Source organism: uncultured Alteromonas sp. (assembly GCF_963976965.1).
Lineage (GTDB): Bacteria > Pseudomonadota > Gammaproteobacteria > Enterobacterales > Alteromonadaceae > Alteromonas > Alteromonas naphthalenivorans.
Map to the genome: position 1 here is coordinate 57,672 of NZ_CAXBMP010000009.1, position 57,671 is coordinate 115,342.

Genomic DNA, 57,671 nt, shown 5'->3' on the forward strand with positions numbered 1-57,671 from the left:
GCTCGCCGCTGGCAAAAGCGTCGCCGACAAAGCCCACGGTGACAAATAACCCGCTGCCTGAAAAGATGCAGAAAAATAATGTATCAGCCGTCATGGTAAACCTGCTTTCAACAAGAGCAAGGCGCAATCGGCATGGCCTAACACTTCTTGGTGCATTGTTGGTACTCAGCGCTTACGTAGGCGTTGTGAGCGGCAGCTTATCGATTAATGTGGGAGAGTTGGTGTGGCATGAACTCTCTGAGCTAACAGGGCCGTTTTTTTCTCAAGGGGCTTCTATTGAGGAAAGCGGCGTTAATCGAGAGGCAACGCCACTTGGCGCTTCAACTACATTTAATAGTACGCATTGGTACGTACTTACTGAACTGCGACTACCACGGGTTATTATGACCTTATTCATTGGGGCGCTATTGGCAGTGTCAGGTTGTGCTATGCAGGGCTTGGTGAGAAACCCATTGGCGGATCCAGGTTTAATCGGTATTGCCGGTGGCGCCGCGGCTGCAGCAGCAGTCAGCATGGCTATAGTGCCGCCACTCGTACCCGCGCTCGCCTCTGTTTGGGTGGCACTTTGGGCGTTTGGCGGGGCGTTATTGTCCGTGTGGACCGTGTTACGTTTTGCTAATAGTGCGCAAGGTGTCTCGGTGGCTACGCTAATACTTGCAGGGGTAGCAATAAATGCTTTCACCGGCACCATTATTGGCGCCATTAGCTATGTGGCCAGCGACGATGCACTTCGCCAAATCACCTATTGGACTATGGGCAGTTTAGCAGGCGCTAGTTGGACCTTATGCGCGCTGGTGGCAGCAGCCGGCATTATCGCTATTACAGGTTTAATGATGTCTCGTAATGCGCTTAATTTATTGGCGCTAGGTGAAAACGAGGCGGCTTACATGGGGCTGAATGTAGCGCGTTATAAGCAAATTATACTGTGGTTGGTGGCATTTGCTGTCGCCTTAGCAACCGCTCTGTGCGGCATTATCGGGTTTGTGGGTTTAGTTGTGCCGCACATGTGCCGCACATTATTTGGCGTCAATCACAATGTACTCATTCCTGCTTGTGCATTAATGGGGGCACTGTTGTTAACGGTTGCCGATACGTTGGCTCGTACATTATTCATTCCAATGGAAATCCCTATAGGTATTGTCACATCCGCTATAGGAGCACCTTTTTTCTTGTATCTGCTATGGCAACAAAAAGGGGTATTTAATGGCTCGCTGTAACCACGCTGAATCACAGACGCATGAAACTCTACTCACCCTCATTGATGTCGATGTTATTAGGGGAAAACGACAGCTATTGTGCAACCTTAGTCTTGTGTTTAATGCGGGGGAATTTATTGCCCTTGCGGGCGAAAACGGCTGCGGGAAATCATCCCTGCTTACTGTGATAGGCGGCCTAGCGCCGCTTGATAAAGGCACGCTTTTGTTTAACGGTGAGCCCCTACGTGAAATAGGTTTGCGAAAGCTTGCAAACTATCGCGCGGTCATGGCGCAAAGTGCGTCTACCCCTTTTGGGTTTGTAGTAGATGAAATATTGCAGTTAGCGCGTCATCACATTATTGAGTCGCCTGACAATCGACATCATATTATCGGCAAGATTGCTGAGCAGTTTGACATTACTCACTTGTTGTCGCGAAATATTCAAACCTTGTCAGGGGGCGAGCGGCAAAGAGTATTTTTAAGCAAAGCAATATTGCAGTTACTACCGGTAAACCCAAAGGACAGCTTAGTTGGAAAACTGTTGCTGCTTGATGAGCCAACCTCTGCACTAGACCTACGGCATCAAAAGTTGGTGATGCAGCAATTGGTCAGTCTTAGTAAACAGGGGCTTTGCATAATATGTGTGAGTCACGACCTTAATTTAATTTCACCTTATTGCAGCAGAATGATTTTACTGGCTGAGCAGGGGTGTATAGCCGATGATAGGCCTGAAAATGCGCTAACCATAGACACATTAGCTCGCTGCTATCACACCCAATTAAACCTTATTCGTAACCAAGAGCACGATGTGTTTGTTACACATTAATTTAAAAAGACGGAGTTTCTTATGAGCATGCAAGACATTGCATTTTCAGCAAAACAATTAAGCCGAACTCACCATAGTGGTGTGCTAGGAACCCATTCAACGTCAATGCCTGGGTATCCCTTTGGTTCGGTCGTTCCTTATTACCTCACGCCCGCCGGTGATGCCATTATCTACATTAGTGACATTGCCCTGCACACTCGTAATATTAAAGCGAACGATAAAGTCAGTTTAACCATCTTCGATGCTGCTGAAGATGATTCTCAAGCCAATGGTCGAGTGACTATTATGGGCAACGCAGAACTCGCTAACAAAGCGGATGTGAAAGCACAGTATCTAAGATTGTTTCCACAGGCTAAGGGTTATGAGCAAACCCATGACTTTAACTTTTATGTTATCCGCGCTGAGCGAGTGCGATTTATTGGCGGGTTCGGGAAAATCCACTGGATAGATAAAGCGTACTGGCAGGTTGAAGAGCAAGAGTGGCATAAGTCGCCAGACGGTATGATCACGCATATGAATGAAGACCATCAAGATGCCATGCAGTTAATTTTACAGCATAAAATCGGGGTGAATATTGAGCATCCTATTATGCACAGTGCATTTCCAGAAGGTATGCATTGTGGTAGCGAGGAAGCGACCTGGTTCATTCCATTTGAATCCATTTGTGAAACTTCCACCGATGTTCGAAAAGCCCTTGTCAAACTGACTAACGATGCACGCACGGCATTGAACATACCCAAAGCGAGCTAAAAGATTCGCGCTATCGAAACGTCGTGTTCTTTTATCGCCGTAAGTGCTAGATATCCTACCTTTATTGGAAACCCAGCGAAGTGCTTAGCTGGGTGTGCTTCTGTGAATAAAATGTAAAATTCTTCTCTGTTACTCCTTGTCTCTATATGAAAGCGCTTACATAAAATGCTACACTTTGTTCCATATAACCGGCTTTGTACATAAGTTGCCAATAGCGCATCTTATATAAAGCGCTAATACACCTTGGCTTTGCACAATCTAAGTATTGTTAGTGCCTGTGGTATTCATTTTTTGTCGTCTGTTGTAGACAGGCGCTGATACACACATTCGAATAAGGTTTTGTACACATGGAAATTTTAGCCCAACCTGGCTCTCCTTTTATGCAATCAAATTTCACTATGGGGGTTGCGACATCGTCATTTCAAATAGAGGGCGATGCAGACAACAGAGAGCCAAGCATTTGGGATACCTTTTGCAATACACCTGGAAAGATTGCCGATGGTAGTCATGGCCTAGTGGCATGTGATCATGTAAACCGTTTGGAAGAAGACTTAAGCATTATCGATTCGTTAAATGTAGACGCTTATCGATTTTCCATTAGCTGGCCACGAATTATTAAAAAAGATGGTTCGGTTAATCAACAAGGGCTCGATTTCTACCTTGCCTTGCTAGCCAAGCTAAAGCAAAACAACATAAAGCCTTACGTCACTCTATATCACTGGGATTTACCGCAGTATTTAGAAGATGAAGGAGGCTGGCTAAATAGAAAAACGGCCTTTGCGTTTGCCGAATATGTGGATGTGGTGAGTAAAGCTTTCGGTGATAACGTTTTCTCATACGCCACCTTAAATGAACCCTTTTGTAGTGCTTATTTAGGGTATGAAGTCGGCATTCATGCTCCAGGGAAAGTGGGTAAAGAGTTTGGTAAAAAAGCCATACACCATTTGTTGCTGGCTCATGGTTTAGGCATGCGCGTACTGCGTAAAAATGTACCCAATATCGAGTCTGGCGTGGTACTTAACTTTACCCCGTTTTACCCAAACTCTAATGATGAAAAAGATATTCGTGCCACAAAATTAGCGCACGATCATCACAACGACTGGTACATTAAACCGTTAATGCATGGTTGTTATCCTGCTCTTATCGATGACATTCCGGCAGCGCACCGGCCAGATATTCTCGATGGCGATATGGATATCATTTCTGAGAAAATAGATTACTTAGGTGTGAATTATTACACTCGCGCTAAGGTTTCCGATGATGGCTCTGAAGATCCTTGCCAGTTGCCAGCTCCAGAGGGAAGTGAAACTACCGCAATGGGCTGGGAAGTTTACCCGCAAGGGTTAACTGATTTGCTACTACAGTTGCATAATGACTACCCACTACCACCGCTTATTATCACTGAAAATGGCTTGGCCAGTGATGATACGTTAACAAAAGATGGGGCAGTAAACGATGAGCAGCGTATTCGATATCTAACCACTCATTTGCAGGCGGTAGCTGATGCCATTGAAGCAGGGGTTAATATAACAGGCTATTTTGTTTGGAGCTTGTTAGATAATTTTGAATGGGCGCTGGGTTACGAGAAACGCTTCGGTATTATTTACGTTGATTACGATACGCAAAAACGAACGTTAAAAGCCAGTGCACTAAGATTACAACAATTGCTAGAAGAAAGACGAAAAGCGTTAAACGCAGCCTGATAGATGCGCAATTGATTAAAAGCATAAAATAATAAAGATAACGGTGAAGCCAATGGTAAGTGCAAAGGAAAAGATTGCCTACGGGTTAGGCGATACGGCAAGTAATTTCATTTTTCAAACCGTCATGCTGTTTTTGACATTCTATTACACCGACGTTGTCGGCATACCGGCTGCAGCGGTAGGGAGCATGTTCTTACTGGTTCGCGTATTTGATGCGGTTACCGACCCTTTAATGGGATCTTTGGCCGACAGAACAAGAACGCGGTGGGGCGCATACCGCCCCTATTTATTATGGTTGGCTTTGCCTTTTGCGCTGTGTAGCGTGCTTGCGTTTACCTCGCCTGAATGGCTTACCGAAGACGGTAAGCTTTACTATGCATTTATCACCTACGCACTGTTAATGATAATGTATACGGCCATCAATATTCCTTATTCTGCATTGGGCGGCGTGCTAAGTGCCGATGCTTCAGAACGGGTATCTATCCAATCTTATCGCTTTGTCTTCGCAATGGGTGGTGGGCTGCTGGTGACATCATTTATGTTGCCATTGGTTGATTACTTAGGGAGCGGCAACGAAGCGCTTGGGTATCAGCGCGCTATGATAGTGATGAGTATAGTGGGGATGGTACTTTTTCTACTTTGCTTTGCTGGTACTAAAGAGCGGGTAAAACCTGCCAATGAAACGCCTGCACCCTATAAAACTCAGCTAGCGGCCATTTGGCAAAATGACCAGTGTCGTGTTCTTTGTATGGTTGCGATTGTGTTACTTACCGGCATGGTGATGCGAAACACGCTAGCGCTTTACTATGTGAAGTACGTGTTGCAGCGGCCTGAATCGGCCACATTGTTTGTTACTGCGGGTATGGTAGGCAGCATTATAGGCTGTGCGTTGGCGAACCCAATTGCTAAACGATTTTGCAAAATCAAAGTCTACACTTGGCTTCAGTTAGCCAGTGCAGCAGTGTGTATCGTAAATTATTTTGTGCCTTATCAGGCGTGGTTTACGGCCATTGCACTGCATTTCCTTTGGGGCCTTATATTGCAAATGGCTACGCCGCTACTGTGGGCAAAAATTGCTGATGTGGTGGACTATGGCGAAGATAAAACGGGGCTTCGTATGACCGGGTTAACTTACTCAACCGTAGTCTTTTTTATTAAGGTTGGACTAGCTTTGGGCGGCGCACTTGCGGGGTGGTTACTCGCATCAGTTAACTATCAACCGGACGCATTTTCACCTGATGTGGCAAAAGGAATTGTGGCGTTATTTTGTATCGGGCCGGCAATTGCATCGATAGGTGTTGCGATTATTATGCGCTGGTATACATTAGATAACCAAAAAATGATGGCAATTCAGCAGCGCCTTGGATTGACCACAGACGATGCGCATCGCGCATCGTAACAATAATTACGCAAAGCAAGGATATACACAGCGCACGTATGCACTGTTAATGCTATATGGTAACGATTAAACAAGTAAGTGAATTAGCCGGCGTGTCGTCAGCTACAGTATCTCGGGTTATCAACAACACAGATACCGTTAAAGAGAAAACGCGTCAGCAAGTGCTTGATGCGATGGAGAAGCTTGGCTATCGACACAATGTCATTGCGGCTTCCCTTGCCTCAAATAAAACCCATACCGTTGGGTATGTGGTTCCTGAATTACACGGCTCATTCTTTGGCGCCATGATGGCCGGTTCTGAAAAAGTACTTAGGCAAGCCAACAAACATATGTTTGTGGTAACAGGGCACAGTGACGAAGCCTTAGAGAAAAAAGAAATAGAAGCCTTGCTGAGTCGCCGCTGCGATGCGCTTATTTTGCATGTTGAGGCGGTCAGCGATGAGTACCTTATCGACCTTGCCAGCCAAGATGTTCCTATTGTTGTGGTTAACCGCTACATAGAAGCTATTGGTGAAAAATGTATCAGCCTAGACAATGTGCTCGGCGCATATCTAGCCACCAAGCACCTTATCGATTTGGGGCATACTCAAATTGCATACGCCGCAGGCGCACTGTTTAAAGCGGATGGTTTTAATCGTTTACTTGGGCACAAAAAAGCATTAGAAGAAGCCAATTTTTATTTTGATGAAGAGTCCGTGGCTGAAGGTAATTTCCAAGCCTTCTCGGGTGAAAAATGTGTGGATGAACTGTTTCGTCGCAACGTAAGTTTTAGTGCCATCGCCTGTGCAAATGATGAAATGGCATCAGGTGCTATTAACTCACTCAGAAAGCATGGTAAACGCGTACCGGAAGATATCTCCGTCATCGGATTTGATAACGTTGACTTTGCTAGTTACCTAACCCCTAAACTGACTACCGTGAACTATCCAGTGCGCGAAATTGGTGCTATGGCATCTCGCTGGATTTTAAATCAGGCTTATGGCGATGGAAAACTGACAATGGAACATATTTTGTCGCCCAAATTGATTATTAGAGGAACCACCAGAAAATTCGAGTAACTTCAACCAACGACGAATGGTGAAGTTACGCTTTTTTCTGTTATGCTGAATTTTCACACATATTAAAATTTGGTCACCCTATGTTCGTTTCTCGAAGCAAATACTTAGAAAAAGAGTCTCAGGCCACGCAACTTGAAAATCGCTATCAAGTTGCCCTAGATAAAATATCAGCCTTAGAGTCTGAAAATACAGAACTTCATCGGCAAGTTACCGAGTTAAGCGATGCTTCAAAGAAAAGTAAAGACGATGTGGTAACACGGTGCTTGGTTAACTCTTTTAACCAAGTGGAAGGTATTCGAGAAACCGTATTAGGGTCTTATCAAAAAATAAACACCGAAAATCAATCAATATCAGACATTAATGAATTGTTTGAGCAGTCCTCTCAAGTACTTACCAAAATTGTCAAAGACATGAGTGGTTTGAATACCCAAATGGTGAGTATGAGCGAGCGCATTTCTGGGTTATCAAGTACAGCGGATAACATCAACAAGTTTGTATCTACTATTACCAGTATATCGGATCAAACCAACCTACTGGCATTGAATGCTGCTATTGAAGCCGCCCGTGCGGGTGATGCTGGTCGTGGATTCAGTGTCGTCGCCGATGAGGTGCGTGCACTCGCTACTGAAACCAATAAATCAGCGACAGAAGTGTCTGAACTAGTAAATGATATTATTCAATCTACGGCAAAAGCAGTTTCAGGTGTTAACGAATTAAGAGGCAATAACGAAGAGCTAGAAGAAGGGATTAGTACCCTTAATAGCAGTTATGAAACCATGGTTTCTCATTGCGATAGCATGAAAACGACCATTAATGAGGGGGCGTTAAGCTCCTTTATACAAACGGTTAAGCTAGACCACGTAGTATGGAAGTCAGATGTATATGCGGTTTTATTTGGTTACAGCGATAAAAAATCAAGTGATCTTGCTGACCACGCGAGTTGTCGTTTGGGAAAGTGGTATAGCGAAAATCAGGGTGCGGCTATTGGCAAGTCGTCACCATTCAGAGATTTAGAAACACCTCATGCAGCGGTTCATCGTGCTGGTGTAGCTGCTATTAATGCAAAAGCAGAGGGTGATATTTCAACACTAGAAGCTAAAGTGATTGAAATGGAACGCTCTAGCGAGAAAGTAATGCTGCTATTAGACAAGATAGTGAGCTAACTTGTTTTCTCATATACCTAAATGCGTTTGAAGAGGTATAGACTAAAAGGCTTATATATTGAGCGATGCTTCAATACCCCCTAGCCCCAATGAGGTTGCTGACTTAAAAGCTCAAGTAAAATTACTTGAGCGACAGCTTAAGCGCCAAAAGATAGCGCGGGCAAATGCTGAGTGGTTTTTAGAAAGCTACTCAAGCGATGCCTATTCGGCAACGCAAGCCTTGCGTAAAGCATTGCATGAATCAAAAAAAAGAGAGCGAGAATTAATCTTTTTGAATCGCTCTGCTTCCCACCTTAAAACCTCCGATAGCGGGGCAAGTTTCATTTTCTCCGCTATTGAGTCAGCAGTAGAGTTCAGCGATGCCTTTTGTGGTTTAGCCTTCATTACCAAAGCCGGAAAAGTGGTTCAAGGAGATGACAACAAAATTTGGCAAGTAGAAAATGGTTGGGTTGAAGCCAGCGATTTAGCCAAGGTTATGTTAGATGAACTCCCGCTGTCTGTTAAAGAAGACTATAGCCAATGGTGTGTAAATATCGTTGAAAGGCCAGACAATCATGAAGAGGCTTACGTATTACATTTCATGCAGAACTTGGGCAATGGCGAGCAGGCATGGCTAGCACTACTGACCAAAAACAGTGAATTAGATGAAGAAATGCTTTATGTGCTGGATGCAAATAAGCACTATCTACAATTTGGTATAGGCTACCGAAGTTCTAAACACGAAATTAAGCATCACAAAGCCGCCCTATCCTCGATGGAAAAAGACCAACGCTATCTGCAAGAAAAGCTAATAACCGCAGATAAAATGGCCATGTTAGGTCAGTTGGCGGCCGGTATTGCCCACGAAATTAATAATCCGATTGGTTATGTACGTAGCAACACCTCGGTGGCTGGCGATATCTTTAAAGATTACCAGAGTGCTTTGTCTGAAATAAAGGTACTTTGTGAAGATGCGGGTGGAGAAATAGAAGCCCGTTATTTAGCGCTTGAAAACACGTATTCATTAAAAGATAGTGCCGAGGCTATCTCTGAAATGTTTGAAGAGTCCTCAGAAGGTATTGAAAGAATTATCGATATCGTAAAAGCGCTAAGAGGGTTTTCCTACCCTAGCGGTGATAAGCGCGTCGCCATTAATGTTGCCGAAGCGATAAGCTCAGCCTTACGAATCACGAATAACCTGCACAAGTATAAAAATAAGGTCATATTCACGCCTCCTGAAACCGATATCGAAGTACTAGGCAACGCTGGGCAAATACAGCAAGTACTCGTCAACTTACTTACTAACGCCATCTATGCCACAGATGAAGGAAAATGCATTAAGTTTGATGTTGAATCCCTAGAAGGCGAGGCGGTCATTACGTTGCAAGACGAAGGCAAAGGTATGTCAGAGGAAGTCATTGGCAAAATGTTTACCCCCTTTTTCACCACTAAACCACCTGGTGATGGCACCGGCCTTGGTATGTCTATTTCACTGACTATTATTGAAGAACACGGCGGCCAGTTTGAAGTGACCAGTGAAATCGATAAGGGCACCACAATTAAGGTACGCCTGCCACTGGCGTAATCTTTTTATTCGTATAATCTTCATTATTACCGAATTCTTTTTCTACTTTAGTATTAATTGTTACCATGATCGTCTACCCTTTTAATGAATTACCGATGAATAGGGCTCTCCTATTTACTTTGATACCACTATAGCAATGGATTTTATTAGTGAAGAAAAATCAGTCTGTTACCCAGCGCGAATACAAATTCCCTTCTCACTACCGCCTTATCACTTCCACTGACAAACGGGGTGTCATACAACACTGCAATGACGAATTTGTAGAGGCAAGTGGGTACAATCGAGAAGACCTGATAGGAAAAAACCACAACATTATCCGTCATCCGGATATGCCCTCAAGTGTGTTTAAAGAAATGTGGCGAACTTTAGAGTCGGGTCAAAGTTGGGCTGGACTCGTTAAAAATAGAAGAGAAAACGGCGACCACTATTGGGTGTCAGCATTCGTAACTCCCGTATACGAAAACGGGCAAGCGGTGGGTTATGAGTCAGTTAGGGTTCATGCCGCCGATGAAGAAATAACACGAGCATCCGCTATATATGCCAGGTTATCGGCAGGAAAATCGCCAATTCCCTTTGCTGCAAAGCTTGGTCAAACACTTTCACCCATGTTACCCATGATAGTGGTAAGTTTATTATTATTGGTAGCCATTGGTTTTACCGCGGGTTTGGTACCCCTGGGTGTTACTTTCATTGCGCTACTGATTATGATGGCGTGGCAATCGGCAAAAAGTCGGAGCTATTGGCGGGAATTTCTTTCGTTAAGCCCTGCTAGTTATAGTAATGAACTCGTGGCACAAACGTATTATGCCGATGTTGATTATATTGCTCAGGCTAAGTTGGCGTTAGGCTGTGAACTCGCGCGTACGCGCACGGCGTTGACCCGCATCAAAGATGCATCTGAGGGGTTGGAAGATATTGCGGTTTCAACTCACAGCCAAGCCGAGCTAACCAGCAAAACGATTATTCAGCAAAATCTTGCCACCCAGCAAATTGCCACAGCGGTAACTCAAATGAGTCAGGCTATTCAAGAAGTGGCTGAGCGAGTAGAGAGCAATGCTGTTAGTGCCAAAACTGCCGCAACTAACGTACAAATGGGTAACGACAAAGCTGAAGAAGCGATGCAGGCTATACTGTCATTAAAAGGCGCGGTGGAGTCGATTTCCGATACGGTTACCGAGCTTGCCCAATCCACCAGTGATATAGGCGAAGCCGCTAGCATCATTTCTAGCATCGCTGATCAAACAAACCTGCTAGCACTTAATGCCGCTATAGAAGCCGCCCGCGCTGGCGAGCAGGGACGCGGTTTTGCTGTTGTTGCCGATGAAGTTCGTACCTTGGCTTCTAAAACCCGGGTGTCCACCGATAAAATTCACAATATCATTAAAGAACTTGTTGATAGAACAGAACGGGCCGTAAAGGTATCTTCAGAAGGGTTGGTGTCTGCTGAACACGGTAGTGCCATTGTTGAAGAAACCCGAGGCGCGCTACAAGAAATCAATAATGCGGTAAGTGGTATTGCCTCAGCTACCGTAGAAATGTCTTCTGCTGTAGAAGAACAAAGTACCGTGGCTGAGCATATTAATCAGCAGCTGGTCGATGTTGCTGATAGTGCAGAAGAAACGCAGAAGTCTTCAGAAGCCTCGCTCAAAGTGGGTCGAGATCTTCGTGACACCGTAAATCAAGTTAACGGGTTAATTGCTCGTTTTAACACGGATAAACGCACAGGATAATCTGTGCTGTTTATTTTTTAGCGTGCTTTGAACCATTTTCTATTTACGTTCGTTCCACTTAAAAGCACGCCGAGCTTTTCTGCTATGCTTATCCGTTGGCTTTAAGCTTTACTACGTCGGCACTCTCATCTTCTAGTACACTCTGTGCTGTCGCGCCTTTAAAAATCTTGCTCACCTTGTCTTTATTTTTCGACAACATAATTGTGAGTTCTTCAACAATGCTATCGTCAATGCCTAAGCCCTTTGCTTGAATGTATTCAGCAAGGTTGTCGGCAGCGTCGAGCATCTTATCGTACTGATCTGCTTCTTTTTTATCGGTAGTTACCAATTTTTCTACCCCTTTGTGCGTGACAACATACTGTGTGGTAATGGCCATGGTAGGTCCCCTTAAATGAATAGACAATAAAACTGTACAATATTTAACTGGATAAATAAACAGTATTTAAAGTTTTTTGATATTATTTTTTTACAACTTAAGTATAGTGACCAAGTACGCTTGGATGTATTTTAAAACGTACGTTGGAAAACAGCTTTCACATCGTCATGTCTATATTCAAAAATTTACCGGTTTCGTTCACATTGGTTGCAGCCTGTAGCTAGTTAAACAGCCACGAAGAACAGTAAATTTATCACTAGGCACAAGAGTCTTTCTTGCTAGAGCGGGAAATCGAGTGCCGACAGTCGGCGTGATATGGGTGACTTAGATACAAAGAGGAAGTAATGAGTTCTTCAATTGAGCGTGATATTCGCACTATTCAATCGATAGAAGCTGTACCACATATAATGAAAATGTTATCAGATGTCACTGGTCTTCGCTTTATCTGCGTAGCCAGAGTGACAGAAGATAACTGGACAATGTGCGCAGTATATGACCAAGTGAACTTCAATTTAATTCCGGGCGATCAACTCGATAACAAAACAACGTTTTGTAGCCAAGTCAGAAAATCTACAAAAGCCATCGTCATTGAACACGCAAAGAAAGATGATGTTTATCGCCAAAGTGAAATTCCTAAGATGTATGGCTTTGAAAGTTACTTTTCATTTCCCATTTACAACCAAAACGGCGATTTTTTTGGAACATTATGCGGCTTAGATCCACGTCCTGCAGTTTTAAAAACAGATAAGATTGAAAGTCAAATTAAGTCGTTTGCTGAGTTAATATCGAGGCAAATGGAAGTTGACGATCGTTTAGCTGCGGTTGAAACCGATCTCATCAGCGAGCAAGCTGCCGCTAAATTGCGAGAGCAATATATCGCCATTTTAGGCCACGATTTAAGAACACCTTTGTCGGCACTTAAAATGGGGGTCGACTTTCTTGTTGATCACGCCAGCGATGCGACTTCCCAAAAAGTACTGGCCCGAATGGATAATAGCGCTAAACGTATGACGCGGCTCATTAGTGACGTGATGGACTTTACGCATGGTCAAATGGGCAAAGGTATTCAATTAAACGTTAAACCAGCAAGTGATTTAAAAAGTGTACTAGTACACACCGTAAGTGAACTTTCGGGCCTGCATCCAGACCGAGAGATACTTGCGGATATCATTATAGACGGCACATTTTCATGTGACCCAGAGCGTATCAGCCAGTTGCTGTCTAACTTGCTGATTAATGCGATAGTGCATGGCGATGCAGCGCAACCTATCAAAGTCATGGCGAATATCGAAGAAGAAACACTGACATTAAGCGTATCTAACGGAGGCACTCCAATAAGTGCGGATGTCATAGATAAGCTATTTCATCCATTTTGGCGAAACGAAAAAAACAAAAAGACCGGTGGATTAGGTCTAGGATTGTTTATCGCCTCGCAAATTGCGGAAGCCCATAAGGGGAGTCTGATGGTGCATTCAGATGAAAATGAAACCGTGTTTTCATTTAAGGCAGCATTGTAAGCATGAAGGTTAAGCCTCGCGCTTAGCCTTTTTTAACGTCCATGAACCCCGCTACCCCATCATTTAGCGTATCTAGCTAAATTTCATCAAAACACGTACAAATGTAAAATTTTCCGGTGATTAATGCTTGTACAAAAGCGGGTATGTGCGTATAATCCGCGCCCTTACAGCCACCCTAACTAGGTTCCTTGTCTCTATACAGTCTGGCTGTACTGTCGAGGCTACAACCGTAAGGAGCAATAATGCGTCATTACGAAATCGTATTTATGGTTCACCCTGATCAGAGTGAACAAGTACCTGGTATGATCGAACGTTATACCACTATTCTTAAGCAAAACGATGGTCAGATTCATCGTTTAGAAGATTGGGGCCGTCGTCAATTGGCATACCCAATTGAAAAGCTGCACAAAGCCCACTATGTATTGATCAATGCTGAAGCGACTGCTGAAGCTGTTGACGAGCTGGAAAATGCTTTCCGCTACAACGACGTTATCTTACGTAACATGGTAATGCGCACTAAAAACGCTGTAACCGAGCCTTCTCCTATGACTAAAGAAGAGCGTCGTGAGCGTCGTGACGATTCTGCACCTCGTACAGAGCGCGCAGAAAGAAGACCTGAATCCACTGAAGATAACGCTTAAGGAGATCACCCATGGCTCGTTTTTTCAGACGTCGTAAATTCTGCCGTTTCACTGCAGATGGTGTGACTGAAATCGATTATAAAGATATCGCTACTCTTAAGAATTATATCACAGAGAGCGGTAAGATTGTCCCTAGCCGTATCACTGGTACAAGCGCAAAATATCAGCGTCAGCTGTCTTCTGCGATTAAGCGCGCACGTTTTCTTGCGTTGCTTCCGTACACTGATTCACACAAGTAATTTGGCGTAATTAAGGGGTAGTTAAGATGAACATCATCCTACTAGATAAAGTCGCCAATCTTGGCGGTCTGGGCGACCAAGTAGCTGTTAAAGCTGGTTACGCTCGTAATTTCCTGTTTCCACAGGGTAAAGCAGTTCCTGCAACTAAAGCGAACGTTGAAAAGTTTGAAGCACGTCGTGCTGAACTTGAAGCGAAAATCGCTGAGCAGCTTGATGCTGCTAATGCACGTGCTGAAAAACTAAATGAACTTGCAGAAGTAACTCTTGCGGCGCCAGCTGGCGACGAAGGTAAACTTTTCGGTTCTATCGGTACGCGTGACATTGCTGATGCAATCACTGCAGCTGGTGTTGAAGTAGCTAAAGCGGAAGTTAAACTTCCTACTGGCACACTTCGCGACACTGGCGAATATGACATCGACTTACAACTTCATTCTGATGTAACCACTTCTATTAAAGTGATCATCATTGCTGAAGCATAAGCGCTGACGTATACGAAAAACCGCTCTTATGAGCGGTTTTTTTATGTCTGATATTAAATTATTCATACCTGCTTACGTTTATTTTTAAAAGTGACCTACCCATATTTTCCTATTGGGTTAAGATAAGTTATTGAAGGATTATGAGGTTGGTATGAGATTTGGGATTTTCTTTTGGGTGCTTTTCCTAAGCGGATGTAGTGCTTCTAATCATGTTTCTGTTATTGCGTCATCTGATACGGTGGTGAGGTACAGCGAAAAAGAAGGTTACCAAGATCGGTTTGTAAATCTTTACAGTGACATAAAGACATACCCTGTAACCTGTCAAGAAGACTGCTATCCTGCCCATATCGATATACTTTGTGATTCGCTCATGCAAGACTGCCAGTACCAAGGTGATAATCCTCAGGTCACGCTAGATACTGGTTTTCATATTAAATGGCTAGGTCATGCGAGTTTCATCATTCAAACCGCAACAAAACAAAATATCCTTATCGACCCCGTATTTGGGCAATTTGACTGGCCTATTAATTGGGGGTTTAAAGTAACAGAGGGTTTTTATAGGAATATCCCTGACGAGCCCGATGATGTTGTGATGCAAGCTACGGATGCGGTACTTTATTCTCACGTCCATTACGATCACTTCAACAAATCTGACATAGAAACTATTGGCAATACTCCAACATACTTTGTCCCACTTGGCGTTGCCAAGCAATTCGACCAAAACAATTACCGCATAAATGAAATGGCTTGGTATGCAAAGAAAGTCATTGGAGAGACTACAATCCATTTTGTGCCTGCTCATCATTTTAGTAATCGGACAATTGTTCCGTTTCTTTATGAGGACAATAATGCTGCCCTGTGGGGTGGTTGGGTGTTAGAAACTCAGGGAAAAACATTATTTTTTGCTGGTGATACAGGTTATTCGCCACACTTCAAAAGTATAGCGGAACGTTTTGGAAACATAGATGTGTGTTTGTTACCTATTGCTTCCTATTTCAGTGAAAATGATCCGAAGTGGTATCGAGAAGTTCATACTACGCCAGAAGATGCACTAACAGCGGCTAAGGATTTAGGCTGCCGTGTCGTGGTGCCATGGGGATATGGCAATAGAAGTTGGAGAATGGGGGATAAAACATCACATTCGGCCTTGTTTAGGTTATTGCATATGAATGATAAGCTCAACAACGATATTCCCTTGTACTTGTTAAACGAAGACGAGGAAGTGATGTTCTAGTCTGTCTGATGCCGAATGCACTAGCCAGCATGGTCCCCTTTGTTGGCTATTTTAAAGCATTTTAAGCGCCACTCTTCATCAATTATCTCCAGTTCTGAGAGCTTTCTAGCCAGTGTTGTATCCGTTTTAATGTGGGTGCAATGCATTAATGTTTGGACGTTAACAGTGTTGCTTTCCCTGCGTACGAGTTCCACTTTATCACCCACATTTATAACGCCTGTGTTAAGCACGCGGTAATACCAACCCGTTATCCCTCGCTCGCCAACAAACCTGTCTAGGTTTTTAATATTAAAACGTTGGGATATTTTACTGCAGGGGGCTCGCGGCGCACTGACTTGCAGTACAACCTCACCGAACTTCCATACGTCGCCAATATAAACCGTGGCATCATCCATACCATCCACGCTGATGTTTTCACCAATACTGCCAGGCTCAAACTCACCGTCTGGAAAATGCTTACGTAGCGTAAAGTAATGAAGGGGGCTAAATTGATGCAAAACCTTTTCGGGGCCGCCATGAAGTTTCTTGTTTGATTGTTGATCTTCGTCGGTACAATCAAGGTGGACGGTTAGCTGTGAAACTGCGCTTTTTACAATACTACTCGGTGCACCTCGTGGGCCAAGTGGTTGGGGCTGACCTGCAAATAATGCATCCACTTTTAAGGGTGAGGACATACAAACTCCAAAAATAAGTTTTGCTAATTTAAACCTTTATCACATAGGGTACGACTAACCTTTTAAGAATAACAAGATGGTAAGCCAAAAATGTTGAAAAAATCGGTTTACGAAAAAAAATGAGATTGTGATGGAGCGCACTTTAACAAAGGTTACCAATCTGACTAGCGATGATGAAAGCCAGCGTGAAGCCGCGGTGATTCTCGCGGCTAAGCAGGGTGATAAAGTGGCCTACAAAACCTTGTATCATAACCATGTCGGGCGAGTGTATGCACTGTGCTTGCGTCTAACAGGCGACCGCGGTCTTGCCGAAGACGCCACACAAGAAGTATTTATTCAGTTATGGTCAAAGTTAGACAGATTCGACGGACAAAGCCAGTTTTCAACTTGGTTACATAGTGTATCAGCCAATGTGACCGTGTCGTATTTGCGTAAACAGCGTAACTGGGTTCAACGTATGTTTAATATTGAAACCAGTCCAGCGATGGAGATGCCCGCAGCGGCAGACAGTAGCCAAGTCGATTTAGAAGCACTAGTGGTTAGATTGCCACAAAGAGCACGAATGGTATTCGTACTACACGCTATTGAAGGCTATAGGCATGAAGAAATTGCACAAATGTTAGATATGGCAGTAGGCACCAGCAAAGCGCAGTTTCATCGCGCTAAACAACTGCTAAAAACCTGGATGTGGTGTGAAGATGAATGAGTTTGATAAAGCCTTAGAGGTTGAGATTCAACACCTACCTAAAACTCGTGAGCCTGAAAGAGATTTATGGCGTGGTATTGAATTGTCACTACACAGCCAAGTAAGCGGCAAAGCCGATGAAAATGGGCTACACGAAAATGGGCTAAATAACGAGCCATCAGGCCAAGACAAGCGCGGCACAGTTGCTCGCTTATCTACCACACCATGGTTGGCCATGGCAGCGAGTGCCATGCTAGTCAGCGTTATTTGGTATTTCTCGCCTGTTTTTACTAACGGTGAAACGAGCGGGCAGCAACCTAAGCTCGCAGGTTATGCGTTAGTTGATGCACTGAGTGAGCAGCAAGATGAACAGATGACCACTTTGCTGGCGAGTTACGACAGTGCGCCAGAATTAAGTGAAAACTGGCAAACCCAATTAAAAGAATTAGACGACGCTGCTGTTGTGATAAAAGCAGCATTAAAAGATGATCCTAACAATCGAGCACTACTAAAGATGCTAAAGCACGTATATCAACAGCAAATCACATTAATTGAGCGAGTGCACGCGCCCAAATGGCAACAAATTTAAGGAGTTTTATTATGACTATTATTCGCAAAAGCTTAGCCAGTGTACTTTTTCATGGTGTACTTTTAAGTAGCACAATGCTGGCCTTTACTGCGTATGCGGGCGAGAAAATAGACCGCATACTAGATGTCCCAAATAGCGTTAAAATTGATATAGAGCACGTCAACGGTGACGCTGAAATTAGAGGTTGGGATAAACCTCAAGTACACGTTACCGGTGAACTGGGTGACAACACTGATGAGTTTATCTTTGAACAACGTGGCAATGTTATCGTCATTCATGTTGATGTGAAGCGTAGCGGCAAGCACTGGTGGAAAAACAAAGATGAAGGGGATGACTTGGTTATTTTTGTGCCTAAATCTAGCGATGTGAACTACACCGCGATTAATGCTGATGTTCAAATAAATGACATCGTCCAAAGTGTAAATGTTGAAGTGGTAAACGGAGATGTAGAGCTCACCGATATTGGTAATCGCGTAAAAGTAGAGTCGGTAAACGGTGACATTGCGTTGAACAATGTTAAAGGCAAACTTGATGTAGAAACAGTAAATGGTGATGTGGAGGCCGTTCATTCAGGTAAGGAAGGTGTGTCTTTTGTTGCCGTTAATGGCGACCTGAGGTTAAGTACATCTAGCCCTGACGTAGCGGTGGAAACCGTTAATGGCGGTATTGATTTAACCCTAGAGAAAATAGATTCTCTTAGTGTGACCACTGTGAATGGCGCCACGAATGCGCGCTTGCATTTAAACGAAAACGGGCGACTGAAAGCCAGTTCCGTAGGTGGGAAGTTACGTTTTAGCTTTCAACCTCAAGTATCTGCACAATTTGATATTGAGACGCATGCAGGTGGCAAAATCATTAATAACGTAAGTAGCGATGCGGTTAAAAAGCCAAAATATGGCCCCAGCAGTTGGTTGCGATTTATCAATAATGGCGGTTCTGCGAACGTTGATATCTCAACGGTAAATGGGCGTATTACCTTGGATACGCAGTAGCGGCAAGAGGCGAAAGAATTAAAGCATTGGCGTTTTTGCTTGAAAAAAGCACTAACGCCCCCATATAAAGGTTAAGTAAGGATAGGATATTGGTACATTGCTAATCGACGTTTACTCAGTTAAACGTCAAAAATTACGCAACGAATCCGTCCGCCGCAATTGTGCGTCTATTTACCCCACGCTAATGAACCTAATGTTTTTACCCGCGTCAGAATGGCTAAGTCGATATCCGCAACAGCGATAAATAATCAATTATTAGGAAAATAGCTTTGAATATTCTTAGCCATTTAAAGCGCTTCTGGCGCTTTCACGGACTTATTGCCGGCGCGATAAGTATCAGCTTTTTAACTTTAGGGTGTGCAGTACAAGATCCTGCCTTCTTTGAAGGCACCTGGGTGGTAACCCAAGCTTATCAGCCAGGAATCTCTGCACAAAGCGCCACAGAAGCTAAAGAGGTATTAGGTAGTTCGTTGGTTTACCATTCAGATGGTGCGCAACTGAATCAGCAGGCATGTGAGTCTCCTACCTATACCGAGAAGAAAGTGGATTCAGACGAACTGGCTGCTAGCTTCAAAATAGAGGGAAACGCGTTAGGTTTCGATGAGGGTAAAATTACGCAGGTAGAGCTATCCTGTGAAAATGGCCCACAGGCGTTAGGTTCAGTGCTTTTGTTTCAAGAGCATAATGTTGCTTATACCGTTTTTGATGGCACCTTTTTTCGCATTGAAAAAACGCTATAAGTTAACCATAGTGTGGTGAAGTTGTTGGAGTAGCCCTTACAAGATAAGCGCTTCACGAAGGTTTGCATTCCGCTAGTGGTTAATAATTTTTATTAACCTTCATTTATGAGCTCTTACTCCATTGTTCAACGAAGCGCAAAAGCGCATAATAGTCAGCCGTGCTTCAAGTAAACAGAGTAGGTAGTGTAAGTGGTATCCCCTCCAAAAGGCGATAATAATGTAGAGAAGTTGAAAGTTCCTCCTCATAGTATTGAGGCCGAACAGTCTGTTCTTGGCAGTATGCTAATTGATCCAGAAAGTTGGGACAAAGTAGCGGAGCTCGTTACTGATACCGACTTTTATAACCGCTCGCATCAAACCATTTATAGCGCCATTACTCGTTTGTTAAATAGAAGCGCGCCGGTCGACCTTATTACCGTATCGGAAGAGCTTGAAAAGCACGATGAACTTGAAAATGCAGGTGGCTTTGCCTATCTCGGTGAACTAGCTAAAAATACGCCAAGTTCTGCGAACGTGGTGTCATATGCGCAAATTATCAGTGAACGTGCAATCACGCGGGAGCTTATTGGTGTAGCCCATGAAATCGCAGAAGTCGGGTATAACCCTGAAGGTCGTGACAGCGCTGACATTCTCGACTTAGCTGAAAGCAAAGTATTTGAAATTGCAGAGCGCCGCACCGGTGAAAATGAAGGTCCTCGCGATGTAGAAGCGGTATTGGGTAAAACCATCGACCGTCTTGAAGTGTTGGTTAAAACCAACAAAGAAGTGACCGGTGTCACTACCGGCTTCACCGACTTAGATAAAAAGACAAGTGGTCTGCAGCCTTCAGACTTAATTATTGTTGCTGCTCGTCCTTCAATGGGTAAAACCACCTTTGCGATGAACTTGGTTGAAAATGCCATGATGTCCGAGGAAAAGCCGGTATTAGTCTTCAGTTTAGAGATGCCTTCTGAACAAATCATGATGCGTATGTTGGCATCACTCAGCCGAGTGGATCAAACCAAAATTCGTACCGCTCAGTTGGATGACGAAGATTGGGCACGCATTTCTAACACCATGGCGATGTTGAAAGATAAAGACAGATTATTTGTTGATGATTCATCTGGCCTTACACCCATGGATGTGAGAAGCCGAGCGCGTAAACTTGCTCGTGAACGTGGGGGGATAAGCTTGATCATGATTGATTACCTCCAACTTATGCGTGTGCCCTCACTCAGTGATAACAGAACCTTAGAAATTGCTGAAATTTCCCGCTCACTTAAAGCATTAGCAAAAGAGCTGGAAGTACCAGTGGTTGCCCTATCGCAACTCAACCGAAGCCTAGAGCAACGGGCCGATAAACGCCCAGTAAACTCAGACTTGCGTGAATCAGGCTCTATCGAGCAGGATGCTGACCTTATTATGTTCATCTATCGTGATGAGGTTTATCATGAGAACAGTGAAGAGAAGGGCGTAGCAGAGATTATTATAGGTAAGCAGCGGAATGGTCCTATTGGAACCAGCCGTCTTACCTTCCAAGGCCAGTTCTCTCGTTTTGACAATTATGCTGGTCCAGCAATGCCTGACGAATATTAACCAAGTAGAGACGTTTACTACCGATGCGCGGTGATAAAGCTAAGTGTTGAAGTCAGCAGAAATAACAAGCAATAAAAAAGGCGCCAATTAGGCGCCTTTTTTGTGTCTGAGGGAAGCTTACTTCTCTTCAGGAACCTTAACAGTATCTTTAACAGTCACTGAGATGCGACGGTTAACACGATGTGCTTCGGCATTTTTAGCTGTATCTAGTAAACGAGTCTCACCGTAACCAACAGTTTCTAAACGGCTAGCGTCGATATCGTACATGTCTACCATTACTTCTTTGAAAGATGCAGCACGGTCTTCTGAAAGATCCATGTTGTATGCTTCAGAACCTGGTGCAGAAGTGTGACCTTCAATTACCGCAGTAGTGTTAGTGTACTGCTTCATGAATTCAGCGAATTCAGAGATTTCTGGATCACGAGGTGCTTTAACAACTGAGCTTTCATTGTCGAAAAGAACGCGTAGTGTAATTTCTACTGTTTCTTCGTCAAATACAGTACAACCTTGAGCGTCAACTTTAACGCCAGCAGCTGTGTCTGGGCACATGTCTTTCGCATCTACAACACCATCGTTGTCAGCGTCTTTAAGCGCACAACCTTTCGCGTCAACAGCAGTCCCTGCTGGCGTGTTAGGGCACTGATCTACGCTGTTAAGAACACCGTCGTTGTCGTTATCTATGCTACAACCAGTTGCGTCAACACGAACACCAGCTGGAGTCATAGGACACTGGTCTTTGCTATCGACTACGCCATCATTGTCACCGTCTTTAGGTGCAGAAGGAGTAGATTTACCGAAAGGAATCGCTAAACCAAGTTTTACGCTGTAATCGTTATAGTCTTCACCAAAGTCATGGTAAGTAGCAATCTCTGTAACAATCTTAACAGATTCAGCGATATCCCAGTGTTTACCAATACCGATGTTACCTAGCGTGGTTGATTCGCCTACCGATTGACGTTTAACACCACCGAATAAGTACCATGCATCGTTAGGCATGAAGTAAAGTGCATCAACACCTACCATTTCGCCATCATCGCTAGAACCACCAACGTAGTCTAGTTCTAAAGCAGTAAATTCAACACGTGCTGCCCAGCTTTGAGTGAAGCGGAATCCGTACTCGAATGATACGCCTTGGCCGTCATCTAGTACTTCAGTAGTAGGACGTTCAACATCAGTGTTGTAATAAAGACCAGAAATACCGAACCAGTTTTTATATTCTGGCTCAGAAGAATCTTGTGCAAAGGCAGTTGATGAAAGTACGGCAAGCGAAAGTGCCGCTAGTTTAAAGTGTTTTTTCATAGTCACATCCTGTTAAACGTTGAGTGATTATCGATTTATGATAATTCTAGCTTGTGCTTAGTTGTACTAAGCAATTAATATGCCATTTTGTTATATAGGCGATGTCGCAAGCCCTTGTAATGTGGCAATAATCGTTCGTTGGCCGCCAATATCTCGGTGCTCGCCTAGCATGATGCCCTGCCAAGTACCAAGTTGTAGCCTCCCTTTCTCCACCGGTATTGAAACCTGACACCCCAGCAGACTTGATTTCAAGTGAGCCGGCATATCATCACTACCTTCGTAAGTATGCCGGAAAAAGGGCAAGTTTTCTTTTACACTATAGTTAAAGAAGGCCTCCATATCCGACCTAACAGTCGGATCTGCATTTTCATTTATTGTAAGGCTAGCACTGGTGTGCTTAAGCCATAAATGAAGAAGACCTACCTCAATGTGTTGCAGCATGGGTAAAGCGCTAATTATATACTCTGTTACTAGATGAAAGCCACGAGGAAATTCAGGTAGTGTAATTTTTTCAGAGTACCAGGAATTATTTGTCAAAGCAGATCTCTAAATGCGCCAATCCTTCATCGCACATAAACGGAAGGATGATTTTCGCGCCGCTGACCTGATGGCTAATCGTATGCTGCTTACCAGACACAACAATAGGTGTCGCCATTCCAAATTCAAATCCGCGATCTGCAAGGTCGCGTTTTGCCGCTCCGCATATCATGTTAGTGACTTCGCCAACCATATCTCCAACTTCTGCATCAAGTTTTTCAGGGCGTTCGCCAACCATGCGTTCCATAATGGTAAGGGCAAGAGATTCTTCAAAGGTAATGGACATAGAGCCACGCACACTTGGGCCTACCATGCCAATCAACCCAGACACATCGCCTTTAGCTACATCGCCTTGCTTGCGTTTGGGTTTACCAGGCGTAAGTTTGGTTTGCGCCATGGTTTCTAATACATTGAGTAAACCAGAAATAAACGGATTAACGAACTCAGCATTCATGAGTGTGCTCCTTTGCAACGGTATTTTCCGTTTGTTGACAATCAGCACAAAGACCATGCGCCTCTATTGTTTGTTTAGATACTTTGAAGCCGTTGGCCTCTGCCTGACTATCTAATGTTTCTTTCAAACCTTCAGACTGTATCTCTGCAACGTCACCACAACTGTCGCAAATAAGAAACTGTACAGGGTGGTTGCAACCAAAATGATAACAGGCTACGAATGCATTGGTCGACTCAAGGCGATGAATAAAACCGAAATCGAGTAAAAAATCGAGGGCTCGGTAAACGGTGGCAGGTTTTGCACCGGATTCAGTCTCTTTTAGCGCATCTAGCAATTCATAGGCCCCCATTGGACCGTGCTTAGCGACTAATATTTCGTACACTTTCTCTCGAAGAGGGGTAAATCTAGCGCCTCTTTGCTCGCAGTATGCGCGAGCTTTGTGGATAAGCGTGGCTTTATTCATTTATTGCTACCGTGGCTATTTTACTAATTATATTGGTAATGACGTCATTAATGACAGATGTTTACCCGCTTTATTTACTCTACGTTGGCGTACATGTGTGCAATTAATTGGTCCTCTAAAGCAAAGCGCTCTTCAAGAGTTTCACCAATATTCGCAAGCTCACTGTCAAAAACGGCCGCTTGTTCAATAGTAAATGCCTCTGCGAATTTATCATTAAATTGTAAGGCTGAGTCAGTGGTTTGCGTAAGTTTTGGGTAAAGACGCTGCTTTAACGCTTTACCTTCTGCTTCATCGTCAACCAACATATCAAAGACCTCGAAGTGCCCAGCGGAAAGGTAATCCATTAGGTTTTCACAAAAATTAGCGATGTCATTTGCTTCAGGTAATGACTCGCCTTGCTGGTCTAAACCGGCTAAATGGCAATAGGACACAAGCAGCGACTGTCTGGCTAACAGCCAATTATCGACAGTGTCACTTTTGCCACCCCATTTAACTTTTACCTTCTCTAACTGCTGTAACATTTCATGATCCTTTCAATCAGCGCTTTCTATTAATCCAGCACCTGCTATTTTCCAGCATTCCATCCTAGTATAACACTCAGCCTATACGACACAAATTGAACCCACTGAGTTGTCGTAATTAAATATATGTTATCTTATCTTGTATATCTTTAATGGGTGGATAACAGTTTTATGATGATAAAGCGCAGCGATTGTGAAATCGAGACTGAGATTGGACAGTGGATCATTTTTACCAAAGGTCGGATTGTCATTCGTAAAGGCGAAATAAATGTTCCTTTAGCGCATATTAATGAATTTACCTTCCTCGAAAATTATCGCGAAGAGGTTCATCAACTCCCCCCACTACATGAATCTGCTCAGAAAAGCCCCCCCGTCTTTGTCGTCGATCTCGGTGCTGAAACAATAGAAGACGAACAATGGGACTCGGTGTCATTACGCCATTTATTGTTCGAGCAACAAGATATCGGTTTTTCAGTTGTAGGTCGGGCGTGGCAATATGTCCATTTTTTAAGAACCCATCAGTTTTGTGGCCAATGTGGTTCGCATACCGAAAGAGTAAATTGGGAAATGGCCGTGCATTGCCATCGCTGCCATCACAGAAGTTATCCCCGTGTATCGCCTTGCATTATTGTTTCAATACACAACAATGAAAAGTTGCTATTGGCAAAAGGGGTTAGGCACAAAGAAGCAAATATGTATTCTACTCTTGCTGGATTTGTCGAAAGCGGCGAAAGCTTAGAAGAAGCCGTCCATCGGGAAGTATTTGAAGAGGTGGGGGTAAAAGTAAAGAACTTACGTTACATCGATAGCCAGCCCTGGCCATTCCCGCATTCTATAATGGTTGGCTTTATTGCTGAATATGAAAGTGGTGAAATTCGGTGTCAGGAAAATGAAATTGATGATGCTCAGTGGTTTAGTGTGGATGCACTGCCAACCATTCCACCGCCATTTTCGATTGCAGGGCAACTCATCGCCAAAACCCTGTCGCAATTAGCAGACAAATAAAAAACCCTGCCGAAGCAGGGTTTCAATGAGTTTAGCACGGTCCCTTTGCGGGCTTCTTTGTCGTAGCTGTATATATTAGTAGCAAACACTTACTAGTAGTGCAAGCCCCTTTTTCAAGTATTGTTCGTCGTATTATTAGGTGTAAGTATCGCAAGTTGCCAAATTAAGACAGCTTTTTAGCACAAAATGAAACGAATGCTGGTATAATTTCGCCGTTTTATTTTTCTAATTTCAGGTGAATATATGTCGCAAAAAGCTACCAGTGCTGCTAAACCCGCTTTAAAGAATGATCGTTACCTACGGGCGTTATCAAAGCAACCTGTCGATGTCACACCTGTATGGATGATGCGACAAGCTGGCCGCTATTTACCTGAATACAAAGCAACCCGTGCCGTTGCTGGCGACTTTATGTCTTTATGCAAAAATGCCGAACTTGCCTGTGAGGTTACTTTACAGCCGCTTCGTCGTTTTCCCTTAGATGCTGCTATTTTATTTTCAGACATTCTAACGATTCCTGATGCAATGGGCTTAGAGCTTTATTTTGAAACCGGCGAAGGCCCGCGTTTTAAAAAGCCGATTACGTGCAAAGCCGACGTAGATAAAATTGGTTTGCCAGACCCAGAAGGCGAGTTGCAGTATGTAATGAATGCAGTGCGCACCATCCGTCGTGAACTAAATGGCGACGTGCCGTTAATTGGTTTTTCTGGCAGCCCGTGGACGCTCGCTACTTATATGGTCGAAGGTGGCTCGAGTAAGGCCTTCACTAAAATCAAAAAAATGGCGTTTGCTGAACCTGCTATATTGCATGCTCTACTAGAGAAGCTGGCCGATTCCGTCACGGAATACCTTAATGCCCAAATAGCCGCAGGTGCCCAATCAGTCATGATTTTCGATACCTGGGGCGGTGTGTTGTCACCACGTGATTATAAAGACTTTTCATTGCAATATATGGCGCGTATTGTTGACGGACTTACCCGTGAAGCCGATGACAGAAAAGTACCGGTTACTTTGTTTACTAAAAACGGCGGCATGTGGTTAGAGTCAATTGCGGCTACTGGTTGCGATGCAGTAGGTCTTGATTGGACTATTGATATTGCAGAAGCCCGTGCGCGCATTGGCGACAAGGTAGCGTTACAAGGCAATATGGACCCTTCCATGCTTTATGCCTCGCCTGAAAGAATTCGTGAAGAAGTTGGCACTATCTTATCGGGCTATGGCGAAGGCTCTGGCCATGTATTCAATCTAGGTCATGGTATTCACTTAGATGTACCACCAGAAAATGCAGGTGTGTTTGTGAATTCAGTTCACGAACTCAGTGCGCCTTATCATAAGTAGTCATATTCGTAGCTAAATGATTAGCTACGACTCGCCAGCAAGCTGGTAAGGAAATCATGAAACCCTGGGTTGTTATTGTACTCATCCTCTTTATTGCCGTAACGGGCTATCAGTTCGGCTTTTACCACGGTAAGCTGGCCAGTTCCAACGTGGAAAAAGAGCGTTTGAATACTGTGCTGGAGCGTTCACGCACCACTGCAAGTAGCAACCTCAGGGTAATTAAAGCTACCCCTCAAATGTCTGGTGAAGCACACGGACAGACCTCTGATGGTGCTCACACACTTGCTACGAATGAACCACTTTCAGACCTTCAGGTTCAAAACGAAATAACGGAATTTTTAGCGTTTCACCCAAGTGGGCAAAAACTTACCCTGAATACGTTTGAATGCACGCAATCAGAATGTGAGTTTACTGGGGAATACTCGGGCAGTCATGCGGGGTTCAAACGAATGCTTAACGACTTAAAAGCGCAGTCGTGGTGGCATTTTGGTGAAATACTTGAAGTCAGCAATATTGAAGAGGGAAACCCCCAAATTGGCGTTAAGTTTTCTTCTAGACCCGTGCTTATCAGCGATGCAACGACCTAGTCAGGTTTTAATATAACCGGCTTTATTCAATTAGTACTTTGTTCTTAAGCGTCTCTTGGTAACCCTTTCTCTACTGCTCGGGTTAATCTTTTTTGTTGTCTGTTTGCTTTCTCTTCTAATGCTAAACCCGCTTTTTTATTTTCTTGTTGTGCTAATGCCCACGAAATGTGTCGGTCCACTTTATCACTCACTTTTCCAAGGTTTGTCTGAAGGGCATTAACAGTTTGTTCGCTGTAGTTGGCATTTCCCAATGCGACGGCAATATTACGTTGCCATTTTTCAAATCCAATCCGTCGAATAGGCGACCCTTCTGTGTTGCTCAAAAAGGTAGCTTCGTCCCATGAAAAGAGCGTTGCTAGGCTCTGTCCATGCAAAACCTTTCTGGGGTGAAAGTCTTCTTCTTCAGTAATATCAGCATAACGATTCCATGGGCAAATAAGCTGGCAATCGTCACAACCATAAATTCGATTACCCATTAAAGGGCGAAGATCCTCGGGAATATCTTTATCTGATTCAATAGTAAGGTAGGAAATACAACGTCTAGCATCTACTTTGTAGGGGGCGACGATGGCGTTGGTTGGGCATATAGTCAAACATGCCGTACACGTACCGCAGCCTTCTTCTGTGGGTGAATCAATTGGTAAGGGCAGGTTAATAAAAAGCTCACCTAAAAAGAACCAAGACCCTGCCTCTTTATTAATGGTCAAACTGTGTTTGCCAGTCCAACCTATACCTGCTTTTTCTGCAATAGCGTGCTCTAAAACAGGCGCTGAATCGACAAAAGGGCGGTACTCAGTGTTGCTCAGCGCGGTGGTGATTTTTTCACCCAGTTGCTTTAATCGCTTTCGCAGCACCTTATGATAATCGCGACCAAGTGCATAACGACTGATATAACCTGTGTCTGGTTGGCTTAGATGTTTTGCGAAAGAGGCATCAGGCGGAAGGTAGTTCATACGCACGCTAATTACGCGCAGTGTGCCTGGCACAAGTTCATCGGGGCGGGCGCGCTTCATGCCATGGTTGGCCATAAAAGCCATGTCGCCGTGATAGCCGTTCTCTAACCATTGCGTTAAATGGGCTTCATGCTGATGTAAATCAATATCACTAATACCAACTTGTTGAAAGCCTAGCGCGCGGCCCCAAGCCTTGATATCTTGGGTTAATTGAATTAGGTCGATAGAATTAATAGTGGACATGTACTTATGCTAGATACTCAACTCACCTCAAGTTTATCATACAAACTGTTTCGGGCCGATCAGGTCAGAGAAAATGAAGCCGAAGCGGCTGCTCAGTCTGGCTGTGACATGTTCACGTTAATGCAACGCGCCGGTGGTGCTGTATTTGAGCAGTGCCAGAGTTTGTTCGCTAATTCTGATGTGTATTTAATTCTACTAGGCCAAGGTAACAATGCTGGCGACGGTTACATTACCGCATTAAATGCAAAAAAAGCAGGTAAAAAAGTGCATGTTTGCGCGATTGAGCCAGACCGTGTTTTAGACGGCGACGCTGGCACCGCACAAAAGCAGTGGGTAGATGCTGGTGGTAGTATAAAACCTTTCGATATTGCCTTGATTGAAAAAGCCGACGTAGTAATCGATGCGCTATTAGGTACAGGAATTAACAGCTACATTCGCAATGAGTTCGCCGACGTTATCGATGCCATCAATGATTCATCAACCCCCGTGGTCAGTATTGATGTACCTTCAGGATTAGATGCTAACACAGGCCAGAGTTTAGGACGCTGCGTACAAGCGGATGTTACCGTTACTTTTGTGGGTATCAAACCGGGTTTGGTTACCGGTGCAGGTAAACAGTCTTGCGGTAAGTTAGTGTATGCAGATTTAGGGGTAGGAAAAGCCTTTCAAACCCTAGCAAAAGCCAGCGCGACTTTATTGAACATTGATCATTTCAAGGGCATGGGCCCCCGCGATGTGCACAGCCATAAAGGCACCTATGGAAGGTTGTTATGCGTGGGCGGAAATCGTGGAACGGCCGGTGCTATTAGGCTAGCCGGTGAAGCGGCTCTTCGAAGTGGTGCGGGAATGGTACGGGTTTATACCCACGAGGCGTCTACTATTCAAGTTAGTGCAGGCCGGCCTGAATTGATGGTGACATCAAGCCATTTAGATGATGCTTTAGCGTGGTCGTCATGCGTAGTCATTGGCCCTGGGCTTGGTCAGGATGAGTGGTCAGAAAGCGTATTTACCGCTGTCCTAAAACACTGCCAAAGTGAAAACAAACCTATAGTCATCGATGCTGATGCACTAAACCTTTTATGCAAGCAGTCAACTGCATATACACTGGAACACTGCGTACTTACTCCTCATGCGGGAGAGGCTGGCCGATTGCTGGGCGTGTCGGTTGATGATGTAGAAAGCGACCGATTCAATTACGCCAGGCAATGTTCGCAGCGCTACCATGCAGTATGTGTCCTAAAAGGGGCGGGTACGCTTATCGACAATGAAAAGAAAACGTGGGTTTGTCGCCATGGTAACCCTGGTATGGCAACGGCGGGTAGTGGTGATGTACTTAGTGGTATATTAGGTGCGCTAATGGCGCAAGGCCTTAGTGTTGATATAGCCGCTAAGTATGGTGTGGTGCTGCATGCTAAAGCGGGCGATGATATTGCCCAGCTTTATGGACAACGTGGTATGATAGCCAGTGATCTATTTGATGCCGTACGTGCGTTAATTAATCAGTAAATCTCTTGGCATAGGCTGGTTTGGGCTTAATGCCAATATCAGCCTTTTAGTTTGATCATGTGGAACGTTAAAAAGATGTCTTACCCGCACTCTTCATTTTTTGCTGCAACGCCTGAAGATACCTCATCAATGGCAAAAGATTTGGCGAATGCCGTAGCGGCCCAGCAGCCAATAGATGCCGTGATATTTTTAAACGGTGATTTGGGCGCAGGAAAGACCACCTTCAGCCGGTATTTCATTCAAGCATTAGGGCACGACGGAAATGTGAAAAGCCCTACCTATACCTTGGTGGAACCTTACGAATTAGAAGGTGTCTCAATTTATCATTTTGACTTGTATCGTTTAGCCGACCCAGAAGAGCTTGAGTTCATGGGTATTCGAGACTATTTCGGCACAGGAAACATTGCCCTTATAGAATGGTCAGAAAATGGCGCTGAATACTTGGCATCACCAGACATAGTGATTAGTATAAATATTGTGCCAACTGGTCGTCAGTTCAGTGTAGAAGCGACAAGCGTGAAAGGCGCAAAAATATTGCAAGGTTGTAAAACGCTATAAATAATGAGCTTTGATAAACAATAACGACTATAAGCTTGTAGCAACAAGCAAAATAAAGGCGAAGCATGGTACGTAAAATTCTATCGGTTATGTGCATTTGGGTTGTAGTACAAACTGTCCATGCTGCACAAAATCAAATTGATGGGTTAAGAATTTGGCCCTCACCAGACAACACGCGAATTGTACTCGATATGTCGTCTGCGCCTGAATTCACTTACTTCCCCCTTAAAAATCCACATCGCCTCGTTATTGATTTATCAAATACGAGTGATAGCAAGACCTTATCCCTACAGTCTGATTCTGGCGATTTAGTGCGCAAGGTACGCTACTCTACACCGAAAAATAAACAATCTGCGCGGGTGGTTATCGAGTTAAATCGTGCGGCAACGCCGTCTTTATTTGCAATGACACCCACCAAACCTTATGGTCACAGGCTAGTTATTGATTTGAAAGACAGTGGTGCGCCAGCTGCCAGCTCAAGCAGTTCAGGTACTTTTGCATCTAGCAAGTCACCGTCAAATGCTTCGACGTCTTCCGTCGTAATGGATGGTTCGAGTAGCCATAGAAACCGAGACATTATTGTTGCCATTGATGCGGGCCACGGTGGTGAAGATCCAGGCTCTATAGGGCCTGCCGGTACATATGAAAAGCACATTACATTAAGCATAGCAAAAAAACTTGAAGCCATGATTAATGGTGAGCGCGGTATGCGGGCCATAATGACTCGCAGTGGTGATTACTATGTATCGCCAAACAAGCGCCCAGAACTCGCTCGCAAGCAAAAAGCCGATTTATTGATATCTATTCACGCCGACGCATTTAGCCAACCACAACCTAAAGGGGGCTCTGTGTGGGTGCTGTCGATGCGCCGTGCCGATACAGAACTAGGTCGCTGGCTAGAAAAATCAGAACGTCACTCTGAATTACTAGGTGGTGCTGCGGAAGTGATCAGTGATAAATCGAACGAACGTTATTTGGCGGAAACCATTCTTGGTTTATCGATGGATCACAGTATGGCCACCAGTCATGACTTAGGCAACAAAGTGATTGAGGAAATGAAGCAGGTAACTTCTTTGCATAAGCGTGCACCTCAAGCAGCCAGTTTTGCGGTACTCACAGCGCCAGATATTCCATCCATTTTGGTTGAAGTAGGGTTCATTTCAAACCCGCAAGAAGAGAAAAACCTTAACTGGGCTAAACATAGAGAAAAACTGGCGAAAGCCATGTTTACCGCAGCAAAACGCTATTTTAAGCAAGTCCCCCCAGATGGTACATTATGGGCACTTGAACGTGCTGATAGTCGAACCCATACTGTAAGAAGTGGAGAGTCGCTTTCGCTTCTTGCTCAGCGCTATAATGTGAACGTTAGCCGCTTAAAAGCTGCCAATAATTTAAATAGTGATGTGGTGAGAATAGGGCAAGTACTTACTATTCCAAGATCCTAACATCGCGTTAATCAAATTCTACCGACGAGTTTCTTTTGTCTATACAATTATTATCGCCACAATTGGCCAACCAGATTGCCGCAGGGGAAGTGGTTGAACGCCCTGCGTCTGTGGTTAAAGAGTTACTAGAAAATAGCCTAGATGCAGGCGCCGATAAAATAGAAATAGATATTGAGAAAGGTGGCCATAAGCGCATACGTTTAAAAGACAACGGCGGTGGTATTGCTAAAGATGAGTTACAGCTTGCGCTAAGCCGTCACGCCACTAGTAAAATATCAACATTAGATGATTTAGAGCGAATCTTATCTTTAGGCTTTCGTGGGGAAGCGCTCGCGAGTATCAGTTCGGTTAGTCGTTTAACGCTAACCTCTAAAACCGAATCACAAAACGAAGCGTGGCAGGCCTACTGCGAAGGTCGTGAAATGGCCGTTAATATTCAGCCAGCTGCTCATCCCAAAGGAACCACCATTGATGTAGCTGACCTTTTTTACAATACGCCGGCAAGGCGCAAGTTTCTGCGCGCCGAAAAAACAGAGTTTCAACACATTGAAGATGTGGTGAAGCGCATAGCCCTTAGTTACCCCCATGCTAGTTTTATTCTTAAACATAACGGCAAGACGACTAAGCGCTATATTGCCGATAAACATGGCTCACTTGCCCCTCGTATTGCCGCTGTAGTTGGGCAAAAGTTCATTGATAACGCTGTACATATCAATGTGAAATACGAAGGGATTACCATGAATGCGTGGCTAGGCAGCGAAGTAATGCTGCGCAGCAGTAACGATTGCCAGTTTAGCTTTGTAAACGGGCGCGGTATGCGCGATAAGTTAATTATGCACGCTATTAGACAAGCTTACGAAAGTGTATGGGGCGTACTAGAGCAGCCTTCTTTTGTTGTTTATCTAACGCTCGATCCAAAAGACGTGGACGTGAACGTACATCCGGCAAAGCATGAAGTTCGCTTTCAGCAAGGGCGCTTGGTACATGATTTTATTTGTAAGACAGTGTGTGATGCATTGCACTCAATTACCAGTGAGAGTGAAACTCAGCACCATGGTGAAGCTGAACGCTTTGATGAACCAGTGAAATTTAATCCACCGCAGCAAAGTCATGACTATATACGTCCTTTAAGTCATTCTCCGGCCTCGTCATCACAATCGGGTTTAGGTGCCTCAGGTGGCGGTTCTTTATCGGGTTTATCGGGGCATAGACAATCGAAAGCGCCAACCGCCGCTTATCAATCTAATTTTAATCGTTTGATGACGCCAAATAGCGACACGCTATCATCAACAGAGCGTGAGCAAAGTCAGCATATTGCACTAAACTCATATTGTAGAATTTACGTACACAATGAAAATGTTTACCTGCTGGATGTAAATTCTTTCGCGAACGTGTATTTACAAGATGTATTTGAAACGGCGGAACATTCACAACCTTTGTTAATGCCAGTGGCGCTTGAAGTTGCCCACGTGGAGCCTGAAAAAATTGAGGTGCTTAACGCGCTTAACTTTGAGATTAATCAAGTGGCTGGCAAGTACAGATTGCAGCAAGTGCCCGCAGGAACAAGACACTTCCCTTGGATACGTTGGTTTGAAAGGCTGTTAGAGAGCGACGTTTCAAATGATAAAAAGCGCTATGAATTAGTTTTATCAGACGACCAAGATTTGGACGAAATATTATGCGCACAATTGTGGCACTGGTTGGATGAGAAAAACGACGTGAAACAATGGGAATATATAAAGCGATTTGGTAAAGTGCGCTCGTTAGCAGGCTTGATTTCAACATGGGGAAATAACCATGGTTGATGGCATAAAATCTGCATCGTCTCAGCATAAGTCTCAATTACCTGTTATCTCTATAATGGGGCCGACGGCGTCAGGTAAGACGGGTTTGTCACTGTCGCTGGCTGAAAAAATGGACTGCGAAATCATCAGTGTCGATTCAGCTTTGGTCTACACTAATATGGATATAGGTACGGCGAAACCTACGGCTGCTGAGAAATCGTTAGTTCCTCATCATCTTATCGATATTATTGACCCAGCAGAAAGTTACTCTGTTTCACAGTTTTGTAACGATGCGGTTAGGCTTATAGAAGAGATTCATAGTCGAAATAGGGTACCAATATTGGCTGGGGGTACAATGATGTACTTTAATGCCTTGATAAATGGAATTTCGCCACTACCTAAGTCAGATGAAAAGATACGCAGCGAAATAGCCAGTGAAGCAGAAGCTTCCGGTTGGCAAAAATTGCACGACGAACTTTGCCGAGTGGATCCCATTAGTGGTGACAGAATTCACCCTAACGACCCTCAAAGATTAACCAGAGCTTTAGAAGTATTTCGTGGAACGGGCAAAACGCTAACAGACTGGCAAAACGAGAAAGGCAGTCCTTGCCCCTACGATATTAGCCAATTTGCTATTGCTCCAGAAGATAGAAGCGTCTTGCATGAGCGAATTGCTCAGCGATTTGACATGATGCTAGAAGATGGATTTGAACAAGAAGTTAGACGACTGTTTGAGCGGGGCGATCTTCACGAAGATTTACCGTCAATTCGTTCGGTTGGCTATAGGCAAATGTGGCAATACTTAGAGGGCCAATTGTCCTACGAGCAAATGCGCGAAAGGGGCATTATCGCTACTAGGCAACTTGCTAAGCGGCAGCTTACGTGGCTTAGGGGGTGGGAAAATCTCACTTGGCTAGACACATTTTGTAAAGATAATTTGACTAAAATTACAGCGAAAGTCACACTTGAATAAGTTGAGTGTGGTATACATTAGACGTGCAGTGGCCATGAGTAAGGGCCACTAATAATAAAAACTAAGGATATCAAATGGCTAAAGGGCAGTCTTTACAAGACCCATTCTTAAATGCATTACGCAAGGAGCGTATTCCAGTATCTATTTATCTGGTAAACGGCATTAAATTACAGGGACAAGTTGAATCATTTGATCAATTCGTGATTCTACTTAAAAATACAGTAAGCCAAATGGTGTATAAGCACGCTATTTCCACCGTTGTCCCCGCTCGCGCTATTACTATGCCGAGTGCTACAGGAGAATCTGAAAATACTAAAGCTGAATAAATTAAAAGGTAACGCGCTTGTTTGACCGTTATGAAGCCGGTGAACAGGCTGTACTAGTTCATGTTAATTTTACTGATGAAAACAGCAAAGAAGATTTAGCCGAGCTCGAATTGCTTGTGTCTTCTGCGGGTGTAAACGCGGTAGAAGTTATCACAACTTCACGAAGTGCACCCCAAGCTAAATTCTTTGTGGGTTCGGGTAAAGCGGAAGAAATTGCAGCAGCAGTTAAAGCGCACGACGCTAATGTCGTTATCTTTAACCATAGTTTGTCGCCCTCTCAAGAGCGAAACTTAGAAGCGGTCTGCCAATGTAGAGTGCTAGATAGAACGGGGCTGATCCTCGATATATTTGCGCAAAGAGCAAGAACACATGAAGGTAAGCTTCAGGTTGAACTCGCTCAGCTGCGTCACATCTCTACCCGTCTTATTCGTGGTTGGACTCACTTAGAGCGCCAAAAAGGTGGTATAGGTTTGCGTGGGCCGGGTGAAACCCAGCTTGAAACTGACCGCCGATTACTCCGTGGGCGTATAAAAGCCATTCTTCGTCGTTTAGAAAAAGTACAAAAGCAGCGCGAACAAGGACGAAGGTCTAGAAAGCGTGCTGAAATTCCCACAGTATCCTTAGTGGGCTATACCAATGCTGGTAAGTCTACCCTTTTCAATACTATTACCGACGCGCACGTGTATGCGGCAGACCAATTGTTTGCCACGTTAGACCCTACGCTTAGAAAAATAGATTTGAAAGACGTAGGTCCTGCCATTTTAGCCGATACGGTAGGCTTTATTAGGCATCTCCCACACGACCTAGTGGCGGCATTTAAAGCCACGCTTCAGGAAACCCAAGAAGCAGATCTTTTGCTCCATGTGGTGGATATTGCAGACGCGAAATATCGTGAAACCATCGATGAAGTTAACGATGTGTTGGAAGAAATCGACGCTAATGAGATTCAACAATTACTAATATGTAATAAGATTGATAAACTAGATGACATAAAACCTCGTATTGAAAGAAACGAGGAAGGTGTTCCTACCCGTGTATGGCTATCAGCACAAACCGGTGAAGGCACCGAATTGCTTGGGCAAGCGTTAACAGAGTGCTTGAGTAAAAGTATGGTTAACTACACGCTTAAAATACCCCCAGCGCAAAGTAGTCTGCGTGGTGTACTATTTGAATTAAATTGTATATCCAGTGAAGAATACGACAATAAAGGTGATTGGGTGGTAGATGTTCGAATGCCAATGGCCGATTGGAATCGACTTGAAAAGCGTTTAGAAAACGGAATATCAGAGTATGTTGTGCGACATTAACCGCTGCTAATTTTTAGCACGGCAATGCATGCGAATTTCAAAAATAAAACTGTAATCTATGGAGTATCAGCATGGCTTGGAATGAGCCGGGTGGCAATAATAACGACCCGTGGAAAAATCGCGGCGGACGTGATCAAGGTCCACCCGATTTAGATGATGTATTCAAGAACTTATTCGGTAAGTTCGGAAAATCTGGCGGCGGTAGCGGAGGCTCAGGTAAGAGCTTGGGCGGTATCGGTGCTGGTATTTTAATTGGCTTGATAGTGATCATTTGGGCTGTAAGCGGTTTTTACACCATTCGTGAAGCTGAGCGCGGCGTAGTATTACGTTTCGGTGAGTACGCTAAGCAAGTTGAACCTGGATTACGTTGGGCACCAACGTTTATAGACAGAGTTATTCCTGTGGATGTGCAATCTATTCGCGACCAGTCATCGTCAGGCTCTATGCTAACGGAAGACGAGAACGTGGTTAGCGTACAGATGGAAATGCAATTTCGCGTTGTAGATCCGTACCGCTGGACGTTTGCTGTTGAAAGCCCAGAGACAAGCTTAAGCCAGTCTTTAGACAGTGCGATTCGCTACGTGGTAGGTCATTCAACAATGGATGATGTGCTTACTGACGGTCGTGAAGTGGCTCGCCAACGTGTTTGGGAAGAGCTTCAAGCTATTATTGAACCGTACAACATGGGGGTGTCGATTATCGACATGAACTTCCGTGACGCACGCCCACCTGAGCAAGTGAAAGATGCATTTGATGATGCAATTTCAGCACAGGAAGATCAACAGCGTTTCATTCGAGAAGCCGAAGCCTACGCACGTGAGATTGAACCTCGTGCTCGTGGTCAAGTTAATCGTATGAACGAAGAAGCGCAGGCATATAAAGAGCGTGTAACGCTTGAAGCGCAGGGTGAAGTTGCTCGCTTTGAATCGTTATTGCCTCAATACGAAAAAGCGCCTGTGGTAACACGGGAGCGTATTTACATAGAGACAATGGAAGAAGTATTGAGTAGCACCAGTAAAATCCTTGTGGATAGTAAAGGTGGCAACAACATGATGTATCTTCCTTTAGATAAAATCATGGAACGTCAACAAGGCAGTTCAACGCCCCGTTCACGCAGCACCTTAGAAGGCTTACAAATGCCAGTGGCTGACGAAGGCCAGAATAGCCGTAATTCATCATCCACCTCTGGTGTGCGTGGTGACAGCTACAGAGAGGGGAGATAATCATGATGAAGAATTTAGCTATTGCAGTATTAGTACTTCTAGTGGTTCTTGCTTCGGGCTCTTTGTTCGTAGTAACTGAAGGCGAACGTGCCATTGTTATTCAATTTGGTAAGGTTCAACGAGATGATGCCACAGGCGATACAAAAGTATTCGAACCTGGTCTTCATTTCAAATTGCCATTCATTGACTCTGTTCGTCACTTAGACGCACGTGTACAAACGTTGGATGACACGCCTGACCGTTTCGTAACCAGCGAAAAGAAAGACTTAATTGTTGATTCATACGTGAAGTGGCGCATTGACGACTTTGCCCGTTATTACCTTTCAACAGGTGGTAATAAGTTGCAAGCTGAAGCGCTATTGAAGCAAAAAGTGAATAACGGATTACGTTCTGAATTTGGTACACGTACTATTGCACAGATTGTATCTGGTGAGCGTTCAGCATTAATGAACCAAGCAATGGAGCAGGCTTCAACGTCTTCTGATGAGCTTGGTATCGAAATTGTTGATGTACGTGTTAAGCAAATCAACCTACCTACGGAAGTGAGTAACTCAATCTTCCAACGTATGCGTGCTGAGCGTGCTGCAGTAGCAAGAGAACACCGTTCAGAAGGTCAAGAGCAAGCTGAAGTTATCCGCGCTGATATAGACGCAAAGGTAACGGTAATGCTTGCTGATGCTGAACGTAATGCTCGTCAGCTTAAAGGTGAAGGTGATGCCTTAGCAGCAGAAATCTATGCAGATGTTTATTCTAAAAATGCTGATTTTTACAGCTTCTTAAGAAGTATGGATGCATACAAAGCCAGCTTCAATAATAAGCAAGATGTGATGGTGATCGCGCCTGATAGCGACTTTTTCCGCTACATGAACGCATCTAAAGGTAATTAATACCTAACATCGTTTTTCTGTTAAAAAGCCAGTCTTTAGACTGGCTTTTTTGTGCCTGCTGTAAAGTGCGTAATTATCTGAAAGTTATACTTTTTACTGAATTTTTTCGGCGCTTTACAGAGGTTTTAAATTGTTCAATTTATCCACCTACTGCCAAAATTGCTCAAAATACGTTAAAATAAGCGCGAATTTATTATTATAAAACGCAGCATTATTGAACTACATTGCAGACATCACTGCTGCTTAGTGGGTAATGACTGGGTAATAAAAACGACAGAGGGAATGTTTTGATTCCGGAAAATACAAAAGATAAATCTGCCCAAAACCAGGGCGGACAGGGTGGTTTATTCTCCCGATTCCTCGCTACTGTGGAGTTTCTTGGAAATTTACTGCCACACCCCGTGACTTTATTCGCGATGTTAGCCTGCTTTATCGTGGTGTTAAGCGGTATTCTTGGCTATTTCGATTTAGCGGTAGTTGACCCTCGCCCGGAAGGTGCAAAAGGTCGAGAAGCTGATGGCATGATTGAAGTTATCTCGTTAATGAGCGCGGAAGGCTTGCAGCGTATTGTTACTGGCCTAGTAACTAACTTTACCGGCTTTGCCCCACTTGGCACCGTATTAGTTGCATTACTTGGTGTATCAGTTGCTGAGCACTCAGGCTTGTTGTCAGCCACCATGCGCTCATTAGTAATGAATGCTTCAAAGCGTACGGTTACTTTTGCTGTCGTGTTTGCAGGTATTATTTCAAATACCGCCTCAGAGCTTGGGTATGTGGTGTTAATACCGCTTGCTGCTATGATATTTCATTCGTTAGGTCGCCACCCTCTCGCGGGTCTTGCAGCCGCCTTCGCCGGTGTATCCGCAGGTTACAGTGCTAACTTGTTACTTGGTACGGTAGACCCCTTGCTCTCAGGCATTACCGAAGCCGCTGCTCACATGATTGATCCTGATTACGTGGTAGGCCCAGAAGTTAACTGGTATTTCATGTTTATCAGTACCTTTGTGGTGGCCACTATGGGTGCTCTGGTGACCGAAAAAGTGGTAGAGCCTCGACTCGGTAAGTTCGACGAATCAGAAGCTTCTGTAGATTTAAGTAAGCAATCAATGGATGCTCCTTCTGCTATTGAGAAGAAAGGACTTCGTTGGGCGGGTATCGCCTTTGTAGTGGTATGCGGTATTTTGGCGCTCACTATTGTGCCTGAAAACGGTATTCTGCGTCACCCTGAAACCGGCGCGGTAGCGGGTTCGCCTTTCTTAAAAGGCATAGTTGCCTTCATCTTTGTTTCTTTTGCTGTGCCTGGCTTTGTTTATGGTCGTGTTACAGGCTCGATGAAAAACGATCGTGATGTGATTGATGCAATGGCAAAAAGTATGGGCGCAATGGGGTTATATATTACCCTAGTCTTTTTTGCTGCGCAGTTTGTGGCGTTCTTTAAATGGACTAATTTGGGCACAGTGTTAGCCGTTAAAGGCGCAGCGCTTCTTCAAGCGGCTGGTCTAGATGGCCCGTCAGTGTTTATTTTGTTCATCTTAATGTGTGGTGTGGTTAACTTATCGTTAGGTAGCGCCTCGGCGCAGTGGGCAGTAACTGCGCCTATTTTTGTGCCTATGCTGATGTTGATAGGCTATTCACCAGAGGTTATTCAGGCGGCGTATCGTATCGGAGATTCAGTAACCAATGTTATTGCGCCAATGATGAGCTACTTCGGTCTTATCTTAGCCATGGCAGCAAGGTATAAAAAAGATCTCGGTATGGGCACCTTAATTGCGATGATGCTGCCTTATTCCATGGTGTTTATCGTGGGTTGGACCATACTGTTTTATCTGTGGGTCTTTGTATTGGGTATGCCTGTAGGGCCAGGTGCAGCCACCTACTATCAGCCTTAACTGGTTGAAAATATTAAGACTAAAAAGGTGGCTAAGGCCACCTTTTTTAATCGCTAAATTTAATTGCATCAATCGTGCTAAATTTGTGGTCTATTCGCCCAAAATTGCCGTAAATTCAGTATACTAGTTATAGTGTTTTTTAACGCGGAATAATTGATGAAGTTCAAAAGCAATCAGGGTTTTACTCACAGTCAATCAGACAAAATAGGCGTGTTGGTTACTAATTTAGGTACACCAGAAAGCCCAACTGCGGCGGCCCTGCGCCCCTATCTAAAAGAGTTTCTTTCAGACCCGCGAGTAGTAGAGATCCCTCGTGCGCTTTGGTGGTTCATTTTAAACATCATCATATTAAATACTCGCCCTAAGCGTTCAGCTGAAGCTTACAAAACGGTTTGGACGGAAGAAGGTTCACCGTTGCTAACAATTACCAAATCGCAAGCAAAGGCAATAGAGGCGCGCTGCAAAGCAGAATATGGCGATGATGTCGTTGTCGATTTTGCAATGCGTTACGGTAACCCTGCTATTAGTGACACTATTGAACGCATGTTGTCGCAGGGCGTAAGAAAGTTAGTAGTCTTGCCTTTGTACCCTCAGTATAGCGCCTCTACTACGGCGTCTACTTTTGATGCTATTGCTAAAGACTTTACTAAACGCCGCTGGTTACCAGAACTACGTTTTGTGAATCATTACAACGACAGGCCTGATTATATTAAAGCTCTGGCAAATAAAGTACGTGCATACTGGGAAGAACACGGTAAAGCGGATAAGCTTATTCTTTCTTACCACGGTATTCCAAAGCGCTACTTATTAAATGGCGACCCCTATCACTGCGAATGCCATAAAACATCGCGCTTGTTGGCCGAAGAACTTGGGTTAACTCATGAGCAGTACATGACCACCTTCCAGTCTCGTTTTGGTAAAGCTGAGTGGTTAAAACCCTATACTGACGAAACGATGAAGTCGTTGCCTGGCAATGGGGTGAAGTCGATACAAGTGATGTGCCCCGGTTTTTCTGCAGACTGCTTAGAAACTATCGAAGAAATTGGCGAAGAAAATCGTGAATACTTCATGGAAGCGGGTGGTGAAAAGTACGAATATATTCCAGCATTAAACAGTGACGAAGCACATATTGATATGTTGTTCGATTTGGTAAAAGAAAATCTACATGGTTGGACTGTGAATAAAGATACAGCATTACGAGCTGGCTTAGCTCGCGCGTTAGGCGCTGACAAATAGCCAGTAATTGTTATTAGATTAATAAGGTAGCTAAACATGGATAGTAAAGCCCCAAAGGCACTGTTAAAAGCACAAAAGTTAGCAAATTTACTTGATACGGCTGTTAAGTTACCGATTATTCCGATTCGGATAGGCCTCGACTCTATCGTTGGCCTTATCCCAGGCGCGGGTGATGCACTAATGCTGCTCGTTTCTTTACGTATTGTGTGGTTGGGGAAATCATTGGGAATGCCCAGTGCATTGGTTGCGCAAATGGTAAAGAATTCCGCTATCGATTTTGGCCTAGGCTTTGTCCCCTTCATTGGCGATATTGTGGATGTATTTTATAAAGCGAATCAAAAAAACGTGCGCTTAATGGAAAAGTGGTGGATAAGCGAAAATAAAGCCGACGTAGATGCCCAAACTCAGAAAAAGTTAACGGAATGGGAAAAGAAATTAGACCAGCAATAAGCGCCAAAAGGTAGGTGTTGTTGAATAGTTTCACAAAACCACATTAATCGTTATCTATACTCTTTGCGTAGCAACCTTTACTAATACGCGTTTGCCGCGTGAATACTAACGTAAAATGGAGTGTAGGATTAATGAAAGCGTCTGACCTTTTCGTAAAAGCGTTGGAGGCTGAAGGTGTAGAATACATCTTTGGCATTCCTGGCGAAGAAAACCTCGACTTGCTTGAGTCGTTAAGAACCTCCTCAATTAAACTTGTACTTACCCGCCATGAACAAGGTGCGGGTTTTATGGCTGCCACTTACGGAAGACTAACCGGTAAAGTTGGCGTGTGCCTATCTACCCTTGGCCCAGGTGCGACCAATCTAGTTACCCCTGCTGCGTATGCGCAACTTGGGGCTATGCCCATGTTAATGATCACAGGGCAAAAGCCCATTAAAACCAGCAAACAAGGCCGATTTCAGGTTATCGATATTGTCGATATGATGCGCCCCATCACTAAATTTACCACGCAAGTGGTCAGCGGCGATCGTATTCCCTCAGTCGTACGCGAAGCATTTCGGTTAGCATCGGAAGAGCGCCCAGGTGCTGTCCATATAGAGCTTCCTGAAGATATTGCTGATGAGCACACCTCAGTACCCTTATTAACACCAAGTACATCAAGACGGCCTATTGCAGAATACAAAGCGATTTCATCAGCCATTTCAATGATTGAAGAGGCCACCTCTCCGTTGTTGCTAATTGGCGCGGGAGCAAATAGAAAACTAACCGCAAAAATGTTGCGGGAATTTGTTGATAAAACCTGTATACCCTTTGTGACCACACAGATGGGTAAAGGGGTGCTAAACGAAAGCGACCCAAGGTTTGCGGGAAATACCGCTTTATCAGATAACGACTTTGTTCATAGAGCGATAGAAAGAGCCGACCTTATTATTAATGTTGGGCATGACGTGGTGGAAAAGCCCCCTTTCTTTATGCATGACAATGGCAAAAAAGTCATTCACATGAACTTTGAGTCAGCTGCGGTCGACCCCGTGTACTTTCCACAACTTGAGGTAGTAGGAGACATTGCCAATAGTATTTGGCAAATAAAAGAAGGCATTACGCCGCAAGAGGGTTGGAAACTCGATTTCTATAAGGACGTACACGATGCCTATGAAAAACACAGAGCGGAAGCGGAAAACGACAACCGATTCCCGATATTACCAGAACGATTTGTTCGCGATATTCGAAAAGTTATGCCAGATGATGGCATAGTCACCTTAGATAACGGTGTATATAAAATTTGGTTTGCGCGAAATTATCCCGCTTATCATCCTAATACCTTGCTGCTAGACAATGCGCTGGCGTCAATGGGTGCAGGTTTACCCTCGGCAATAGCTGCAAAACTAGTGAAGCCGGATGTGCCGGTAATGAGTGTGTGCGGAGACGGCGGTTTCATGATGAACAGTCAAGAGATTGAAACGGCGGTTCGTCTCAAACTTGACCTTATTGTGATCATACTGCGTGACGATGCGTATGGAATGATTAAATGGAAACAAGCCAATATGCAGTTTGACGAGTTCGGTTTGGATTACGGTAATCCAGATTTTGTGAAGTACGCAAAAAGCTACGGTGCCCATGGTTGGCGCGTAGACAGTACCGAGTTGCTAATCCCTATGGTAGAAAGTTGTTTAAATACGCCTGGCGTTCACGTTATCGACTGCCCCGTAGACTACAGCATGAATGACGAAACACTTAACCATACGATTGCCGAACTAAGCGCAAAATTATAAGGAGTGAACATGTTAAAAGACAGCTATCCCTATTACCTTGCAAGCGAACCTTGTTTTGCTAATACCGATTTAGACGTTACCAATAAATACACGGGTGAAGTGGCCACAAAAGTAGCGTTAGCCGATGCACAAGTGATTGATAAAGCTATAGCCGCTGCTGAAAAGGCACAACCTGCAATGACAGCGCTCGCACCTTACGAGCGCCAAGCAATATTAGAGCATTGCGTTAAGCGCTTTACAGAGCGTGCAGATGAATTAGGTAAAGCGTTGTGTATTGAGGCTGGTAAGCCTATTAAGGACGCTAAAGGCGAAGTAGGCCGGTTAATTGATACGTTTAAAATTGCGGCGGAAGAATCGGTAAGAATTAATGGTGAAGTGGTTAATTTAGAAATTTCTGCCCGCGCCAAAGGATACCAAGGTATGACGAAAAAAGTGCCTATTGGCCCTTGTTCGTTTATCTCACCGTTTAACTTCCCGCTGAACCTAGCTGCGCACAAAGTGGCACCGGCTATTGCCGCGGGTTGCACGTTTGTACTTAAGCCTGCTTCTCGCACGCCTATTGGTGCGTTGATTATTGGTGAAGTGTTAGCAGAATGCGAGCTAATGCCAAAAGGCGCATTTTCCATTCTTCCTTGTAGCCGCGATGGCGCCGATTTATTTACCACCGATGAGCGATTGAAGCTACTAAGCTTTACTGGCTCACCTGATGTGGGATGGGCATTAAAAGCGAAAGCTGGCAAAAAACCTGTGGTGTTAGAGCTAGGCGGTAACGCCGCTTGTATAGTAGATGAAGACGCTGACATTAGTGACGCTATCGACCGAATTATCGTTGGAGCCTACTACCAATCAGGGCAAAGCTGTATTTCTGTGCAGCGCTTGTTGGTGCATTCTGCTATTTACGATGAATTTAAGTCTCGCTATGTAGAACGAGTTGAAGCGTTAGTGTCTGGCGATCCTAGCGATGAAGATACTTTCATTGGCCCCATGATTTCAGAAGGTGAGGCCAAGCGTTTGGAAGGTTGGATTAAAGATGCCAAAGAGGCTGGCGCAAGTGTGCTATGCGGCGGCGAAAGAGACGGTGCCATGTTGCAAGCGACGGTAATGGAAAACGTACCGAAAGATTGTGATGCAAGTGCTGAGGAAGCATTTGGTCCGCTATCTATATTACAGCCGTTCGACGATTACGACAGTGCATTAGAGGAAGTGAATAACAGTCGTTATGGGCTGCAAGCCGGTATCTTCACTCGTGATATCTATAAAGCACATAAAGCATGGAATGTGCTTGAAGTAGGTGGTGTAGTCATCGGCGACGTGCCTAGCTGGCGTGTAGATAACATGCCCTATGGCGGCGTAAAAGATTCAGGCCTTGGCCGTGAAGGCATTCGTTATGCCATAGAAGACATGACAGAAACACGACTTATGGTTATTCGAACGCCTTAGGGCTCAAAACGACCTAGCGTTCAAATAGACTAGACAGTTCAAAGGCGGGTACTTCCAATGGAAGTCACCCGTTTTTTATTCTGCAGCAAAAGCTTCAAGGGTGGCCAGAGGGATAATATCTAGCGCCCGTTCATGAGTCGCTTCTAATCGCACTTTGGGAGCAACGCCTGCTTCATAAGCTTGTAACCATCTGGCGGCACATAAGCACCACCTGTCGCCCGCCAGTAAGCCAGCAAAGTCCATACTAGGCCAAGGTGTAATCAAGTCGTTGCCTTGACGTAATGAAAATTGTAGAAATTCATCGGTAACTACCGCACACACACTGTGGTTTCCTACATCTGCATCGGGCACGTAGCAAAAGCCTTCCCGGGTGTAACCTGTGTTACCACAACATAGTTGTAGTGGTCTTCCATAGACATTTTTAGCATTGGCCAAAACGAATACCTCTTTTTGCGCGTATAAGCATTGATTGTATACCTATTATTCATAAAACTCAGGCATCTGTTAGCCGTGGGCAGCACAATACCCCATAAGCTTTACTTACGGGAAGCTAGCGGAGATAGATTTGAATGACTTACCTTTTTTATAAACTGGTGTTAGTGCATGTTAGATAAAAGCCAAAAATCAGCGCCCATTAATTTTTCAAAACAGGAAATCGACCGCTTTGATGCGCTGGCTGAAAGCTGGTGGGATCCCAATGGAAATTATAAAACGGCATTAGATTTCAATCGTGCACGGTTATCTGTCATTGAATCTCAAATAACCAGCCACTTTATAAAAAGCGAGCAAGCGCAGCGCGTTGTTCAAAAGGCGTCTAAAACAAACTTCCAAACGAACCCTATGGATAAAACCAAGCCTTTCTCTGGGCTCTCAATCGTAGATATTGGTTGCGGGGGAGGGCTAATCAGTGAACCGCTGGCGTTGGAGGGGGCGGATGTTACCGGCATAGATGCAAGTGCTATGAGTATTGAAGTAGCAAAGCGGCATGCAAAGCAAAGTAACGTGGAAGTAAACTACATGCATGGGCTTTCGTCCGATTTAGTAAGCCAAGAGCGTCAATTTGATATAGTGATTAATGCGGAAGTCGTTGAACATGTACCTGATCAAGTGCAGTTAATAAAAGAGTGTGCAAGCTTAGTGAAGCCCGGCGGCTTATTGGTGCTTGCTACATTAAATAGAACTATAAAGAGTTATATTATCGCGATTGTAGGCGCTGAATATGTCATGCGATATTTACCTGTCGGTACTCACGACTGGCAAAAATTTGTTAAACCCACTGAACTCAACCAATGGGTAGGTGAAGAGTTTACGCTTAATCATGAGACAGGCATGGCATTAAATCCATTCACCAAAGTATGGAAACTTACTCCCAGCCTAAGCGTCAATTACCTACAGGTTTACCATCGGAAGTAATTAAGCCAAATAGCCGGAGCATATGACTCTCGATTGCATAGGGCGGTTAACATTTTCCCTAGCTATAACCTCTCCCTATTCTCTTTATTCGTTTATTAAATAGTATAAAGGCTTATACCCTATTTTCAGGGTAGACTTCTGAATATAAAGCATTTTACGTTTTTCTTTCCTTAATAACCCTGACTATGTGTAAAGCCTCTAAGTAATTGCATAGGGCGTCGTTCTCTAATTTATCTTGTTATTTACATTAAATTAACATATAAATAACTCAGGTCTGGCCTCAGACCACTAATGTTTATAATTAAGGGAACATGCAATGAAACTAAGAACGAAAATAACAACGCTCGTGCTGTTTTTGCTTGTCGCAGTATTGCCAGCTCAATCTTGGGCAGGCAACTATGCTAAAACACAATATCCTATTGTACTGGTTCACGGTCTCTTCGGTTTTGATGACATCTTGTTTGTAGATTACTTTTACAAGGTGCCACAAAAACTATCTCGAAACGGCGCAGTAGTTTATATCGCAGAAGTGTCTCCTTCTAACTCTACTGAAGTGAGGGGAGAGCAGTTACTTAACTATATTGATGAGGTACTTGCACTTTCAGGCGCCGATAAGGTTAACCTTATCGGCCATAGCCATGGGGGCCCTACGGCGAGGTATGCCGCAAGCGTAGCGCCCAGCAAAGTAGCCTCGGTTACCTCCGTAGCCGGTGTGAACTGGGGAAGCGCTGTGGCCGATATATTGAAAAGTGGGCTTACGGAAGGGTCTGTACAAGAAGGAACTGTGGGGTTGATCACCGACGCTTTTGCTAATCTTATCGAACTTGCTTCAGGTTCAGACCCTCGAGATAAACCTACCGACTCTGTGGCTGCGCTAACCTCGCTATCAACCTCTGGTTCAATTGCGTTCAACGCACGCTACCCAGAAGGCATGCCCTCGGCCTACTGCCGCAATGACGGCAAACAGTTAGGTGAGAATGGTGTGTACTATTATTCTTGGAGTGGTGGTAGAACTTACACAAATGCGCTGGACGTGGTCGACCCTTTTCTTGCCATCACTGGAATAGCATTTGGTGAAACCAATGATGGGCTGGTGTCTTCTTGTAGCTCTCATTTAGGTAAAGTGCTTAAAGATAACTACAAGATGAATCACCTTGATGAAGTTAACCAAAGCTTTGGCATCACTCATTGGTTTGAAACTAATCCAGTGGATGTGTTTGTTGACCAAGCAAACCGTCTAAAGAACCTAGGCTTATAATGATCATGCGGGTGTTAATAGGAGGGGGCGTCGCCCTCTTTTTCGTATTCGTAGTTATTATTCCATTGAGCGAGAGTCGGATTGTCGGTGAGGGGGAGATACGTGAAAATCGCCAACTTTCAACGTCAGCATTACCCAATAAAGATGCGACAGAAACTGAAATTAAAAAAGCGGTTCAGCCAGTCAAGAAAGTCAATGACCACGGTTCGAAATTGCCAGTATTTACCTTATATTTTGGCGTAAAGGACAATTTCGATCGCTTTATATTTACTAATAAGGGCGCTTCAGATAACGAAGTTACTGCAAGGTTTAGTGTGAATGCTACAGACATGTATGAGGCTAGATCTGCCATGTACGCCGCTGATGTATTCACGCGATATGTTGAATATAAAGTAGCATTGGCAAATACCGATGCTGAAATTGACAAGGTGCTCACCGTATCAAACGAGAGCACCGTCACCGACATCACTTATGCTGGTATTTCGTTAAGTGACGTTGAACAAAAGCTAGCAACAAGAGATACGCTGCGTCTTAGTTACTTTTCTCAAGAAGAGTATGAGTACTTGTTTTCTGCCGATGCGGCCATTGACGCAAGGGCTCTTGCTCGCCTTGCTATTGCTCAAGATCGTGAGCTCTCAAGAGAACAAAAACGAAATGAGATCTTTGGTCAATTAAATGCACTAGATGAACAGGAAAAAGCGGCTTTTCAACCTACCTTAGACATGGAAAAAATTAACCAAATTAAGCAAAGATATGCAGATTCAGAGTCTCGTTACCAGGCTATTGCCGCTGAGTTTGGTCATCATGTAGCTGAGCGTTTTTCGGTATTATGGGAGGCGCAGGCACTATGGCAACAACGTATAGATGCCTACCGCAAATACCAGCAACATATAAGCGCTAGTGGGATGAAAGAGGATGCACGGCAAGATGCCTTGTCAACGTACAGGCACACTCACTTCTCGAGTACCGAACAAAAGCGGCTGCGTGTGTTAGTCGATACAAATTCGTGAACAGGTATAACCATTCAACCTTTTAATAGTTGTACCCCAATGGAATATGATTTGAACCCACGCGCAAGCAGCACTAATCTGGCTGTTAACATTCCAACAATACAATATTGCCTATGAAAATTTACGAGACCAAAACAGCGCCTAATCCTCGCCGTGTTCGCATGTTCCTTGCCGAAAAAGGGATTGAAAAGTCACAAGTAGAGTATGTACAAGTAGATATTCAAAAGGGTGAAAATTTAAGCGCTGAAATGCGTGCGAAAAACCCACTAGGTAAAATTCCTATTTTAGAGTTGGACGACGGTACCTGCATTGCTGAAACCGACGCGATTTGTACTTACTTTGAAGCCATTCATCCAGAACCTTCCTTGTTAGGCACTACGCCTATTGAAAAAGCCACCATCTCGATGTGGCAGCGGCAAGTTGAAATGGCGCTAATGTTACAAGTAGGCATGTGCTTTCAACACACCACAGGTTACTTCAAAGACAGAATGGTACCTGTGCCAGAATACGGCAAAGAAGCCGGTATCAATGCTTCGAAGTACTTTAATATTCTCGAACGCCGACTCGAACTAAACGAGTTTATAGCGGGAGACACCTTTTCTATTGCGGATATTACTGCGCTATGTGCCATCGATTTTGCACGGGTGGTCGATATTCGAATTAAAGATGAACAAACGAATCTTCAGCGTTGGTACGACAATGTTAGCAGCAGAGCGAGTGCAAAAGCCTAATGATTGATTTATACACTGCAGCAACCCCCAATGGCTGGAAAGCCTCAGTAGCACTAGAAGAAATGGAACTCGACTATACCGTGCACGGGGTAAACTTAATGAAAGGCGAGCAAAAAACCGCTGAGTTCCTCGCCATGAACCCAAATGGCAGGATTCCCGTTATTGTGGACAAAAGCGAAGGCGACCATGTGGTTTTCGAATCTGGCGCCATCATGCTTTATTTAGCTGAAAAGACAGGCAAGTTTTTACCCACAGATGTCAAAGGCCGAAGCCAAGTAATGCAATGGGTTATGTTTCAAATGGGCGGTATTGGGCCAATGATGGGGCAGGCGAATGTATTCCATCGCTATTTAGAAGAAAAAATCCCTATTGCTATCGACCGCTATCAAAATGAAGTACGCCGATTGTTTACAGTGCTAGATGGGCGATTAGAAGACAACGAATATTTAGCCGGCGATTACAGCATTGCCGATATGGCGAACTGGTGCTGGGTGCGAACCTACGAATGGTCGGGCGTGAGCATAGAAGGACTAGACAACTTAACTCGCTGGAAAAACAGTATCGAAGCACGGCCTGCGGCGCGCCGTGGTGTTGAAGTACCCAATAAAATCGATAAAGAAGCGTTAATAAAAGGCGCTAAAAACGTGGTCACGCGTTAGTCGCTGGTACGGGCAAAATAGCAGGTGATTGATTGCAAATCAGTCTGCTATTTTTGAATGGTTAGCTAACCCTTTCGCCAAGGCTTTTATATGGTCAGGGCCTATGCCGCAACATCCACCTACAATTGTAGCGCCAGCGTTCACCCACGTTTGTGCGTACGCTAGGTATTTCTCAGGGGTGACGTCCTCACGCAACGTCGACAGCATTTCGTTAGCATCATGCTTTCTAACATGCTCTGAAAAGCTATTGGCATAAACACCGATGTTCATATCGGTATTATGCAGGTGTGTGAACTTAATGGCTGCTTCCATCTCTTCAGGTTGCGAGCAGTTAAACAACACGGCATCCAAGTTGTCTAGTGTGGGCAGTATAGCATTAAGTGACTCACCAGACCGCAAGGTCACCGGGTTTGAAAAGTTATGACGATTACTGAGCGAGTAAGAAAGCCAAATTGGTTTAGATGAGTGTTCTTTTATTAAAGAGGTTACCGCGCTGGCTTCTTCTACCGAAGAAACAGTTTCTACAAGCCAAAAATCGATGTAGGGTGTTTGTGCTTCAATCAACGGCAGCAAAATAGAAGAGAGTTGCTCGGCACAGAATAGCTCAGGTTTGTAAGAGCCAAAAGCTGGAGGAATACAGCCAGCAACTGAGATATCATTCTTTTTAGCCACAGTACTGGCAATACTGGCCGCGCGCGCGGCAAGCGAAAATGCTTGTTCATCAAACTGTTTTTGCCCTATATGAAAAGGCACTAACGCGTAAGTGTTGGTGGTAATAATTTTTGCACCCGCATCCACGAAGTTTTGATGCACTTGGGCTACTAAATCGGGCGCTTCCATTAAAGACAAAGCAGACCATTCAGGTTGCCGGAAGGGAGCCCCAACTCGTTCTAATTCTCTGCCTAACCCACCATCAAGAATTAAAACATTTGACGATGCGGTAGTTGATGAAGCGCTAGCGGTCTTGCCTGTGAGTGTAGTTGTAACCACGTTACCCCTGCTTTTATTTAACATATATAAACTAATAGTAGTTCGCGATAAGTGACAAATTAGCGCTGCCGATAGACTGCGCTTTACTCCCTACGTTACCGGCACTAATACTACCTTGAGTAATGCCCCGAAAATCAGCATCTTTTAACGCGTTTTGCACGCAGGTAACCAATTCATGCTTTATATTCTGCGGCATGGCACCGTCGATGATAATGCCATCGAGGTCGAGCATGCTAAATGCGCAGTGTGTGGCAAAGGCAATCCCCTGGGCGGCCTGTTCCATCCACACTTGAACGATGCGCATAAATTCTGGATTAGTTTTTAAGCCAGACCAGTGTTCAGGAGCTTCATACAATTTATTACCATCAAGCCCCGCATCATTCAGCTGCTTTTCTAGCAAGTATAGCGATGATTGGGTGATGAGTTGTTGCTGTTGGTTATGGGCGTTAGACAAGAAAGGCAAGGAACCAATTGCACCGGCATTACCCGATTTTCCTGTAAATAGCTGATTGTTAATAACCAAGCCACCGCCAAGAAAAGTGCCAACAAAAACATAGAGGAAGTGGTTAAATCGATGTGGATTACCAAAGGCCATTTCTGCACTGCACGCCGCCGTTGCATCGTTACTCACGTAGATGGGTAGGTCTAGTAGTTCAAATAGCGCAGCCTGAATATCAAGGTTTTTCCATGCTTCTAACGCAGCAGCAGGGGCCCCAGCTTCTTCTACCCAATTCCAAATTTCAAACGGCATGGCGATGCCTAGTCCGCGAATACGAGTGCGCTGCTCGTTACTGAGTTGTTGTGTTAGTACAGACACACCGCGCTGTGTAAATGACAATAAATGATCAACGGTGGGGTAGGCTACTTTTTCGTGAAGCGAAGCTTTCACATTGCCAGCCAAATCTAGCAAGGTCATATCAAAACTGCGGCGGCCAATTTTTAAGCCTAACCCAAATGCACCATCTGCATTCAAGCCAAAAGGAACTTTAGGCTGCCCCACACCACCGCGAACTGGCGGCAGTCGCTTAACAAGGGCTTCGGACTCTAGTTTCTTAATAATGACCGTGGCCGACTGTGCAGATAAACCCGTACGTTGAGCAATATCTGCTTTCGGAATAGCGCCATCATGACGAATCAGGGTGAGGATATCCCGTTCATTTTGAGTACGGTTATCTAGTAAGGCAGTTGCACCGTGGTGCGAGTCTATTTCTGATGCGCTCTGTGATGAAACCGAGTGCTCGTGGGATTTTGTCATTTACAGTGTACCTGAATCATTATGAAATGAATGTTATAACAAACAGCACCACTAAGTCATGGATAGATACTAATTCAATATATTTAACATAATTAACCAAGAGCAGTTTCTCTCTACCAATCAAGCCGATAGATTACATATTCAATAGTCAGTCTTTAATGATGATAAAATATTAAATCAACAAGGTTGATTTATTTGTTTTGCTAGTTAATACTGTGCCCCAATTAATTAACTATAATTTAACGTGCCCGACGGAAGGTCCTTCGGCTACGCTTATTATCCATGACTACAGCGGTATAAATACGAAGTTATCGCTGTTAGCTTCAGCCAGAGGTGTTTATGAAAATTTTATGTTTAGGCGAAGTACTTATCGATATGTTAAGTGCGGGTGCGGCGGACCAAAGTGAAATGCCAGCAATGAATTCATTTCAGCCTTATGCTGGTGGTGCGCCGGCGAATGTAGCGGTTGCTGTTGCTAAGCTTGGTGGTCAAGGCGCTATGGTGTCTAAAGTAGGTGACGATACCTTTGGCCGTTTTCTTCAAGACATGCTTAGCTATCACAAGGTAAACACTGATTATGTTTGGAGTACGAAAGACGCCAATACGGCACTAGCATTTGTTAACCTAGATAAAGACGGTGAGCGTTCTTTCGACTTCTATGTTGATAACGCTGCACATAAGCACATTGGTGAAGAAGACTTAGCCAAGGTTGCTTGTGATGATACTAGCGTGCTGCATTTTTGCTCTGGGTCTATTTCAGGTCCAGAGTTGTTACCTGGCACCGACTATATTCTAAATAAAGCCAAGCAAGAAAATATGCTTGTCTGTTTAGATATTAACTACCGTCCAGCGTTTTGGGATGACACCGCTAATGCCCCAGGCCGAATTGACGACGTGGCTAAGAAAGTGAGTATCTTAAAAGCAAGCCGCGAAGAGTTGGCAGAGCTTTACGGTGAAGAAAATGCTCAGGCTCATGTACAACAGTGGCTAGATAGCGGCGTTAAAGTGGTGTTAGTGACTGATGGCGGGGAACCTATTCAGTACATAACAAAAGATTTCAGCGGTACCTTGGCCTCGCCAAAAGTAAGCGTGAAAGATACCACTGCAGCAGGCGATTCATTCATTGGCGGATTTTTGTATTTCTTATCTACCAAAGTGGCTAACAGCGCGGAATTCGACAAGTGGGCAAGTAGCTTTGAAAACGTAAGCGAAGCCACTGAATTTGCTATTCGCTGTGGTGCATACACGGTAACGCAATACGGTGCGTTTAGTGCATTGCCTACTATGAAGCATATTGCGAAATAGGCAATATATTGGCGCATAACCTGTATTGATATGAGTTTAGGTGTATTAATGAAAGCAAGGCGAGTATGCCTTGCTTTTTTATTGCTGAGAATACATAGCGATACAATTTATGCGAAGAGACTAGGGCCTCTTACCTCTATACTGTTTCGCCTAGACTTAGTTTTGATGGAAAGAGCCATACAAATCGAAAGTAGCAAAATGGCTAATGAATTTGGCTCAGGAACGAAATAGTTGTCTACGCCACTGTCGGCAACTAACGCTAGAGAAGCGACGCCCGAATTAACTTGTGCCCACTCTAAAAAAGCATCGAAGTGATCGGTGCGAGGTGAGGATAGATTCCTGCCCATTATGCTGTTATTCCTAATAAGCCCGTCTGGATTGAGTGCACCGCCATTGTATTCATCGAATAAGCCAATCATGTGGCCAAATTCATGAGCAGCTATTGTCCCCTGACGATTAAACGAATAACCTGATGGCCTACCCGTGTACCATTGAGTCAAGTTCACATTTCCATTACCTTCATTGACAGTAACTGTATGGTCAGCGCCCACGCTAGTGCTCAGCCAATCCACATTAAATACGGTGTCGTAAAAATAGGTGCCGTCAGATAAGTCAAAGGCATTACTCCAAATGGATTCAATACCATCTTCCCAAATGTCTCTAAGTGCACTGCCGGGTTCATCACCCCTTAAATAAACATCGACATCAATAAGTAAATCTTGATTGACAAAGCTAATATCGTAGCTAGCTGTCCACCCGAAGTTACCCCAAGGATTTTGAGATAAAATACTGTATCTGACCGTTTCAGTCGCAATATTAGTAATTAGGCCAGCATTACTCGCTGTGGAAAAAAGGAGAAGGAAACCAATAAGGCAATGTTTGAACGATCGCGAAAACAACATTTTTTTGTCCTTGGCGCAGCATTAACTCATGCAGGCGCACTTAAAAATTTTTCTGTAATTTCTTTTCTAACAGTAGGTTAGATGGAACAGAAAAAGCTAATATACTTTAAGTGTAAGCTAAAAACAGGGTTTGTAAAAAAAATGTTTCATTAAGATTATGATTCGATAAGTGCCTTCACGTTGATAAGTGTATCTGCCTCGTTCGCAGGCTTATCCCAGCGGATACGGTGTATACGAGGAAATCGTAGCGCTACGCCTGATTTATGACGGTTGGAGGGATGAACTGCATCGAAAGCCACTTCTAGTACCAGCTCTTTTTTAACTTCACGCACTGGCCCGAAACGGCCTATGGCGTTTCGTCTTACCCAGTTATCTAGCTTCTTAAGCTCTTCATCGGTGAAGCCCGAATAAGCGTTGCCAATAGGCAGCAATTGCTCATCTTGCCATGCACCAAAGGTGTAGTCGGAATAAAAACTCGAGCGCTTACCGTGGCCTCGCTGGGCATACATCATTACCGCATCGACCACCAGTGGGTCGCGTTTCCATTTATACCATTGTCCCTTTGGTCTACCTGGCACATAAGGGCTGCTTAAACGTTTTATCATGAGCCCTTCTACAGCACGGTTTTTACACACGTTTTTATGTAGCGTACGAAGCCCTTTTGGTGAATCGGCAGATAAGCACTCAGATAAATGCAGTCGTGAATCATTGTCGTGTTCCTGAATGCCATTTTTGTCAAACCACGTTTCTAGCGCTTCACGTCGGGTAGTAAGGGGGTAGTCGGTTAATTGCTTACCGTCTAGCACCAGTGCATCGTAAACAATTAGCCCCGCAGGGTTGGTTGCCATTAATGCAGCAGTAGGCTTTTTCTTATTAAGCCTTTGTTGTAGTGCGTTGAAAGTATCTACTTCTTGGTTATGCATCACCAACAGTTCACCGTCTAGCACCATATTGCCGCTGACACTATCGAGTAGGTCGGGGAAAGCGTGGCTGATGTCATCCCCAGTGCGAGAGAATAGCGCCTTTTCAGGCTCTTCTTTCGTGGTGTTGCACACTAACTGCACCCGAATGCCGTCAAACTTATGTTCTATTTGCCATTGTTCTGGAGCAAAGTCATCGACATCATCTTGCGCGATGGGGTGAGATAGCATGACAGGATGAAAGGTAACCGCGTTACTGATATCCGGTTTAGATCCGTTACCTTCAAGCCATTCGAGAAGGTCGGTATAAGGCGGCGCGACGCCATGCCACAGTTTCTCTATTTCGGTGATGTCTTTATTGCCATATTCCGCCAAAATTTGTTTGATAGAGCGAGCAGACACACCAATTCTAAGCCCCCTAGTACCAAGTTTTAAGAGTGCCCAGCGCTGAGATGGGGTCATTATGGTGAGGTAATTCGCTAACGTTACTGCGACTTTTGGTTTACTGATATTGGCAAATGTATCTACCACTTCAGACAAGCTAGGCAATGCTTTATCAGGCGTAAACTCGGGCCATAAGTGGGCTACCGTTTCACTCACTTCCCCCACATAATCATAGCTCATTGCAAATAGTTCTGGGTCTACCCGTTCGGTAATCAGTTTTTTTACCGTATTGCGCTTAAAAAAATCAAACTTGAGCGTGCCTGCCATAGCAGCAATGGCCCAGCCACGATCGGGGTCTGGCGTAGTAGCAAGGTAATGCAGAATAAGCTGCGCTTTGGCTTTGGTTCCGGCGGTATAGTAAAGCTGTTCAAGTAAGTCACTAAATGCCTGCATTGCTATTCCTCCTGCGCCGCTTCATCGTAACCTACCAGCGATAATGCTCGCGCTTTAAACCCCATCTTTTGTGCTTGATACATAAGGGCATCTTCACGGCCATGGGTCACCCATACCTCGCTAGGGTTCACTTCAGTAAGGGTTTGCAATAACTCAGGCCAATCGCAGTGATCTGAAATAATAAGTGGTAGCTCGGCGTTGCGCTGCTTAGCTCGCGCGCGAATTTGCATCCAACCAGACGCCAACACAGCGCGAACATGTGGCAAGCTTCTCGACCACCTGTCGGCTAATGCAGAGGGGGGAGCCAACACTATTTCACCGGCTAATAATGCTTTATCTTCTACCTCGCTAACTGGAATAATATCGCCTAAAGCTATGCCTTCTCGTTCGTACAAATCACACAGTTTTAGTAGTGCACCGTGTAAATAGATAGGTTTGGTATAGCCAGCTTCTCGAAGCGCTAAAATAACCCGTTGGCATTTGCCTAATGCGTAGGTTCCTACTAAATGACAACGTGTAGGAAACACGTCAAGGGAGTGAAGAAGCTTTTGGATTTCTTTTTCGATTGGCGGGTGGGCAAATACCGGTAAACCGAAAGTGGCCTCGGTAATAAGTACATCGCAAGGTACTACTTCAAACGGCGGACAAGTGGGATCGTGCCTACGTTTGTAATCGCCAGATATCACTAGCCGATAACCCGCATACTCAATAAGCAATTGTGACGAACCTAGTATATGGCCAGCAGGGTAAAAAGTGACTTTTATCTTGCGTTGCTCCTGTTCAGTTGAGGCACTGTTACTATCAGTAGTGATTACCTCATCAAACTCTACGCTCTCGCGATAGGGCACTGGTATTTGTACTTCAGCCATATCGTCGCCATAACGGGTGGTCATAATTGCCATGGTTTGCGGGTGGGCGAACACTCGTTTGTGGCCGGCTCTAGCATGGTCAGCATGGCCGTGGGTAACAAGCGCGGTTGCTACAGGCTGCATGGGGTCTATATAAAAATCGCCCGGCACACAATACAAACCAGCGTCGTCCGTTTTCATCCACTTTGAGGGGTGTATT

The 57,671-nt window shown here is 44.4% G+C and carries 56 protein-coding genes (2 of these 56 cut by a window edge); 42 read left to right on the forward strand and 14 right to left on the reverse strand.

From position 1 onward, the window contains the following. The 9 genes from AAC006_RS09195 to AAC006_RS09235 all read left to right on the forward strand — a co-directional run. Positions 1-1,217 carry the 3' portion of an iron ABC transporter permease gene (locus tag AAC006_RS09195; RefSeq protein ID WP_288389075.1) on the forward strand. The gene continues 37 nt to the left of window position 1, outside the view, so only the last 1,217 of its 1,254 coding nucleotides appear in the window; the start codon falls outside the window, past its left edge; the stop codon is at positions 1,215-1,217. Next, entirely contained in the window at positions 1,204-2,022 is an 819-nt protein-coding gene (locus AAC006_RS09200; RefSeq protein ID WP_208806051.1) for an ATP-binding cassette domain-containing protein, read from the forward strand. The genes AAC006_RS09195 and AAC006_RS09200 overlap by 14 nt, the downstream gene beginning before the upstream one ends. A 21-nt stretch (positions 2,023-2,043) precedes the next feature. Continuing rightward, complete coding sequence (locus AAC006_RS09205) at positions 2,044-2,772, forward strand: DUF2470 domain-containing protein (RefSeq protein ID WP_288389074.1); 729 nt, start codon at positions 2,044-2,046, stop codon at positions 2,770-2,772. A gap of 347 nt (positions 2,773-3,119) precedes the next feature. Further along, positions 3,120-4,475, forward strand: coding sequence for a GH1 family beta-glucosidase (locus AAC006_RS09210; protein WP_339891161.1), 1,356 nt, complete (start codon positions 3,120-3,122; stop codon positions 4,473-4,475). 52 nt (positions 4,476-4,527) lie between these two features. Then, a complete protein-coding gene (locus tag AAC006_RS09215) occupies positions 4,528-5,874 on the forward strand; it encodes a glycoside-pentoside-hexuronide (GPH):cation symporter (protein WP_013786405.1) in 1,347 nt (448 codons plus the stop codon). A gap of 56 nt (positions 5,875-5,930) precedes the next feature. Then, complete coding sequence (locus tag AAC006_RS09220; RefSeq protein WP_013786404.1) at positions 5,931-6,932, forward strand: LacI family DNA-binding transcriptional regulator; 1,002 nt, start codon at positions 5,931-5,933, stop codon at positions 6,930-6,932. Between the two features lie 80 nt (positions 6,933-7,012). After that, positions 7,013-8,095 carry a methyl-accepting chemotaxis protein gene (locus AAC006_RS09225; protein WP_208806054.1) on the forward strand — a complete coding sequence of 361 codons (1,083 nt, stop codon included), beginning with the start codon at positions 7,013-7,015 and terminating at the stop codon, positions 8,093-8,095. A 58-nt stretch (positions 8,096-8,153) separates the two neighbouring features. Next, positions 8,154-9,659: an ATP-binding protein gene (locus tag AAC006_RS09230; protein WP_013786402.1), complete on the forward strand. Its 1,506-nt coding sequence runs from the start codon at positions 8,154-8,156 to the stop codon at positions 9,657-9,659. A gap of 149 nt (positions 9,660-9,808) precedes the next feature. Next, complete coding sequence (locus AAC006_RS09235; protein ID WP_339891164.1) at positions 9,809-11,389, forward strand: PAS domain-containing methyl-accepting chemotaxis protein; 1,581 nt, start codon at positions 9,809-9,811, stop codon at positions 11,387-11,389. 88 nt (positions 11,390-11,477) lie between these two features. Here the strand turns inward: AAC006_RS09235 and AAC006_RS09240 are convergent, their stop codons facing one another. Beyond that, positions 11,478-11,765: a YebG family protein gene (locus AAC006_RS09240; protein WP_013786400.1), complete on the reverse strand. Its 288-nt coding sequence runs from the start codon at positions 11,763-11,765 to the stop codon at positions 11,478-11,480. Between the two features lie 344 nt (positions 11,766-12,109). Between AAC006_RS09240 and AAC006_RS09245 the strand changes: the two genes are divergently transcribed. The 5 genes from AAC006_RS09245 (at position 12,110) to AAC006_RS09265 (ending at position 15,875) form a co-directional block, all read left to right on the forward strand. After that, the gene (locus AAC006_RS09245) at positions 12,110-13,282 is read left to right on the forward strand and encodes a HAMP domain-containing sensor histidine kinase (protein WP_126873314.1); all 1,173 of its coding nucleotides are present in this window, start codon (positions 12,110-12,112) and stop codon (positions 13,280-13,282) included. Positions 13,283-13,524: 242 nt separating this feature from the next. Next, positions 13,525-13,923, forward strand: coding sequence for a 30S ribosomal protein S6 (gene rpsF / locus AAC006_RS09250; protein WP_013786398.1), 399 nt, complete (start codon positions 13,525-13,527; stop codon positions 13,921-13,923). A gap of 11 nt (positions 13,924-13,934) precedes the next feature. Then, entirely contained in the window at positions 13,935-14,162 is a 228-nt protein-coding gene (rpsR, locus tag AAC006_RS09255; protein ID WP_013786397.1) for a 30S ribosomal protein S18, read from the forward strand. A gap of 26 nt (positions 14,163-14,188) precedes the next feature. After that, positions 14,189-14,641, forward strand: a complete 453-nt coding sequence (rplI, locus tag AAC006_RS09260) for a 50S ribosomal protein L9 (protein ID WP_013786396.1) — start codon at positions 14,189-14,191, stop codon at positions 14,639-14,641. Positions 14,642-14,792: 151 nt separating this feature from the next. Next, on the forward strand, positions 14,793-15,875 hold the full coding sequence (locus AAC006_RS09265; protein WP_126873313.1) for an MBL fold metallo-hydrolase: 1,083 nt from the start codon (positions 14,793-14,795) through the stop codon (positions 15,873-15,875). 20 nt (positions 15,876-15,895) lie between these two features. Here the strand turns inward: AAC006_RS09265 and AAC006_RS09270 are convergent, their stop codons facing one another. Continuing rightward, positions 15,896-16,549 (reverse strand): MOSC domain-containing protein, encoded by a 654-nt coding sequence (locus AAC006_RS09270; RefSeq protein WP_126873312.1) that lies wholly within the window; start codon positions 16,547-16,549, stop codon positions 15,896-15,898. A 130-nt stretch (positions 16,550-16,679) separates the two neighbouring features. On the opposite strand from AAC006_RS09270, the gene AAC006_RS09275 reads away from it, so the two are divergent. From AAC006_RS09275 to dnaB, 5 genes are all read left to right on the forward strand, one after another. Next, positions 16,680-17,255, forward strand: coding sequence for a sigma-70 family RNA polymerase sigma factor (locus tag AAC006_RS09275; RefSeq protein WP_126873311.1), 576 nt, complete (start codon positions 16,680-16,682; stop codon positions 17,253-17,255). Further along, positions 17,248-17,823: a hypothetical protein gene (locus AAC006_RS09280; protein WP_126873310.1), complete on the forward strand. Its 576-nt coding sequence runs from the start codon at positions 17,248-17,250 to the stop codon at positions 17,821-17,823. Before AAC006_RS09275 ends, AAC006_RS09280 begins: the two co-directional genes overlap by 8 nt. An 11-nt stretch (positions 17,824-17,834) precedes the next feature. Continuing rightward, positions 17,835-18,815 (forward strand): DUF4097 family beta strand repeat-containing protein, encoded by a 981-nt coding sequence (locus AAC006_RS09285; RefSeq protein WP_126873309.1) that lies wholly within the window; start codon positions 17,835-17,837, stop codon positions 18,813-18,815. Between the two features lie 269 nt (positions 18,816-19,084). Beyond that, positions 19,085-19,555 carry a hypothetical protein gene (locus AAC006_RS09290; RefSeq protein ID WP_126873308.1) on the forward strand — a complete coding sequence of 157 codons (471 nt, stop codon included), beginning with the start codon at positions 19,085-19,087 and terminating at the stop codon, positions 19,553-19,555. 189 nt (positions 19,556-19,744) lie between these two features. Beyond that, positions 19,745-21,130 (forward strand): replicative DNA helicase, encoded by a 1,386-nt coding sequence (dnaB, locus tag AAC006_RS09295; protein WP_013786388.1) that lies wholly within the window; start codon positions 19,745-19,747, stop codon positions 21,128-21,130. 117 nt (positions 21,131-21,247) lie between these two features. Here dnaB and AAC006_RS09300 read toward each other — a convergent pair whose 3' ends face one another. The 5 genes from AAC006_RS09300 to rsd form a co-directional block, all read right to left on the reverse strand. Beyond that, positions 21,248-22,429 carry an OmpA family protein gene (locus AAC006_RS09300; RefSeq protein WP_126873307.1) on the reverse strand — a complete coding sequence of 394 codons (1,182 nt, stop codon included), beginning with the start codon at positions 22,427-22,429 and terminating at the stop codon, positions 21,248-21,250. Positions 22,430-22,519: 90 nt separating this feature from the next. Then, on the reverse strand, positions 22,520-22,966 hold the full coding sequence (locus AAC006_RS09305) for a secondary thiamine-phosphate synthase enzyme YjbQ (protein ID WP_013786386.1): 447 nt from the start codon (positions 22,964-22,966) through the stop codon (positions 22,520-22,522). Next, positions 22,956-23,420, reverse strand: a complete 465-nt coding sequence (locus AAC006_RS09310; protein ID WP_013786385.1) for a chemotaxis protein CheX — start codon at positions 23,418-23,420, stop codon at positions 22,956-22,958. The genes AAC006_RS09305 and AAC006_RS09310 overlap by 11 nt, the downstream gene beginning before the upstream one ends. Then, positions 23,410-23,883 carry a transcriptional repressor gene (locus AAC006_RS09315; RefSeq protein ID WP_013786384.1) on the reverse strand — a complete coding sequence of 158 codons (474 nt, stop codon included), beginning with the start codon at positions 23,881-23,883 and terminating at the stop codon, positions 23,410-23,412. Before AAC006_RS09315 ends, AAC006_RS09310 begins: the two co-directional genes overlap by 11 nt. 74 nt (positions 23,884-23,957) lie before the next feature. Further along, positions 23,958-24,404, reverse strand: coding sequence for a sigma D regulator (gene rsd, locus AAC006_RS09320; RefSeq protein WP_013786383.1), 447 nt, complete (start codon positions 24,402-24,404; stop codon positions 23,958-23,960). A 171-nt stretch (positions 24,405-24,575) separates the two neighbouring features. Here rsd and nudC point away from each other — a divergent pair, with 171 nt between their 5' ends. The 3 genes from nudC to AAC006_RS09335 all read left to right on the forward strand — a co-directional run bounded on the left by nudC (position 24,576) and on the right by AAC006_RS09335 (position 27,331). After that, positions 24,576-25,409 carry an NAD(+) diphosphatase gene (nudC, locus tag AAC006_RS09325; protein ID WP_013786382.1) on the forward strand — a complete coding sequence of 278 codons (834 nt, stop codon included), beginning with the start codon at positions 24,576-24,578 and terminating at the stop codon, positions 25,407-25,409. Positions 25,410-25,652: 243 nt separating this feature from the next. Continuing rightward, a complete protein-coding gene (gene hemE / locus AAC006_RS09330; protein ID WP_288389071.1) occupies positions 25,653-26,744 on the forward strand; it encodes a uroporphyrinogen decarboxylase in 1,092 nt (363 codons plus the stop codon). A 56-nt stretch (positions 26,745-26,800) separates the two neighbouring features. Next, positions 26,801-27,331, forward strand: a complete 531-nt coding sequence (locus AAC006_RS09335) for a hypothetical protein (protein WP_288389070.1) — start codon at positions 26,801-26,803, stop codon at positions 27,329-27,331. A gap of 44 nt (positions 27,332-27,375) precedes the next feature. Here AAC006_RS09335 and queG read toward each other — a convergent pair whose 3' ends face one another. Continuing rightward, the gene (gene queG, locus AAC006_RS09340; RefSeq protein ID WP_338455653.1) at positions 27,376-28,527 is read right to left on the reverse strand and encodes a tRNA epoxyqueuosine(34) reductase QueG; all 1,152 of its coding nucleotides are present in this window, start codon (positions 28,525-28,527) and stop codon (positions 27,376-27,378) included. A 6-nt stretch (positions 28,528-28,533) separates the two neighbouring features. Here queG and AAC006_RS09345 point away from each other — a divergent pair, with 6 nt between their 5' ends. From AAC006_RS09345 to AAC006_RS09410, 14 genes are all read left to right on the forward strand, one after another. Continuing rightward, on the forward strand, positions 28,534-30,033 hold the full coding sequence (locus AAC006_RS09345) for an NAD(P)H-hydrate dehydratase (protein ID WP_288389068.1): 1,500 nt from the start codon (positions 28,534-28,536) through the stop codon (positions 30,031-30,033). Between the two features lie 75 nt (positions 30,034-30,108). Next, the gene (gene tsaE / locus AAC006_RS09350) at positions 30,109-30,591 is read left to right on the forward strand and encodes a tRNA (adenosine(37)-N6)-threonylcarbamoyltransferase complex ATPase subunit type 1 TsaE (RefSeq protein WP_288389067.1); all 483 of its coding nucleotides are present in this window, start codon (positions 30,109-30,111) and stop codon (positions 30,589-30,591) included. Positions 30,592-30,656: 65 nt separating this feature from the next. Further along, positions 30,657-32,036: an N-acetylmuramoyl-L-alanine amidase gene (locus AAC006_RS09355; RefSeq protein WP_339348922.1), complete on the forward strand. Its 1,380-nt coding sequence runs from the start codon at positions 30,657-30,659 to the stop codon at positions 32,034-32,036. Between the two features lie 35 nt (positions 32,037-32,071). After that, positions 32,072-33,841, forward strand: a complete 1,770-nt coding sequence (gene mutL / locus AAC006_RS09360) for a DNA mismatch repair endonuclease MutL (protein WP_339348923.1) — start codon at positions 32,072-32,074, stop codon at positions 33,839-33,841. Continuing rightward, entirely contained in the window at positions 33,834-34,793 is a 960-nt protein-coding gene (miaA, locus tag AAC006_RS09365) for a tRNA (adenosine(37)-N6)-dimethylallyltransferase MiaA (RefSeq protein WP_013786374.1), read from the forward strand. The genes mutL and miaA overlap by 8 nt, the downstream gene beginning before the upstream one ends. 74 nt (positions 34,794-34,867) lie before the next feature. Then, positions 34,868-35,119, forward strand: a complete 252-nt coding sequence (gene hfq / locus AAC006_RS09370; protein WP_013786373.1) for an RNA chaperone Hfq — start codon at positions 34,868-34,870, stop codon at positions 35,117-35,119. A gap of 17 nt (positions 35,120-35,136) precedes the next feature. Further along, positions 35,137-36,426: a ribosome rescue GTPase HflX gene (hflX, locus tag AAC006_RS09375; protein WP_288389065.1), complete on the forward strand. Its 1,290-nt coding sequence runs from the start codon at positions 35,137-35,139 to the stop codon at positions 36,424-36,426. Between the two features lie 71 nt (positions 36,427-36,497). Continuing rightward, positions 36,498-37,649, forward strand: coding sequence for an FtsH protease activity modulator HflK (gene hflK / locus AAC006_RS09380; RefSeq protein ID WP_288389064.1), 1,152 nt, complete (start codon positions 36,498-36,500; stop codon positions 37,647-37,649). A 5-nt stretch (positions 37,650-37,654) separates the two neighbouring features. Then, entirely contained in the window at positions 37,655-38,536 is an 882-nt protein-coding gene (hflC, locus tag AAC006_RS09385) for a protease modulator HflC (RefSeq protein WP_013786370.1), read from the forward strand. A 290-nt stretch (positions 38,537-38,826) separates the two neighbouring features. Then, positions 38,827-40,425 (forward strand): AbgT family transporter, encoded by a 1,599-nt coding sequence (locus AAC006_RS09390; RefSeq protein WP_049791847.1) that lies wholly within the window; start codon positions 38,827-38,829, stop codon positions 40,423-40,425. Between the two features lie 156 nt (positions 40,426-40,581). Then, positions 40,582-41,661 carry a ferrochelatase gene (gene hemH / locus AAC006_RS09395; RefSeq protein WP_339891169.1) on the forward strand — a complete coding sequence of 360 codons (1,080 nt, stop codon included), beginning with the start codon at positions 40,582-40,584 and terminating at the stop codon, positions 41,659-41,661. Positions 41,662-41,697: 36 nt separating this feature from the next. Next, positions 41,698-42,111: a DUF4112 domain-containing protein gene (locus AAC006_RS09400; protein WP_013786367.1), complete on the forward strand. Its 414-nt coding sequence runs from the start codon at positions 41,698-41,700 to the stop codon at positions 42,109-42,111. A 131-nt stretch (positions 42,112-42,242) separates the two neighbouring features. After that, positions 42,243-43,883 (forward strand): acetolactate synthase large subunit, encoded by a 1,641-nt coding sequence (locus AAC006_RS09405; RefSeq protein ID WP_013786366.1) that lies wholly within the window; start codon positions 42,243-42,245, stop codon positions 43,881-43,883. A 9-nt stretch (positions 43,884-43,892) separates the two neighbouring features. Then, positions 43,893-45,323 carry an aldehyde dehydrogenase family protein gene (locus AAC006_RS09410; RefSeq protein ID WP_208806056.1) on the forward strand — a complete coding sequence of 477 codons (1,431 nt, stop codon included), beginning with the start codon at positions 43,893-43,895 and terminating at the stop codon, positions 45,321-45,323. Between the two features lie 75 nt (positions 45,324-45,398). On the opposite strand, the gene AAC006_RS09415 is transcribed toward AAC006_RS09410, so the two are convergent. Beyond that, a complete protein-coding gene (locus AAC006_RS09415) occupies positions 45,399-45,758 on the reverse strand; it encodes a DUF2237 domain-containing protein (RefSeq protein ID WP_041452628.1) in 360 nt (119 codons plus the stop codon). Between the two features lie 168 nt (positions 45,759-45,926). On the opposite strand from AAC006_RS09415, the gene ubiG reads away from it, so the two are divergent. From ubiG to AAC006_RS09440, 5 genes are all read left to right on the forward strand, one after another. Next, positions 45,927-46,736, forward strand: coding sequence for a bifunctional 2-polyprenyl-6-hydroxyphenol methylase/3-demethylubiquinol 3-O-methyltransferase UbiG (gene ubiG / locus AAC006_RS09420; RefSeq protein ID WP_208806057.1), 810 nt, complete (start codon positions 45,927-45,929; stop codon positions 46,734-46,736). A 316-nt stretch (positions 46,737-47,052) separates the two neighbouring features. Then, entirely contained in the window at positions 47,053-47,994 is a 942-nt protein-coding gene (locus tag AAC006_RS09425; protein ID WP_244360867.1) for a triacylglycerol lipase, read from the forward strand. 65 nt (positions 47,995-48,059) lie between these two features. Then, the gene (locus AAC006_RS09430) at positions 48,060-49,004 is read left to right on the forward strand and encodes a lipase chaperone (RefSeq protein WP_339891172.1); all 945 of its coding nucleotides are present in this window, start codon (positions 48,060-48,062) and stop codon (positions 49,002-49,004) included. A gap of 113 nt (positions 49,005-49,117) precedes the next feature. Then, positions 49,118-49,735 (forward strand): glutathione S-transferase family protein, encoded by a 618-nt coding sequence (locus AAC006_RS09435; RefSeq protein WP_126873294.1) that lies wholly within the window; start codon positions 49,118-49,120, stop codon positions 49,733-49,735. Then, positions 49,735-50,394: a glutathione S-transferase N-terminal domain-containing protein gene (locus AAC006_RS09440; protein WP_126873293.1), complete on the forward strand. Its 660-nt coding sequence runs from the start codon at positions 49,735-49,737 to the stop codon at positions 50,392-50,394. Before AAC006_RS09435 ends, AAC006_RS09440 begins: the two co-directional genes overlap by 1 nt. Positions 50,395-50,433: 39 nt before the next feature. Here AAC006_RS09440 and AAC006_RS09445 read toward each other — a convergent pair whose 3' ends face one another. Continuing rightward, positions 50,434-51,384: a homocysteine S-methyltransferase family protein gene (locus AAC006_RS09445; protein ID WP_126873292.1), complete on the reverse strand. Its 951-nt coding sequence runs from the start codon at positions 51,382-51,384 to the stop codon at positions 50,434-50,436. A gap of 31 nt (positions 51,385-51,415) precedes the next feature. Then, a complete protein-coding gene (locus AAC006_RS09450) occupies positions 51,416-52,639 on the reverse strand; it encodes an ROK family transcriptional regulator (protein WP_126873291.1) in 1,224 nt (407 codons plus the stop codon). 339 nt (positions 52,640-52,978) lie between these two features. On the opposite strand from AAC006_RS09450, the gene AAC006_RS09455 reads away from it, so the two are divergent. Continuing rightward, entirely contained in the window at positions 52,979-53,944 is a 966-nt protein-coding gene (locus AAC006_RS09455) for a carbohydrate kinase (protein ID WP_126873290.1), read from the forward strand. Positions 53,945-54,051: 107 nt separating this feature from the next. Here the strand turns inward: AAC006_RS09455 and AAC006_RS09460 are convergent, their stop codons facing one another. The 3 genes from AAC006_RS09460 to AAC006_RS09470 all read right to left on the reverse strand — a co-directional run. Next, positions 54,052-54,846: a hypothetical protein gene (locus AAC006_RS09460; RefSeq protein WP_013786355.1), complete on the reverse strand. Its 795-nt coding sequence runs from the start codon at positions 54,844-54,846 to the stop codon at positions 54,052-54,054. Positions 54,847-55,001: 155 nt separating this feature from the next. Continuing rightward, positions 55,002-56,603 carry a cisplatin damage response ATP-dependent DNA ligase gene (locus tag AAC006_RS09465; protein WP_013786354.1) on the reverse strand — a complete coding sequence of 534 codons (1,602 nt, stop codon included), beginning with the start codon at positions 56,601-56,603 and terminating at the stop codon, positions 55,002-55,004. Between the two features lie 2 nt (positions 56,604-56,605). Further along, positions 56,606-57,671, reverse strand: the 3' portion of a protein-coding gene (locus AAC006_RS09470) for a ligase-associated DNA damage response exonuclease (RefSeq protein WP_185864184.1). 17 nt of this gene lie beyond the right edge of the window; 1,066 of the gene's 1,083 nt are visible here — the last part of the coding sequence; its start codon lies beyond the right edge, outside the window; the stop codon is at positions 56,606-56,608.

Excerpts from the sequence above, each read along its gene's own strand:
- AAC006_RS09315 (WP_013786384.1), bottom strand. The coding sequence starts at position 23,883 with ATGAATAAAGCCACGCTTATCCACAAAGCTCGCGCATACTGCGAGCAA.
- AAC006_RS09460 (WP_013786355.1), bottom strand. The coding sequence starts at position 54,846 with ATGTTGTTTTCGCGATCGTTCAAACATTGCCTTATTGGTTTCCTTCTC.
- AAC006_RS09300 (WP_126873307.1), bottom strand. The coding sequence starts at position 22,429 with ATGAAAAAACACTTTAAACTAGCGGCACTTTCGCTTGCCGTACTTTCA.
- AAC006_RS09405 (WP_013786366.1), top strand. The coding sequence starts at position 42,243 with ATGAAAGCGTCTGACCTTTTCGTAAAAGCGTTGGAGGCTGAAGGTGTA.
- AAC006_RS09435 (WP_126873294.1), top strand. The coding sequence starts at position 49,118 with ATGAAAATTTACGAGACCAAAACAGCGCCTAATCCTCGCCGTGTTCGC.
- hemE (WP_288389071.1), top strand. The coding sequence starts at position 25,653 with ATGTCGCAAAAAGCTACCAGTGCTGCTAAACCCGCTTTAAAGAATGAT.
- hflK (WP_288389064.1), top strand. The coding sequence starts at position 36,498 with ATGGCTTGGAATGAGCCGGGTGGCAATAATAACGACCCGTGGAAAAAT.
- AAC006_RS09335 (WP_288389070.1), top strand. The coding sequence starts at position 26,801 with ATGAAACCCTGGGTTGTTATTGTACTCATCCTCTTTATTGCCGTAACG.
- AAC006_RS09440 (WP_126873293.1), top strand. The coding sequence starts at position 49,735 with ATGATTGATTTATACACTGCAGCAACCCCCAATGGCTGGAAAGCCTCA.
- AAC006_RS09355 (WP_339348922.1), top strand. The coding sequence starts at position 30,657 with ATGGTACGTAAAATTCTATCGGTTATGTGCATTTGGGTTGTAGTACAA.
- AAC006_RS09270 (WP_126873312.1), bottom strand. The coding sequence starts at position 16,549 with ATGTCCTCACCCTTAAAAGTGGATGCATTATTTGCAGGTCAGCCCCAA.
- AAC006_RS09275 (WP_126873311.1), top strand. The coding sequence starts at position 16,680 with ATGGAGCGCACTTTAACAAAGGTTACCAATCTGACTAGCGATGATGAA.
- rpsF (WP_013786398.1), top strand. The coding sequence starts at position 13,525 with ATGCGTCATTACGAAATCGTATTTATGGTTCACCCTGATCAGAGTGAA.
- AAC006_RS09240 (WP_013786400.1), bottom strand. The coding sequence starts at position 11,765 with ATGGCCATTACCACACAGTATGTTGTCACGCACAAAGGGGTAGAAAAA.
- AAC006_RS09425 (WP_244360867.1), top strand. The coding sequence starts at position 47,053 with ATGAAACTAAGAACGAAAATAACAACGCTCGTGCTGTTTTTGCTTGTC.
- AAC006_RS09245 (WP_126873314.1), top strand. The coding sequence starts at position 12,110 with ATGAGTTCTTCAATTGAGCGTGATATTCGCACTATTCAATCGATAGAA.
- AAC006_RS09410 (WP_208806056.1), top strand. The coding sequence starts at position 43,893 with ATGTTAAAAGACAGCTATCCCTATTACCTTGCAAGCGAACCTTGTTTT.
- AAC006_RS09455 (WP_126873290.1), top strand. The coding sequence starts at position 52,979 with ATGAAAATTTTATGTTTAGGCGAAGTACTTATCGATATGTTAAGTGCG.
- AAC006_RS09215 (WP_013786405.1), top strand. The coding sequence starts at position 4,528 with ATGGTAAGTGCAAAGGAAAAGATTGCCTACGGGTTAGGCGATACGGCA.
- hemH (WP_339891169.1), top strand. The coding sequence starts at position 40,582 with ATGAAGTTCAAAAGCAATCAGGGTTTTACTCACAGTCAATCAGACAAA.
- hflC (WP_013786370.1), top strand. The coding sequence starts at position 37,655 with ATGAAGAATTTAGCTATTGCAGTATTAGTACTTCTAGTGGTTCTTGCT.
- AAC006_RS09205 (WP_288389074.1), top strand. The coding sequence starts at position 2,044 with ATGAGCATGCAAGACATTGCATTTTCAGCAAAACAATTAAGCCGAACT.
- AAC006_RS09265 (WP_126873313.1), top strand. The coding sequence starts at position 14,793 with ATGAGATTTGGGATTTTCTTTTGGGTGCTTTTCCTAAGCGGATGTAGT.
- rsd (WP_013786383.1), bottom strand. The coding sequence starts at position 24,404 with ATGTTACAGCAGTTAGAGAAGGTAAAAGTTAAATGGGGTGGCAAAAGT.
- hfq (WP_013786373.1), top strand. The coding sequence starts at position 34,868 with ATGGCTAAAGGGCAGTCTTTACAAGACCCATTCTTAAATGCATTACGC.
- AAC006_RS09225 (WP_208806054.1), top strand. The coding sequence starts at position 7,013 with ATGTTCGTTTCTCGAAGCAAATACTTAGAAAAAGAGTCTCAGGCCACG.
- AAC006_RS09450 (WP_126873291.1), bottom strand. The coding sequence starts at position 52,639 with ATGACAAAATCCCACGAGCACTCGGTTTCATCACAGAGCGCATCAGAA.
- AAC006_RS09285 (WP_126873309.1), top strand. The coding sequence starts at position 17,835 with ATGACTATTATTCGCAAAAGCTTAGCCAGTGTACTTTTTCATGGTGTA.
- rplI (WP_013786396.1), top strand. The coding sequence starts at position 14,189 with ATGAACATCATCCTACTAGATAAAGTCGCCAATCTTGGCGGTCTGGGC.
- AAC006_RS09210 (WP_339891161.1), top strand. The coding sequence starts at position 3,120 with ATGGAAATTTTAGCCCAACCTGGCTCTCCTTTTATGCAATCAAATTTC.
- AAC006_RS09465 (WP_013786354.1), bottom strand. The coding sequence starts at position 56,603 with ATGCAGGCATTTAGTGACTTACTTGAACAGCTTTACTATACCGCCGGA.
- nudC (WP_013786382.1), top strand. The coding sequence starts at position 24,576 with ATGATGATAAAGCGCAGCGATTGTGAAATCGAGACTGAGATTGGACAG.
- ubiG (WP_208806057.1), top strand. The coding sequence starts at position 45,927 with ATGTTAGATAAAAGCCAAAAATCAGCGCCCATTAATTTTTCAAAACAG.
- AAC006_RS09310 (WP_013786385.1), bottom strand. The coding sequence starts at position 23,420 with ATGAATGCTGAGTTCGTTAATCCGTTTATTTCTGGTTTACTCAATGTA.
- AAC006_RS09400 (WP_013786367.1), top strand. The coding sequence starts at position 41,698 with ATGGATAGTAAAGCCCCAAAGGCACTGTTAAAAGCACAAAAGTTAGCA.
- AAC006_RS09280 (WP_126873310.1), top strand. The coding sequence starts at position 17,248 with ATGAATGAGTTTGATAAAGCCTTAGAGGTTGAGATTCAACACCTACCT.
- AAC006_RS09345 (WP_288389068.1), top strand. The coding sequence starts at position 28,534 with ATGCTAGATACTCAACTCACCTCAAGTTTATCATACAAACTGTTTCGG.
- tsaE (WP_288389067.1), top strand. The coding sequence starts at position 30,109 with ATGTCTTACCCGCACTCTTCATTTTTTGCTGCAACGCCTGAAGATACC.
- rpsR (WP_013786397.1), top strand. The coding sequence starts at position 13,935 with ATGGCTCGTTTTTTCAGACGTCGTAAATTCTGCCGTTTCACTGCAGAT.
- AAC006_RS09220 (WP_013786404.1), top strand. The coding sequence starts at position 5,931 with ATGGTAACGATTAAACAAGTAAGTGAATTAGCCGGCGTGTCGTCAGCT.
- miaA (WP_013786374.1), top strand. The coding sequence starts at position 33,834 with ATGGTTGATGGCATAAAATCTGCATCGTCTCAGCATAAGTCTCAATTA.
- queG (WP_338455653.1), bottom strand. The coding sequence starts at position 28,527 with ATGTCCACTATTAATTCTATCGACCTAATTCAATTAACCCAAGATATC.
- AAC006_RS09200 (WP_208806051.1), top strand. The coding sequence starts at position 1,204 with ATGGCTCGCTGTAACCACGCTGAATCACAGACGCATGAAACTCTACTC.